The following is a 57,671-nucleotide window of genomic DNA, read 5'->3' as shown; positions in this document are numbered from 1 at the left end:
TGATAAAAAAACTAAACAAATAAAAAAGCTAGAAATACTTGAAGATGAAAATATTATTACCATAATATTTAATCATATTGCAAAAGTACAAAAATTTGATGATGATTTATTTAAGCTTAAGAATCCAGACATATTCGGAACACCAAGTAGACTAACAAAAAGCGATATAGAAAAAAAATACAATTTAGCTACTTAAATAACTTGCCTCTAGATGATAAAAGAACTATTTTATCATGTGCTAGTAGTGGGCATTGGTGCTGTTCAGGTGGTCAGGTTCGAAAGGAAGCAGCCAAAATAGTCTCTAGTGGGTCATTACTAGCATACTCTTCTGTTTTCAAATCTAATTCTTGAAATCATTTGAGTAGATCATATTTTGTGAATATACAAGTGACAAAAACAACCGACCAATATATTAATTTTGCTAGAAAATATCGCCCTACTAATTTCTCTGAACTATACGGACAAGAAGTTTTAACAAAAATTTTAAGCTATACTATTCTAAAAAATCGTATATCTCAAGGTTATCTTCTTACTGGTATTAGGGGTGTTGGCAAAACTACTTCAGCACGTATTATCGCTAAAACTATTAATTGTACCAATCTGATAGTTGAAGGTGATAGTATTAAACCTTGTGAGAGTTGTCAGAATTGTAGCAGCTTTAATAAAAATAACCATCCTGATATAATTGAAATTGATGCTGCTAGCAAGACAAGTGTTGATGATATCCGTAAAATAATAGAAAGTAGTGAATATAAGCCGCTAATCGCTAGGTACAGTATCTTCATAATTGATGAAGTTCATATGCTGTCTAAAGGTGCATTCAACGCTCTACTTAAAATCCTTGAAGAACCGCCAGCACATGTAATATTTATATTTGCTACTACTGAACCACAAAAAATTCCATTAACCGTAATTTCTAGATGTCAGCGATATGATTTAAGGAGACTAACATTTGATGAGATTTTTCAATTGCTTCAATTCATCGCTAAAAAAGAACAGTTAAACGTTGAGATAGAGGCTCTTAGAATAATTGCGTCTAGATCTGATGGTTCAGCTAGAGATGCAGTTTCAGTACTAGACCAAGCAACGAGTTTGGCAGCAGGAGACTTGATCACTCCTGAAATCGTTTATCAAATACTTGGTTTGGTGGATACAGCTAGTATAGTTAAGTTTTTTGAATATATTATTCAAAAAGATACTGCTAAATCGATTGATTTAGTAAACAATCTTTATATGTCTTCAGCAAATTTAGAAACTTTTGTAGCATTAGTTGCTGATTTTACTGCCTATCTTAGTAAAATAAAGATATTACCTAATTATCAAAGTCCTATATATGTATCTTTTAATGATAATGTTACAAATATTTTAACAAAAATTACTCTTCCTCAATTATCTATTATTTGGCAAATATATAGTAAAGGAATTATAGAGATGAAAACTTCACATAATCAATTGATAGAAGCTGAAATGCTGGTGATAAAATCTATTTACTCACAGATGTTACCATCGCTAGAAGAATTAGTGGAATATAATGATGGAGAGCAACTAGAACAGCCGGTATTACAACAATCAACTCAGAACTATCAAATTACCGGTTTTCTTGAGTTTTTACATTTGCATAATGAGATGGAAGTTTATTACAGATTACTGAACCAAGTGGAGTTAAAATCTTTTGTTCTTCAAACTATAGAAATTGCTGGAAGCGATCTCAATACAAAAATAAAAGAGCAAATTGCTAATTTATTATTTGCTTGGTCAGGTAAAACTTGGAATGTTATCATTACAAAACAGTTAAAAATAATCACTCTTAAAGAACAATTGCTAAATAAAGTAAAATCAAGTCAAGATTGGAAAATTTTAACACAACACTTTCCAAATGTTACAATTTCAGATATTTTGTTAAAAAATTAAAAGGTAAATAGTATGACAAATTTTAATCAATTTTTAAAACAAGCTCAGTCAATGCAAAAAAAAATGCAAGAAATGCAGGAAAAAATGGCAAATACTGAATATTTTGGAAAAGCAGGTGGTGGGTTAGTAAATATTACCGTTAGTGGTCGTGGTGAGGTTCGAAAGGTTTCCATTGACTCTTCTTTGCTTAAAGAGACAGAGAAAGAATTATTGGAAGATTTAATTGTTGCTGCTTTCAGCGATGCTAAAAGCAAGGTCGATGAAGATTCACAAAACTCTATGTCTGATGCTTTAGGTAATATTGGTTTGCCACCTGGACTAAAGATGCCATTTTAAATCCTCCCAACTTTCGCATGGAGGATTTGTTGCATGGATCATGAGCAAGTCATTCCCGCGTAGGCGGGAATCTATAATATCTAATAGCCTTTGCAGGCTATTTTTTTATATTTTCGTCTACGCAGGAATAACATCAAGAATAGTTAAACTTATATCTATAGCAACTACTAATCGTGGTTTTTAAGTTGCCATGACTTATTAGACTTCCTGAATAAATCAATCTAGTTGGTGATTTTGTCGTCGAAACTCGCCTTCGCTCCGTAACAACCGTCTGTGTACGCTGCGGTACTCGGCTTCGTTTCTTCTAAAAATCCCGAAAGCTTTTTTGATTTATTCAGGAAGTCTATTCTTTATCAGTTTTTTCTTGCTTAGATAAAAGCTGTGCTTGCTCAATACTCTTGTCTAATTCCACTTGACTACAAATTCCAAGTAAAACTGGATCACGTGGGCGAATGTTTTTCATGTTCCAGTGACTACGCTCACGGATAGCTTCTATGGTTGGCTTAGTAGTACCAACTAGTTTTATAATTTGATTATCTAAAATTTCTGGACAATTTTTAAGTAACCAATATATTGCGTCTGGTTTATCCTGACGTCTAGCAATAGGAGTATATCTAGATTGTTGTTTTTTCTTTGTACTTACCAAATCATAGGCACTACTCACAAAAAGTCTTAAACTACTACTTGGATCTTTCGTGCAACGCATTATTTCTTCTTGAGTTAATTGTCCTCCAACAATAGGATCTAGCCCCATAATACCTTGGGATACTTCACCATCAGCAATGCCTTTAATTTCAAACTCATGAATCCCACAAAAATCCGCTATCTGCTTAAAAGTTAAAGCAGTATTATCAATCAACCAAATAGCAGTTGCTCTAGGCAGTATAGGTAATTTTTGTTGTGAACTCATAGTAAAAAACTAATAATATAATATTGATATGTCTAGAAAAGATATAGTCTCTTCTAACTAATAAGTCAACAATAGACATCTTAGACTACTTCAATTTCTCGCTTAATTAGGTCAGGCAAGTCTAAAACCTATAACCAATACCTACTGCAATCATTAACGGATTAAACCTTACTTTAGATGATATAGGTTGTTTTATTAAACTATTTTTATAATCAACTTTGGTCTTAAGAAAATACTGCCTTACATCTAAGTTAATCAATGTATCATCCTTAGCATATAAATCAACCCCGATCTGTAATACAGCACCGTGACCATTTTTGACTGTACATCCTTTAGATTTACTGAACATATAAGCTCCATGATAACCAACGCCAACATAAGGTCTAATAGCACCAAAGGGAGCTATATGATATTGTCCCGTGACAGTCAGGGGGATAATATAAAGATCTTTTCTTTTACCAACATCTGCTGGATTACCACCATAATTATAAGCCACACTCTTTAAACTATTATTTTTAGTACGTAATACATTAAAACCTAAAGATAACTCTGCGGCAACATTACTAGCAAAGAATATTGATGTAGAAGCATCAAAACCGTAACCATTTTCAACAAAATTACCAATCGATACTGGGTCTTTGGCAGTAGCCTTAGGAAAACCTTTTTGCTTTGCACTAGATTTGATACCCCCCCCTCTTATTTTAAACACAAGATTACCTTCATTTTCATAATAATCGGCATCATAGTCATTATTAGTTGAATCAGAATTAGCAAAGCTAGAAATACTTACACAACTTACCAACAGCAATATTCCAAATTTTTTCGTGACTTTTATCATAACTATAAACCTTTTCTTGCTTTAAATATATTGCTGTATTATATATATTCTTTCTTATTTGAAAATCAAATTGATAATAAGATTTTTGAACTTGTTTAATATTAGTGACACTATAACACTAAATATAGAAAACACTAATACAAAAAATATAAAAAAATAACGAATTAAGGTCTATACAAATGAATAATAAATTAAACACTTATTTTGTTGGTATTGGTTGGTTTATATTAAGCTTGGTAAGTAGTGCAACTAATGACATAACAGCAAAATATCTTGGACTTAGGCTACATAGTTTTGAGGTAACTTGTTTTCGCTTTTTCTTTAGTGCTTTAATTCTTGTCCCTTTTATTTTATATTATGGGAAACAGACTCTTAAAACTAATCGTCCTTTTATACATATTGCAAGAGGGGTTTTATTGTTTTTTGCTATGACGTCTTGGATTTATGGTCTCAATATTGCCCCAGTGACTACTGCTACAGTTATTGGTTTTGCTACACCTTTATTTACTCTAGTTCTAGCAGTTTTTTTCTTAAATGAGAATATTATTTGGCAAAGATGGGCAGCAACTTTATTTGGTTTTATTGGTATTGTTATTACCCTGAAACCTCATGCTAGTGACTTTAATCCACAGATATTGATTTTTGTCTTAGCTTCTGTAGCTTTTGCCATGTTAGATATTATCAATAAGAAATTTGTAGTAAAAGAATCAATGATTAGTATGCTATTTTATTCTGCTCTAGTAACATCTTTAGTATCAATACCGTCATCAATAATGTATTGGCAAACACCTACCAGTTCAGAATTTATTTTGCTATTTACCTTAGGAGCTGGGGGTAGTTTAATCTTATTTTTCTTATTAAAGGCTTTCTCTCTAGTTGACGCCACTGCCACCGCCCCTTATAGATATTTAGAGTTAATAATTTCAGCATCAGCTGGATATCTTGTGTTTAATGAAGTCCCTGAAAACAGTACTTTATACGGAGCATTGATAATAATACCTGCAACATTGTTTATAATATATTCTGAGAAAGGAAATATTACACAAAATGATAAAGCTACTGCATGAAGTAGTACTCGCAATACCTCAATTCGATATAAGAATTGTTAATTCTTATATCGAATTGGCTTGTTATAAGGAAAAATGCATTCTTGAAGCGATTCTACGAATGCATTTTAATCTATTACCGCTAATAATCTTATTTTTATATTGTATAAAAATAAGATTATTAGCAAATTAATATTTAACAATCAGGTAAAGAACCGCTTCAAACCTGATTGTTGCTATATGTATCCCGCAAGTTCGATGTAACTTGTTACATCGAATTCAGGCTAGCAATGCTTGTTCTTTTCAAACATTTTGTTGAAATGATATTAAATGTACAATATCATGTACTATATGTGTATATACTCAAATGATTTGGAGAATTGGATTTGAAAATAAGGGGCGAGCAAGCAGAGCGTACGTAACCTCAGTTTGATGTAAGACATCGGTTTAATAGCCTAGGGTGTCCCTGCTTCGGTGCGGTATCTAAAAAAAGTAGATCGAGGTACTGTTAAGCATTTTTAGCCCCCTGCTTTCGCAGGGGTGACATCACCCCTAATGACGATGATACTGAGCTTACTATTAATTTATTACATCAAACTGAGCTTAAGTACGCGAGTCCTTGATATTTCCAAAAAACAATTCTTCAAAGCAGAAGAGTATACTTATAAGGGAGATAAATTATGAACGTACAGACAATATCGGTAGCAAGAGCTAATTTATTTAGCCTTGTACAAGAAGCAAACGAAACACATAAACCAGTATATTTAAAAGGTAAGCATTATGACGCAGTGCTATTATCTAGAGAAGACTACGAATCTTTGCAAGCAACATTAGAATTATATTCGATACCTGGATTAGTTAAGGAAATACTAAAAGCTAGGCAAGAACCTTTGGATGAGTGCTTAAATGAAGATGATATGAATTGATGTCATTGTACAATTTGAAATTTACTAAAAAATCATTTAAAGATTTTCAAAAGTTAAAGTCAGAAAAACTTGATAATAAGGCTAGAAAACTATGGACTGAATTAAAAAATAATCCAAGACCTATCAGCAGTGAAAAACTCGTAGGCAACTTAAAAGGTTGCTATTCTCTAAGAATTAATATCAAACATAGATTGATATACGAAATTTTTGAAGATGAAAAGACTGTACTAATAATCAGCTTGAGTGGGCATTATGAGTAAGCCATCATATATGTTGCTAATAAACGCGAATTTGGGATAAGAATTTGTCAATTCTTATCCCGAATTGGGGTAATAAGCGTTCTAATCCTTGATTACCAATGAAATAATAAAAAATATGAATAAATGTAAGTTAGTTTTTGCAAGTGGTGTAGCAAATGCATTTGAGTGGTATGATTACGCACTATTTGGTTACTTTGCTCCTATAATAGGGGCAAAGTTCTTTCCTGGATCAAGTCCTAGCTCGTCTTTATTGCATGCTTTTTTGGTATTTGCTATCGGTTATTTAATGAGACCAATAGGTGGGGTATTTTTTGGGGTACTCGGAGATCGTTTTGGTAGAAAAACTGCTTTAAGTACATCTATATTTTGTATGTCTCTGCCAACGGCACTAATTGGCATATTACCAACTTATGACAATATAGGTGTTACCGCTACTATATTAATGATTCTACTTCGGATGCTGCAAGGTTTATCAATGGGCGGAGTACTTACTGGCTCAATTGCATTTGCTATTGAACATACAGGTAAGGTGCATCGTGGCTTTACTGGCAGTATACCAATGTCCAGTATTTGTATTGGCATATTATTTGGATCACTCATTTCGCAGCTTATACAAAGCCTTTTATCAGCACAACAATTTAATGATTGGGGGTGGAGAATACCATTTTTATTAGGAATTTTCATTTTATTTGCTGGACTTTATATCAAAAAATATACCAGTGAAACCCCTAGTTTTCAAAGTATAAAAGAAGATGGTGGGATTTTAAAATCTCCTCTGAAAAAAGTTATCTCTGTATATTGGATTGATATGTTAATATCAATCTTCATCAACTCTACAGGTTCAGTAATATTCTATCTACAAGCTACTTATCTAATGTCATTTTTGAGGATAAATCGTGGTTTTACCGATGACCAAGTTAGCAATTTAGCTAATTATTGTTATATAATCATGGCTATTGTTACTTTATGTTCTGGCTATTTATCTGATGTAATTGGTCGAAAGAAAATTTTTGTGATTAATTTACTGGTAATTATTTTAGTTATCCCTTTTTTGATGAATGTAATTGAAACTGGAGAATTTTGTTTTATAATTATATCTCAAATCGTATTATCAATTTTAGCTGCTTGTTATATTGGTCCTGAACCTGCACTGCAAGCTGAATTTTATCCAACCAATATCAGAAATACTGCTTTATCATTGTCTTATAATACAGCAACCAGTATTTTTGGTGGTACAACACCTTTAATACTAGAATATCTTGTGCAAAAAACTGGTACTATTACTTCATCTATTTATTATGTAATTGCTTGTGCTATTTCAAGCCTAATAGCTCTTTGTTTTTATAAGGATCGTTCGGGTAACAACTAATCTAAAGATTTTTCTAGCATTTATAGCAAAATTATCTATAAATTACTTAGTGGCTTGATAAAATAATATATACTAGCCATATTATACTCAAATGATTTGGAGAATTGGATTTGAAAATGAATGGTGAGCAAACGGAACGTACATATAGTATAGTTACACATGCGAATCCATGATATTTGCAAAAAACAATTCGTAGGAGCAGAAGAGTATACAATTTTTGATAAACAATAAACTTGAATTTTATGACAGAAGTGATAGCTAAAGAACAATTAGAACAATATATAAATCAAATAGAAGGGCTTGAACAAGAAAAAGCTGAATTATCTGAAGCAATAAAAGATATATTTGATGCAGCCAGCTCTAGTGGCTTTGATACCAAGGCTATGAAGTCGGTGTTAAAACTAAAAAAACTTGATAGAAATAAGCTAGCTGAACAAGATGCGATCTTAGAATTGTATAGACAAGCTCTCGGTATATAAATTAAAGAATTCAATAATGCAATTATATCCATTAAGGCTTTTACCTGATAAAATCAACTTTGATTTTATCAGATTTAGAAAAGTAAGTTATACGATGTCCATTATTTTATCTCTTGTAAGTATTATTTGGATAGGGATTTACAAATTTAATTTTGGTATTGATTTTGCTGGTGGGATTGTTATAGAAGTGCGGCTTGATCAAGACCCTGATTTAACCAAAATGCGTGAAGTGCTTAATAACCTTAAGATTGGTGAAGTAGTATTACAAAATTTTGGTAATCAGCATGATTTGTCAATACGAGTTGGCAGCAATAGTGAAGATACTTTAATGCAAAATATTAAGCTTATCAAATCAACTTTAAAAAACCAGTTTTCTTATAAATTTGAGTATCGTAAAGTAGATTTTGTCGGTCCACAAGTTGGTACTCAACTGATAAAATCAGGAATAACGGCACTAATTCTTTCGTTTCTTGCCATAATGGTTTACACTTGGATTAGATTTGAGTGGTATTTTGGGCTTGGTATACTTGTAGCTTTGTTACATGACGCCATACTAAGCTTAGGTTTTATGAGTGTGATGAGGCTAGACTTCAATTTAAGCTCCATAGCTGCTATTCTTACCATAATAGGTTATTCTGTGAATGATTCAGTAGTGATCTATGATAGAATCAGAGAAAATTTACGCAAATCACATAAGAAAGTAATGCCACAAATTATTAATCTGAGTATTAATGAAACTCTGTCTAGGACTATTCTAACAGTTGTTACAACCTTGCTCGCAAACCTAGCTTTGGTAATATTTGGTGGGGAAGCTATTTATAGCTTTAGTATATTAGTGTTTTTTGGTATAATAGTTGGTACATATTCATCTATTTTTATATCTGCTCCTATATTGACCTACTTCAAAAACTTGCAGAATTGATAAATCAATTTTCAAATTTTTGGGTAAAAGTTGAGTAGCAAAATAATAATAAATATTAAATTTGCACTAATTAAATATCCTATTTCAAGAGTAGTTTGCTAAGTTTATTTTAGTTAACATAGTATCTGCCCTTTTTTCAAATGCATCAACCATTTTTTCAGTAGCATCAGTAAAAAATATACTAACTAACTTGTCAACTATTGCAAATTTCATCTTAAAATCAATAAAGAACTCTATTTTACTACCAGTATCTTCTTTGGAAAATTGCCATAAGTTTTTTAAATATTTAAATGGTCCAGAAACTGCTTCTACTTCAATAGAATAGCTTTGTTTCTTTAAATCATTTGAGTATATAATTTTTGATTGATATTTGTCTGTGAAACCTTTCAACTGAATTACTAATTCAGCTATAATTTGATTCTCGCTCTCTGAGATAATTCTAGCAGCCTTGCACCATGGCAAAAATTCAGGATATGACTTTACGTCAAGAACTAAGTAATATAATTCTTGTGCATTATATGGTAGAATTTTGACTTGATGAAAATTTGGCATAAATTTTTTAATATTTTTAAAAATCAGTTACTTTACCTTTATGCTGCCAATCTCCATAGGTAGTTGGTTCTTGACCTTTAAAGCCGCCTATTTCTTTGGGGTTTTCTTTTTTATCTTTTATGGTAGTATCTTTTTTGTTATCCATAATATGTACTAGTCCTCTCCTATTACGTCTTTTTATTTGTATCTATATATGTTAACACTTCAGTTGCAGATTTATCCAATTCTTGCATCACTGCAATATATGGGAAAGGACCGTAACTAATTCTAGATACACCTAAATCAACAAGGTTTTTTACTGTCGTTATATCTTGCACCATTATATTGACAGGAATAGGTGAAAATTCACATAATTGTTTTATAAAATTATGATTTGCTAAGCCTGGTGCAAAAAACCCATCAGCTCCAACTTCTGCATAAGCTTTGCTTCGTTCTATAGCTTCTTTTAAGTCTTGTTCATTATGCTCAGATGTATCTTTTTGAAGAAAGATATCCGTTCTAGCATTAATAAACATATTAGGCAATAACTCCTTTATAGCTTCTTTAATTGCTTTAATTCGTTTACATTGTTCTTCTATAGAGTATCTTGCCTTTTCTTTCCCAATAATTTGATCTTCAAAATTTATACCAATTGCCCCTGTTTTAATTACGTGTTCAACATTTTCTATTAAATCACTTAACTTCGATGCAAATCCTGATTCAAAATCAAAACTCACAGGTACTTTGACTTTTTCAATAATATTCTTTAAATTTTGCAAGGCTAATTTAAGTGGGAATTTCTCACCATCTTCATAACCATAAGATTTTGCTACTGCCCAGCTACTTGTAGCTAATGCTTTCGCCCCAGACTTCTCTACAATCTGTGCTGAACCAACATCCCAAATATTATACAATACTAAAGGATTACCCTTTTTATGAAGTGTTTTAAACAAATTATCTTCTATTTCTGTGAATTTTCTTTTCATACTACATTATCTCCTTCTGTTTGAGTTAGTTTTTTTTCATTGTTGTTTTTTCCTTAATAATATATTGTTACTCAAAACATAATTTTAATTATTAAAATAATATTTTGAAGTAAATGAAAAAGTCAAAATGCCTAGGTGTTAACCATTAGAGTTAAAATTATGAAATTTTCTCATCTTCACAGAATATATACCAATATCAAACTAATTGAAAACTATTCGTTAAATCTTGCAGAAGATCATAGTCACTACCTTAAAACAGTATTAAGACTAAAGGTTGGCGATCATTTTAGAATTTTTAATGGCACAGATGGTGAGTTTATAGCACAAATTACTGGTATGACAAAAAATAATTTACATGTTGGACTTACTAATATTTTAAGAAAAGCAACAGTTGAACCTGAACTTACTTTAGGAATATCCATTATTAAAAGTGATAGAATGTTGGATGCCATAGATATGGCTATACAGCTTGGGGTAACAAAAATTATTCCACTAATCGCAGAAAGATCTCAATTTCGCACTGTTAATACTCAAAGATTGATGAAATGTATTATCGAATCTACAGAGCAGTCCGAACGTTTAATACCCTGCATTCTTATGCCAGTAGTATCACTTAGTCTTTTCTTAGAGCAAACTCTAGGTAATTCTATAATATATGCCAATGAAAATGAAGATGAAAATAATACTTTATTAAAAATCATGCCTATATATTCATCAGATATTTCGGCAAATATTTCAGTTGTTGTCGGTCCAGAAGGTGGTTTTTCACAAAATGAACTCCAAATGCTTTCATTAAGACCCAATACTTTATCAATAAGTCTAGGACCAAATATCCTCCGAACTGAAACTGCCGTAGCAACATGTCTAGCACAAATTAAATTATTCACAGCTAGTTGCGTTGCAACTAAGATATAGCTAACCCGAGAAGGTTTTAGCTATATCTCGATAATCAAGTTTTTTTTCTGAAGACTACAACTCATGGCAGTTTATGTCATCCCAGCGTAGGCTGAGATCTAAAAATGATATCTTCTCGGCTTCTTTTCATGATTTTCAAACTGCCATGAATTATATAACTTAATAAAAACTTGATTATCGAGTATATAGTCAATTGATGAGAAGTAGGCAAACGTCGTCTTCGATCACTCGCCTATTACATATAGGCATCGCTCCTAGCAGCAAATCCTCCTGAATTGACTATAGTAATGGTGATAGCCTGATGTCTTTATCAAACCTAGGTTATTTCAGTTGATATTTAATAGTAACATTTAAAGTTCCTCCTCCAACTATTCCCACACAAGTATTAATATTATTTTTACCATTTCGTAAACGTGGCATCAAATCAAGCTGTGGTAGGTTAGTAGATCTATATATGTCGGGTGCTTTCACAAATTTGCCATTTCTAGAAATGTAAACATCACAGTGAGTACGGTCAGCGTTGTAATTTCTACATTCCATCAAGTCAAATCTGTCAGGACCAGTATTGATAAGTTGATTATTAACTTTAATCATTATGTAATCATCATAATATGAACCATTACCACCTATGGTGAAAGAGCTTAGCATGTTAGTATTTGGTATATCAAACTCATAATTTACGCAATAAAATGCATCGTAAGTATGTGCTGCAGAATCGTATGAGCCACCAAGTATAAAGGTTCCAACCTTAGTTAAAGTATCGTAGTTATTTTTAACAGGAAAATCTTTTTTATCGCTTGTATATTTGAAATTAAGACCAGTATTCTCTTTACATCCAACACCATCCGGTAAGGCTTCAAATGCCACTGTTTTAGTATCGATATTTGATAGACAATAACGTTGTAGTGGTTTATTCGGATCAATTACTACCCAACCAGGCTTACAAGTACCTAATGCCAAATCACCTATTTTTGTGTCAGGATCACCTATTTCTGTGCTAGACCATGTTGCGTTACCACTGTCATTAGTCGGGGTGGTAATTGCTTGACATTTAGGGGCAGGAACTAAGGTACAAAAACCTAATTCTTGTGGGGTTTTATCTCGGATTGCAGCAGTTTTTTCAATAGAAGTACCATCCTGATACACAAGAGCACCATTCTTCTTATTAACAAAAACACCATTTTCATTGACAATAACATCATCCTTATCTACAGGAATCCCATCTTTATCAACAAAAGTACCATTCTTATCAATAAGAACACCATCCTTATTAAAAGTAGCAGTGTAATACTTTCCATCAGTGTTTATTGTAGGGCCTAGTGACGGAGAAGGATCGATTCTATTATTACTATCTACAGACACTTTACATACTTCAACATCTGGCTTACGATTATTTTTATAACAATACGTAGAGTTAGCACATTTATAAATCGTAATACCCTTTGTCTTAAGATCATCTATAGTCTCCACAGAGTTACAATCAGTATGAGTATCCTGACAGATGTGCAGACCTAGGTATTGCATACTTTTTGTCTTAAATTTTGAGCAATCAACTGTATCTGATTCAAGTAGTCTTGCTAGTACACAGTTAGTATCATTTACTCCCGGAATACATTTGTCTATATCTTTTAATTGTAAACAACCATGCGTTGCACCTTGAACATATTGACCATTTATATATTCAAGACCATTTAAATATACAACATTTGTATTAGGAATTCCTGTATTAACATCATAGGGGGTCTTGTCATCTTTATAGTTACCATATATCGTTAAAGGATTCATAGATTTTGTTCCAGAAAATGGCATAGCAGTATATATAGTTGAGGGGGTATTAGAAATATATGCCATGAAGGAAGTAAAATTAAATCCTGCTAAATTTATTATTGCTTCTGTCTTGCCTGCTATTGACTGAGTAACCGACAATGGTGTAATAACAGTACTAGTTGAATCAACAATATTCCCTTTATCATCTGACACTCCTATTGACGCAATAAATTGAGGAGTATAATAGGTATTTTTAAGGCAGATTCCAGGAAATTTTTCACACTGGTAGGTTAGGATTTGGTAACCATCTATCACCCTGTCTTCACAACCAACCAAGCTCTTTCCTTCTGCTACACAAATAGATTTTGGATCACGACGAAAATTAGGTTCTACGGTAGTATCCAATATACTATCTATAGTAATTGAAGCAACAAAAGACCTGTCACCAACATTAGGCCTGTCACCAACATTAGGCCTGTCACCAACATTAGGCCTGTCACCAACATTAGGCCTGTCACCAACATTATCTCTGAGCTTAAAGGTTTCCCTGAGCGGTAGTAAACTTGTAGCATCTTGACCTTGTATACTAGGAAATGCAAGACTAACATCAATAAACTCACCAATATTTATGCCCCATATTTCTTGACAAGTAATCTTACCCTTTGCTTTTTCGCTATTACAATCAGGTAAATCATCAACATAGTAACTACTTGGTGTAGAGATATTACCTACTTTTTGTGTGTAAACTATCCTAAATCCATCTTCGCAACCATTCTCAGTAACACTACATTCAAAAGGAATTTTTGTGTTAACGCAAAGTTTTTCGTCACCATCTGAACATTTTTTTATTGCATCGCGTTGAGCAGTAGCAATATGAATTCCTTTAGCTGAAGAAAATGGACCAAGATTATCTATTACTACACATTTATCGGTTTCTTGTGGATTTTCTTTATTTTTACAAAGAGGTACAAGATTGTCTAAACTAACACGTACGACATTATGAATAAGATTATTTCTTAATTTAGACACTACGCATGGTGCATCTGAAGATTGAACAAATAAATCACCTTTCTTTTTACTGCATACACGCTTTGTAGTGGGAGTAATAATGAATTGTTTTAATTTAGAGCAATATGGTGGTGGAAAAGGACCTAATGGTAATTCAACGCAACCAAATTGGTAGTCATCAACAGAACGATTTAGTGCACCAAGTGCTTCTACTATTTGTTTTGCCACTTCATACAGCCATTGTTGTTCAAAAATATATCCTATCCATTTAACTATTTCTTTTATAACATCAAGACCTGGTGTATTGTCAGAACCAATCATGTCTAATAACTTACCTAATAGTCCTGATATACTCATAGTAGACTTAATTCCTATTAAAAACTTTAGAATTTTTGCAAGAGGATGTAACTCATCTGTTTTATGAAGAGGCTGTTTTGCTGCGTTCCAGTCCAGCGGATCTAAGTGAACTCCGGTAGCTGAAACAAGATTTACCAAACCAGGATCACTATACGCACATAGCTTTGGTCTATTAAACGGTTTCCCGTCATCTCCAACAATCGGTTTATCATCATCTCCAATAATCGGTTTATCATCCTCTAGAAAGCCAACATCATTCAAGTGTTTTCCAGGAGTATAACCAGGATCTGCTGGCGTTCCTTCTTTATTCAGTTTTGTAGGTCCAATTGCAGGAACAGCAACCCTAGCACAAATTCTGAGTAAGGGTAAGGCATAAGCCCCAGGCCATATTACGCATTCACCATCCCAATTCAAAGTAGCGGATTGATTCCAGCATGCAAATGCATTACAACTTTGAGTTCTTATACGAATCTTTGGTGCAAAATAGGAGCTTTCTGGTGTACGTTCTGCACAGTGATGAAGATAAAATCCAATAAACTTCTCAGGAGGGTCAAACTGTATCAAGCAATTATCTGTATCGCGTCCATCCCTACTATTCCATGGTGGGCATATAGGATTTGGCTTTATTGTTCGTTTGATACTTCCGTTCCATGTTTCATCTATCTTATTATACCCGCAATTGCAAGGATCACTTAGACATTCCCCAACTTCACCCCAAAATGATGCATAACTCTTGCTAGAGTAAATCAACAAAAAAAATGCTAGATAATATTTCTTTAGCACCAAATTCCTCTTCCTATTAAATATGATTTAATGCCATATACAAAGGATTAATCCAATTATCAGGATGTCCTGGATATTGTTGTAATATTTCTTGATATATTTTTAATTCCTCGGTTCTACAGGATAGAATCTTAATAATGCCAATTAAACTTCCTATACTTAACTCCAAAGCAATAGATTGATTATTTTGATTTATTAAGAACATTCTAGAAGCAATTGTAAATTTCGATAATTTATTTATTTCTGATTCATTTAATCCTAAAATTTGTTCTAAATACTGTGATTTTATTTCTGATGGTAAAATTATTTTAGTGTCTGTTAAATCCAACCAATGCTGTAGCACCCTTGTTTTTATCGACTGTAGATAACTAAAATCAAAATTACTAACCATGATTCCATTATTATTCAGCAATCTATCAGAAATCATTTGTGATATGTTATCAAAATTTTCCGGTCTATACAAGGAATCTAGATTATCTATTACTAACATTTTTGGATTCTTCCCTATAATAGTTAAGTGATAATTAAAAGCATATATTAATCCTGCACATAAACTATTATGCTTAGTCAAATTCATTGAAAAATCTTCTAGAAGTTTTCTATCTGTTGGATAAAAACGTTCAGTAAAAGACTTCTCAGAGAAAGGGTACAAATTAAATCCGATTATGCCGCCTTCAGATAAAGGGAATTTATCACTATCAAATATACCATCATATAATCCTCCTTTTGTATAATCAGTTAACCTTAGTTTAATTAAATCTCCATCTTCTATAGAAAAGTCCATTGTTTTTAAAATGGAGGAAAAATTACGATCTTTATTATCTAAAGTCCAAATTTTATCAGCGAAGTTTTCTAGGAAAGCTAATTCTGCTTTGGTTAGAGGGTAAAAAGAATGATTGCAAATTATTTTAAGAAATTCGATAACGAAATGCCTTGACTCTAGAGTATCATCTAGTAGAAATGGATTTATTAGGTTCTTCTCCTTTTCAAACCACTGCCCTTCAATTGATTCAACAAAAATCTTTGAATTATTATTATTGGAAAGATATAATATTGTTGGCTTATATTTAGTGGCTTCAGAAATTAAAAAATTTGTTAGTACAGTCTTACCAGTATTATCTGTGCCAAAAATACAAGTATTTCCTCTATTATTACTTTTAGCATGAAAATTCATAAAGTAAGGAGTTCCTTTTTCTGTTCTAAGCAAAGTCACCGCTTTACCCCATATGTTATTTTGGCTTCCGGTCGGGAAATTATGTAATGAGGCCAAAGCGGCGGTATTTTCTATAATTGTGGGAGCGAGCCTCCTAACATAGGAAAAGTTCCCTGGGAGCTGTGCCCAGAATGTCTGCTCTAAGTTTATATCTTCCCGCACATGAACAATGCCAATTTTAGCAAGTTCCTTAGATGCTTGGGCAATTGATTGATCCAATTTTTCCAAGTCTGACCCTATAATAGCAATAGAAATTTGTTGTTTACAAAATTGGTTCGGGATTGAAGCATCAAGGTTCATTATCTTATCTATTCCTGTAATTTCAGCAAGTTTAGTATCCTTACTAACTTGTAAAATATATGCCTGTTGTTCAAATGTTTTAGATACTTCTTTTTTATCAACGAAGTAAAATATTTCTGTTGCTATTAATTCCACAGGTAATTGTAGGAATCCATCAAGTGCAGCTGATGATACTTCTTGATATTCCTTTATTGAAATAATGGAGGCAAACTTTTTATCATGACTACTTATTACTTCAATCTTATCGTTACCAACTGCATATTGATTAGAGGCTAAAGCATTAGATAGATTTGCAATCGGTACTAGGCAATATTCTTCGTTGAGATGGATTATTCTACGATATAAAAACATCAGATCAGAGTAAGATTCTTCCCCTTCAAATCTTATTCCTAACTTTACTGCACCGAAATCTTGTAAATCCAAAAGTATTGTATCAACAGTGCTATTTAGTATTTCAAAAACACTACTTAAGTACTTATTTTGGAGACTGGCAACTTTATCAAAAAACAAAGAAGTTATTAAAAGGTTGAGATTTTTGACTTTAATTTCAGCAGAATCATAAATTATTGAGATATATAAGGTGTTAACAAATTTATCATCCCAGTAATTCTTTTTTTGCCATAAATTGTGAATATTAGCTGCTAACAATTTATTATAAGAAGTTGGGTCATCTAAGTTTGTCTTACGTCGTACAGTATGTATCCAAAATGCAAAATTTTTATTACGAACATTTTTCTTGATCGCATTACGCACTACTTCTCGTAAATTGAATAACTTAGTGCTAATATTTTCTGCATTGATACCATTTATTTGGATAGTTTGGAGTAGTTCACCATTCTTAGTTAACAAAGTATTCTCATTATAATGACAAGCAATTGGAATGAAATCCTCTGCAGAATTATTATATAAATCCTTATCAACTTTTCTTGAGTTGCTAGCTATTTTGAACACCAATGATACCTATTAAATACATGTTTTTAGCAAAATATTAATTTAACAATCAGATGCAGAGCCGTCTCAAATCTGATTGTTTCTATAATTTTACCGAATTTGGGATAAGAATTGACAAATTCTTATCCCAAATTCGCGTATGTTATTTATACTCTTTAGTAGTATGAATTCGCTCCAACCCCCCCATGTAACTCACCAAAACATTTGGAACTGTTATTGAACCATCTGCATTTTGGTAATTTTCTAGAATTGCGATTATTGTCCTACCAATTGGTAAACCAGAACCATTCAAAGTATGGACAAAAGTAGTTTCGTTGCTACCAAATTCTTTATATCTAGCTTTCATCCTTCTAGCCTGAAAATCTCCACAATTAGAACAACTTGAAATCTCACGGTATAGATTTTGACCAGGCAACCATACTTCCAAATCATAGGTTTTCTTGGCAGTAAATCCCATATCTCCAGTACAAAGCAACATAACTCTATATGGTAGATCAAGTTTTTTTAGAATAGTTTCAGCTGCATTAGTTATATATTCATGTTCACGCTGAGATTCTTCTGCAGTAGTTATTGTAACCAACTCAACTTTACCAAATTGATGCACACGGAACATACCTCTAGTATCTTTACCACTACTACCAGATTCTGATCTGTAACAGGGTGTGTAAGCAACATAACGTATAGGCAATTCTTCCCTAGCTATTATGGTATCAGCCACCATATTAACGAGAGGTACTTCGCCTGTTGGAATTAGCCTGTAATTATTTACCGTTTCAAACGACTCTTCTGCAAATTTTGGCAATTGACCGCTATTATACATAGCAGCTGGTCGTACTAAAGCTGGAGGAGATAATTCAGTAAAATCAAATTCCTGAGTATGAGTATCAATCATAAAATTAATCAATGCACGTTCTAACTTTGCTAACTCTCCTTTTAAAGTTACAAACCTACTACCAGACATTTTAGCAGTACGGACAAAATCCATCATACCTAAACTTTCACCAAGTTCAAAATGCTGCTTAGGTAATGGAGGAGATAGTTTTGTTGTAATGTCTCCTACTGTTTTAAGCAGTTTATTCATACTTCCATCAGTACCGTATGGTACGTCATCATCAGGAAGATTTGGCAGGATCTCCAACATATCATTTAACTGATGATTACTATTTAATTTTAGATTCAGTTCTTCCAGCTTTTCATTTATGTGATCCACATCACGCTTTATTTCTTCAAATTCCTTACTAGCTTTGTTAGGCATGTTGCCTAGATCCTTAGATTTTTTCCTTCTTGCATGCTGAAATTGCTGAATAAGATTAGTTAGCTGGCGTTTGCTTTCATCTAGTTTAGTAATTTTATCGGACATTGGGGTAATTCCCCTTTTGATAAGTAGATCATCAAATTCCTGCTTATTCTCCCTAATCCACTTTATATCTAACATTTAACTTCCTCGATTTTCTACAAATTTACACATAATAATTGAAGTTTCATATAATAAAAGCATTGGTATTGCAAGAGCAAATTGGCTCAGTACATCCGGTGGAGTTAAAATACCAGCAATAATAAAAATAATTACTATAGACGATCTTCTTTTGTCCACTAAGTCTTTTGCTGTTAATATTTTTAATAAATTTAATATTAACATAATAATTGGTAATTGGAAAGCCATACCAAACGCAATAATTAGCTGAATTACTAAATTTAAATATTCACTAATTCTAGCTTCTAGAATTAGTGGAATAATAGCATTATTATCTTCAAAGCTTAGAAAAAATTGCCATGCACGCGGCATAACAAAGTAAAATACAAAGATGCTCCCACACCAAAACAAAACAGGTGACATAAAAAGAATAAAAGCAGCATATTTTTTCTCACCTGAATATAACCCAGGTCTTATAAATAAAAAACATTCTATAGCGATAATTGGCATAATCATGACAAAAGAAACAAAAGCTGCAAGTTTTATATAAGTAAAGAATGCTTCAGTAAGACCAGTATAGATCACTTTCCTTATATTAGCATGATCTAATTCTGCAAGCGGCTCTAATAAAATGTTATATATATCGCTACTAAAGTAATAACAAATAATAAAACCAATAATGAATGCAGCAAATACTCGTAAAAACCTAGCCTTTAGCTCTAAAAAATGCTCTTTAAAAGTATATGACTTCATAAATTAACCAAATGTACAAGTTTAAGTAGGTATAATAGTCCTTGATGTTATCCCTACGTAGGCAGAAGTGACATTACCTTTGTAGTGAAGAGTAATTATTCTTGTATAGCTAACCCAAAAATGTTTGCTCCATAGTAATAGTGATAGAATTGATGTCATTCCTGCTTTCGTGGGGAGGCATTGCTAACGTGGATAGTCAAAATAGGTTGTTATGAACCTAGAAATTGAATAGAATGGCAAAAAACTCATCAAAAGTATATAATATACTCTAGAATAGAAAATCAAGAATTGCATCGTCATTATCCAAGATTCTAGCGGTACTCACGTACTAAATGTACGCCTAGTCCCTCGACTTGGTAGGTAATTCCCGCTATCACGATTTTGATTCTATCGTCTATACTCGAATGATCCTACGAATTGGATTTGAAAATGAGAGGCAAGTAAGCGGAGTGTAAATTTAGTACATGAATACACGAGTTCCTGATATTTTCAAAAAACAATTCTTCAAAGCAGAAATACCAACTCTTTATTTACAAGCAGTATACCATCTATAAAAAAAGTTCGTAACTGGAATGATTATAACAAAGCTTTAAGAAAAATGGGAGAAATAATCCTTAGTTTTGATGAAAATTATTTGGCAAAGTTATATTTTTGTGGAAAGCAAAAACGTGGCGGAGTTAAAGAATACACTGACAAAATGTATGAATTTTTACTGACAGTTAAAATAACGTTAATTCAATGTAACGTTAATACTAGGTTCAGTATCATCTCTGTTAAAGGTAATGTCACCCCTACCACCATTATGCTCCTGCTCCTTTGGATGTTGCCCCTGCTTCGGTGTGGGGTCTAAAAAAATAGCATAGATAGGTATGTTATATAGTTTTAGACCCTAGCTTTCGCTGGGAGGCATTGCCGCGTGGATCAAAAAGCCAACGTAAGTAATGGTACTTACAGAACCAAAAACGATGTCATTCCTAGCTAAAAGCGGGAATCCAAAAAATAACCTGCAAAGGCTATTAACGTCAGTTCGGGATAAGATATAGATGAAATAGTAATAGATAAAAGGATTGTCAAAAAGGAGTGCCTGCAGTATTTATATTTTTAAACAAAAAAACAAACTACAGGCATGAAAAAAGATATCACAGAATTATATAGTTTTATAGATGATTTTTGTAAAATTTATTTGGAGTATGAACAGAGAAAGTTATTACCATCAAATAAGCAGAGAAATCGCTGTTGTAGCATGAGTTTAAGTGAAATGTTAACAATAATAATTATGTTTCATACATCCTATGCTAAGAATTTTAAATTTTTCTATAAAAGTTATATAGAGTGCATGCATAAGGATGATTTCCCTAAAGCCTTGAGTTATAATAGATTTGTTGAATTAATGGCACGATTATTCATACCGCTAAATATGTTGATTCATTTGTTGTTTGGTGAAGAAACAGGTATTTATTTTATTGACTCTACAACGATTAAAGCTTGTCACAATAAAAGGCGTTATAGCAATAAAGTTTTTAAAGGATTAGCCAAACATAGTAAATCCTCTATGGGGTATTTTTATGGTTTTAAATTACATGTAATAATCAATAATAAAGGGGAGTTTATGGCATTAAAAGTGACCAAAGGCAATGTAGATGATAGGGTTCCAGTACCGGAGTTAACAAAAAGATTAACTGGAATTATAGCAGCTGATAAAGGTTATATTAAACAAAATTTGTTCTTAAATTTATATGAAAGAGGCTTAAAAATGATTCATGGAATTAAGAAGAATATGGAAAATAAATTAATGGATTTGAAAGAAAAAATCTTACTTCGAAAGCGTAACTTAATTGAAACAGTTTTTGATTATCTAAAAAATAAAATGAACCTTGAACATACTAGACATAGATCACCAATAAATGCCTTTGTCCATATATTATCTACTCTTGTTGCTTATTCATTAGACTTCTTTCGAAACTAGACAATGATGTAGAATGGTGTTATAAATATCTGATTTGAAGTAATAATATGAAATTCGATCAGATTAAAGAGTTAGAGGATAAAAAATTTCGTCGATTAACAGGAGTAAAGAAGGGAACATTCTCAAAGATGGTGGATATTTTGAGGCAAGCTGATGGTCTTAAGAAATCAAAAGGTGGGCGTAAAAATAAGCTCAATTTGGAGGAACAGTTGCTGATGGTCTTAGAATACCTTAGAGAATACCGTACTTATTTCCATATAGGTCAGAACTATGGGATTAGTGAAAGTTCAGCATATAAAGCTGTTAAATGGGTAGAAGACACCCTAGTTAAACACCCAAACTTTGCTCTTCCAGGTCGTAAAGCTCTAATGAAGAGTGATATGAATTATGAAGTAGTCTTGATTGATGCTACTGAGAGTCCTATAGAAAGACCTAAAAAAAACAAAAATTCTATTATTCAGGAAAGAAGAAAAGGCATACACTAAAAACTCAAATAGTGGTAGACAAGAAGACACACCAAGTAATATGTACAGATTTTTCTAACGGTAAAAAACATGACTTTAGATTATTTAAGGAATCCAAAATTCTTATCCATTCTAAGGTTAAAGCGATTACTGATACAGGATATCAAGGTATACAAAAAATTCACAATAATTCTGAGTTACCAAAGAAAAAAAGCAAGAAAAATCCTTTAACTAAAAATGATAAAAAGAATAATCGTAGGTTAGCAGGAGAAAGAGTTCTGAATGAAAACGTTATTGGTATGCTAAAACGGTTCAAAATTATTGCTGACAAATATCGAAATAGACGTAAAAGATTCGGTCTTAGATTTAATTTGATCTCTGGCATTTATAATTTTGAACTACGTTAACCAGTTTCGAAAGAGGTCTATTAAAGAAAAATAAACCTTCAACAAAATTTGATTTTAATCTACATGTTCTCAATATCCTTATCCCGAATTGACGTTAATCCTTATCCCGAATTAACGTAATACACTAAAGAAGCTGGTATTGAAGAACCGATTTCACCACATAAACTAAGACACTTTTTATTTACTTGGTTAAAGAAACAAGGTATTGAAGATGCCTTAATTCAGCCGTATTCAGGACATGAAAGTCGTCAATCTTTAGAAATATATTCGAAATTATCGATAGGGGATGCACAAAAAGAATATGAAAATGTCATCGGGAAATTCCCTATCTAACTATAAGTGGCGGCTCATCCCTTCTTCCCTCACACTCCGCCTAATAAACTAGTTCCTGAGATAATACCTATTGCTGGAGATACAGGACATACACCTTTATCACGTGCATTCCTTACAACGATGCAACTCTTGTCTAATATGGTTTGGTGGGTCAATAGTTCGTTACAATTTACAGAAATCCTGTGCCTCAAGGTTTTATAACTATGCGTAAGAGGCTATAGTCATGGTTTCACGTGAGTTCAAGATAAGAACCTAAAAACCTCAAAAACCATTCTCTATTTGTCCAAGAAGTAGGTTTGACTAAAAGTAAATAATTATGGTTTCTATCCTGCCAAACAACTTCATGTGATCCATAATTCTTGGATCTATAAGCGTAATAAACGCTTCTTTTTAATCCACTTAATTCCTCATAATAAAATTTTTGGGTGGTATCAGGAATAGGAGGAAAGGATATAGATATTACTGGTGTTCTCACTAGTCGTACTGTTGCCCCTGGAACCTTAGCATGTTCATAAACATATTCTACCCTATCTTCTTGAGCAGAGAATTCTTTTTGCTTCTGATAAGTAAATACTGAATTTAAAAAATATCCACTACTTTGCGGTATTTCTAAATGTTTCTTTATTTCTGAAGGTACTTCATTGACACTGTAGGCTTTTTGAAATTTAATTGCACTGTCACCAACAGGCATTTGCCAAAAGCTTATTGGAACCTTAATAGCTCTTACAATTTTTGGGTAGCCATAACTTAATTCGGCAAAAGTTTTAGAAAGGACTTCTACTGCATGATTAGTGTTTAAAGGTGCTAATCTTGAAGCAACTTGAATTACTCTTGATCTGTAAAAGCTCCTTCTAAAACAGTAAATTCAATCAATGTACGATCCCTTGTAACAGATGCTGCTCTTTTATTTTTGTAATTAAATCCTATCCAAAATATACTATTTCCTAGAAGGTGTGGAACAGGTTCAGGAATATCTATGTTTGAAAACTCTGTATGATTTTTCCATAGAGCAGGGTAATCGTAAGCTGGTGGAGACCAATCATAGTTAAATTGTTTGAGACTCAACTTTCTTGATTTATCTCCTATATATAATTTTAAAGAACACCTAGGATAATTTTTATCAAAATTCTCTGTACGATATGTTATTTCATCTACAGCTAAATCATTTGGTAAATCATTAGGATAGAAAGCTGTAAAGTTTGCTTTAGCTAACCATATATTACCGTTAGTTTCAAGTTTAACAATATCCATCTCACTTATCTCTTTATATAGCTTACTAAATTGTTCTAGTTCCCTCCTTTTTATTATGTGGAGGTGGTGATATTGATATTTTAGATGACATATGTGATTTTGCCTCCTGTCCTATAATTTTTGCTTTATCATGCAATTGCTCAGGTATGTGTAGCTTGCTTTTATTATCAGAATATCCGTGCCATTTATCTTTTAAATACTCACAAATTTTTTCAATAAAATTTTTCCTTGGAGTTATTACATCCGATGAAGCAGCTCGATCTTTTATCAAATCTTCAGAAAATTTCTGCATTGCATATTTGTCTGGCTGATCAATAAACTTACTTAACTGCACAACAGTTTCTTTTGCAATATCCTTAATTGACTCTGCACTTAATTTATCTGTTTCTTTATCTTTTTTAGCTTCTATTGCTTGGTCAATTTGTTTTACTAGCAAATCAGCTAAAGCCTCTTGAACACCATCTAGTTTTTTTAATGTTGTTATGCCTTTAGTTTGGTCTTCATCAGAAGATATAATTTCTAAAACTTTTTCTGTTACAACTGCATTATATTGTTCAGTAGTAAGAGTATCAGTTAATAATTCCTTCGATAAAGTGGTATTACTTGCAATAATTGACGAAGGATCTTTGGCAGGACAGTTTGTTTTGATTGTTTTTAACTCATCAATAAATTGACTAGCGACTTCTCCAGTACCAGCTACATCAATTACTACTTGCTGTGTCGTTAGCTTAGTGTCTTCTACTTTTCCTAGCGTAGCTGTAATATTTACTGCCACAAAGTCTTGGCTATCAAATTTTATACCCAACATATTTCTAAGATTTAACTCTTGATGTGGAGGAAAAGTTGCTATACTACAATCAAACATAATTTTCTGTCCACTGACATATGATACATTATTATCTTTATCTATAATAATCTTCGACTCAACACCACCTCTCATCCACTCATTCTCTGCAACATTCGTATGATCCGTATAATAGCAATTATCGTATATTTTTCTTTTCAACTGGTTAAATCCAGCCATACCACCAGCTATACTACCTTGATGACCTGTCACTAAAATATAGTTTGTTTGTTGTTCTGATAATTTATAATCATTGGTTAATATCTTATGTATATCTTGATAGGTTACTTTATACTCATCACCTTTACCTAACTTACACTGAGCTACTAGGTCTACTAGTCCTCCTTTTGGGGTTTCAATATAAAGTACCCCGCTGCGTTGTATATCTAGGTTAAATTGTACTTCAATCTTATCTTGAGAATCTTTGTCATATTTAGGATCAAAGCATTCTGCTATAAATTGTAAGACTTTGTCCGGGCTTTGTTTAGCATCATCAGATGTAAAACTATGTGATTGTGATTCCATAAATATCTCCTTAAATTACATTATAACGAACTAACTTCATAGTGGCTAACACTCGTTTGTCCATTGCTTGTTATCCCCATTTTTCAAATTATTTGAGTAAACATCTTTAGTTACTTAATTTCTCTGCTATCAAAATCACATTCTCTCTTCCATCTAAGGACCATATTGATTTATACTTTAATCCAACCTCTTCACATTCAATTATTCTAAAATTATGCTTTTTAAAGATTGAAGTTAGTACATTTTGATCCATAAACATAAACGATCCATCACTAATTGACGCAAGCTGCTTAGAATCAGTAACAGGGCTATTTACCCAATCTTTTAAAGATTGGACATAACCAGGAAATGATTCCTTATTTAATACTCTCTTCTCATATTCAGGGATAAAACTCTCAAAACCCTTAACATATGGTGTGACAGCAAGTACATAAACTCTCCCCCTATCTTTTAACAGACTAAATATGTTGGCAACTGCATTATCTAATTGCTCTAGAGAAAAGAAATGTAAGACCCGTGCTATCAGAATAGCATCATACTTATCACCAGTTTTAAAGGTTGAAGTAATATCACCAGAGATAAATTTAATTTTATCTAAAGTTGATTGATTTAATTTTAACGTTTCTATGTTGTATGCTGCAATAAAAAGATGACGTTCATCAAGATCATTTAAGTGATAAATAACGTTATATTGCTTCTTTAGTGTTTCTATCATAGCTTTTCCATAAGCACCACCAATTTCTAGGACTGTCCGGTTCTTTGAAAATTCTATAAATTTCTTTGTTACCTCATCTAAACGTGGTGACATTGCCCCTTTCTTATTAAGAGTTTGAATCCGACCATCATCTTCTTCTTTAGGCTGCAACAATTTTAGATCATAATATTTGTTTATTGCTTCTTTAAAGCTATATTCTTCTGCGTAAAGTTCATAATTCTTGCATAATACGATTAGCAAAATACAAGATATTTTTAAAATTTTAGACATTTACTTTATTTAACTCCTAATTACAATAGTGGATAATATTGTGCGGTTATATAATTCTCCAGTATGGCAGCAACGCCGGTAACTCGGGTACTTCTCAGGATTACTATAGGTATCCTCTAACATCTTGGTTATATCTTTAACACCTGCTTCTTGTAATTGAAGTTCTACATAAGCTGGTAAATCGAACATATAATGTCCTGTTTTCAGGGAATTAAAAAAAACCTTGAGTAATCAGCTCGCTGCTTTACAAAATTATCATAATATTCCTGATCAACTTCATAAGAATATTGTTGAATACTAGGGCAAATAATAGCTTTAATATTTTTTGCTCCTTTTTTCTGCATTAATTCTACTACATTATTAATGATACCAGCTTTAGCACCACGCCAACCACAATGAACACTTCCTATAACCATACCATCTCCGCTACTTAACAACACAGGAACACAGTCAGCAGTTTGTAGTGCTAGCACTAGATTCGTTTTTGTAGTAACTGTCGCGTCAGCTTCCGGGTCAATATCACTATCAGTAATTAAATCAGCATCAATAATTTTGATACCATGCACTTGCTGTAAAATAACAATATTATTAGCATTATAATGCCTAACTACTGCTAGTCTGTTATTTTGGACAATTTCTAACTGATTAGGATCACCAAACTTATTCTTTTTACTATAAACATGACTAGATTGCTTGAAGCTTTTATCAAAAATTTTATAATATACTTTATTCTTTACAAACTCATGCATATGACAACTCCACAGAATTTTGTTTATAAATTATCAGATCATTTGCAAAAAATCATCAACAAATTTCAAACAGATTACTCGCTAATACCTTGCATTGGAGTAGAAATAGAATTTTATTTAAGCAAAAATGTTAATCCACTCGAATTGCAAACTCTGCTTGGTATAGTAGTTAAGAAAGAAAAAGGCAATAATCAATTTGAAATAGATTTACCACCTTCTACTAATAACATAATTGAGTATATAGGAAAAATTAGTAGCACTAAGTCTAAAATACAAATTATTACAAAAAAATTACGGGGCAAGGTAAATTTTTCTGCCAAACCATTTCCAAACGATTATGGTAGTAGTATGCATTTTCATGTAAATTTTATAGACTCTTCTGCTTTAATGAATAGTGTAGCTAACCCTAATATCATTTACTCATTTGTTCCAACGGAAAAGATGTCATTCCCGTGTAGGCGGGAATCTAGCGTAGGTTGTCATTCCCGCGAAAGCAAAAATCTAGATACCTGCCTACGCAGGGATGGCACTGATATGCTTGATCTAATGGGGCAGAGTATCTGCCATTATATGCTCGATAGTTTTTTAATATTTATGCCAAATGAGAGAACATTCGGTGAACTGTGTCAGTATAGAATATCATACTTTAAAATTCAACCTATCAGGGAAGAAAATATCTAGCTGCGAAACAGTCACTGCCCAATTTGGTATTGGCATATTCCATTTAGCTGTAATCTGTTTTATAGCACAAAATACCAGTTTAAACAAAGCATTTTCACTAGTAAAAGCTCCTTTTGTTTTAGTATATTTTCTGACTTGACGGTGAAAACCCTCAATCGGATTGGTGGTATAAATCAGCTTTCTAACCTCGCCTGAATACTTAAAATACGTTGCTAGGGTGTGTCATCAATTGAGGCAAATTACCATGGAAACCATATAAACAGCTCCTAAAAAGTTCTGAGATGTTTTGTCATATCGTGTTGCGATAGCTCTATATTGCTTCAATTTTGCAAAAAAGTTCTCAATCAAATGCCTAGCTTTATAAAGATCCTTATCATAATTAGCTGGATTCACACGATTCTTCTTTGGGGGAATCACAACTGTACATCCCTTATCTTTCAGCTTATCTCGCATACGTGCATCGGCATCATAAGCCTTATCAGCAAGTACAGCATCCGCTTTCGTCAATTCATTCATCAAAACATCAGATCCTTGCAAATCATGAGCTTGACCCGGGGTAAGATGGAATCCCGTTGGATTCCCTAGAGCGTCACATGTGGCATGGATTTTAGTACTCAGCCCCCCTTTACCTCGTCCAATTGCTTGGTCATCCTCTAACTCTTTTTTTTAGCACCAGCACTATGTTGATGACTCCTAACAATGGTTGAATCAATCATGGCATACTCGTTATCAGCATCTTTAGCCAACATCTCAAAAACCTTTTTCCACACACCTGTCTTGCTCCACCTTGAATGACGTAGGTGAATCACTCGAAAATCTCCAAAACGTTCAGGTAGGTCTCTCCAAGGTATACCAGCCCTATATCGATACAAGACCGCTTCTACAAATAGGCGATTATCCTTGGCTGTTACGCCAACAGACTCTTCCCTTCCAGGTAGGTTATCTTTAATCCGATCCCATTGATCGTCACGTAGAGCATATCGACGCATAGAGAAAATTTATCCTTAATTTTTTCTCTATTACACAACAAACAAACACTATTGTCAACTTAATTGATGACACGCCCTAGATTATCCCAATTTTGTTGCCAAGATTTAATAACCATCGGATATTTTTTACCCCATTTTTCCTCAAGTCGTAGCAGGTTATATTCTGCCACATCTCTACTTTCCGCTTGGTAAATCATCTTTAAATCTACCATAAATGATTTCTGATCTTTGCTAGCTACATGCTTTAAAGAATTACGAATTTGATGTACTATACAAAGCTGTATTTCAGTTTTTGGAAATACTGTATTAATGGCTTCCGGAAAACCTTTTAGCCCGTCAATACAGGTTATTAATACATCTCTCATACCACGTGTTTTTAAATCGTTAAGAACACCTAACCAAAAATGTGATCCTTCTGATTCACAAGCATAAAATCCTAGAATATCCTTATGACCATTTTGGTCAATCCCCATAATATTATAAACAACTTTAGTTGTTACTTTGTTATCTTGTCTAACCTTAAAAAACATAGCATCAAGAAAAACTATCGCATACATCGCTTCAAGTGGTCTACTTCGCCATTCATTTAATTGCGGCATCAGCTTGTCGGTAATAGATGAAATTGTAGCAGCTGATACCTCTACACCATATATCTCTTGTAGGTGTCCAGCAATCCCTTCGTAAGATGTCCCAAGAGCATACAGAGCTAATATTTTATTATCCAGCTCCTCATTTAAAATAGTTTGTCTTTTTTTAATCAATTGTGGTTCAAAACTACCATTACGGTCTCTTGGTGTTTCAAGTTCGAAGGAACCTGTAGCCGTCTTCATAGTCTTTGTATACTGCTCGTAAATGAAGAGTTGAAAGAAGAGAAGAAAGAAGCTAGAATATGATTATGGGAAATATTTTAACATCTGAACAAAGAACGGCACTGAAGTCACGTCATGGTAATGAACGAGATAGGAGAGTATGTGACCGAATTAAGGCAGTTTTGCTGTATGATAAAGGTTGGAGCTATGAAGAAATAGCAGAAGCATTGCTGTTAAGTGAAGAAGCTATAAGAAAGCATGTAAGAGATTATCAAAAATTTAATAAATTAGAGACAGCTAACGGTGGTAGTGCAAGTAAGCTAAGTGAGCTAGAAGAGAAAGAGTTAATAGAGCATTTAGAAGTATGTAATTATGTTTATGCCAAAGATATTAGCAATTACATAGAAAAAAAATACGGTGTTGCCTATACAATAGCAGGAATAACAAAGCTATTAAGGAGATTAGGCTTTGTATATAAAAAGCCAAAGATTGTACCCGGCAAGCTTGATGTAGATAAGCAAGAACTATTTAAGCTAGAATATAGTTTGTTAAAAGGTAATCTCAAGGCTAAAGAAGCTATATATTTTATGGATAGCGTTCATCCTCAGTATCAAACAAAAGCCCGTTATGGTTGGATCAGAAAGAATCAAAATAAAACTTTACCAACATTTAGTGGTTGGAAAAGGAAGCATTTAATAGGAGCAATTAATTTATCTGATTTGCAATTAGTTAGCACAGATAATCCTAAAGTAAACGGTGATTATATAATCAATTTTCTACAAAAATTAGAAGCAGAAAATCCTAATAAAGAGAAGATATATTTGATTTGTGATAATGCTGGGTATCATAAGTCAAAGAAAGTAAAGGAGTATCTAGTAAATAGCAAAATAGAATTAGTATTTTTACCTCCCTATAGCCCTAATCTTAATCCGATTGAACGATTATGGAAATTTATGCATAGAATTGTAACAAATAATAAATTTTACCATAATTTTGCTCAATTCTCAGAAGCTATAGATAGATTTTTTGCTAATATTGATAAATACAAAGGTAATTTGCTTACTCTTATAACTGACCAATTTCAGACTATAACTTTTAATCATTTTGCCAACTCTTCAGGTTAATTGAGTATATTAATGCCGTTTCTACGGTTACTACCTTGTTCCAAACTATTTTCTAGTAAGTGAGAATCCATTTCACCTTCTAGGGCAAGCTCCGTAAAATCTTTCACTAAAGACGTTAGCAGTCCACTTGGACCAAGTAACGGCTTGCCTTGGTATAGTCCTTGTATGATCTCCATACATTTATTTTGATTAAGTATTTGTGATACTTGATCTAGGGCGTGTCATCAATTAAGTTGACAATAGTGTTTGTTTGTTGTGTAATAGAGAAAAAATTAAGGATAAATTTTCTCTATGCGTCGATATGCTCTACGTGACGATCAATGGGATCGGATTAAAGATAACCTACCTGGAAGGGAAGAGTCTGTTGGCGTAACAGCCAAGGATAATCGCCTATTTGTAGAAGCGGTCTTGTATCGATATAGGGCTGGTATACCTTGGAGAGACCTACCTGAACGTTTTGGAGATTTTCGAGTGATTCACCTACGTCATTCAAGGTGGAGCAAGACAGGTGTGTGGAAAAAGGTTTTTGAGATGTTGGCTAAAGATGCTGATAACGAGTATGCCATGATTGATTCAACCATTGTTAGGAGTCATCAACATAGTGCTGGTGCTAAAAAAAAGAGTTAGAGGATGACCAAGCAATTGGACGAGGTAAAGGGGGGCTGAGTACTAAAATCCATGCCACATGTGACGCTCTAGGGAATCCAACGGGATTCCATCTTACCCCGGGTCAAGCTCATGATTTGCAAGGATCTGATGTTTTGATGAATGAATTGACGAAAGCGGATGCTGTACTTGCTGATAAGGCTTATGATGCCGATGCACGTATGCGAGATAAGCTGAAAGATAAGGGATGTACAGTTGTGATTCCCCCAAAGAAGAATCGTGTGAATCCAGCTAATTATGATAAGGATCTTTATAAAGCTAGGCATTTGATTGAGAACTTTTTTGCAAAATTGAAGCAATATAGAGCTATCGCAACACGATATGACAAAACATCTCAGAACTTTTTAGGAGCTGTTTATATGGTTTCCATGGTAATTTGCCTCAATTGATGACACACCCTAGTTGAATTGGTTTCATTGGTTTACTCATGTCAAATTTCCTATTATTTTACGCGAAGAACATGTGGATAAGTTGATAGTAACTTATCCACATTCTTCGCTATTTACAACATCAATAATCTTTATTTTATATATTTAAAAGATTATCTTTTTCAATTTGTGTGAGTAGACCTAACCAATTGCTTGGTTAAGCCCCTCCTCAGAACCGGACATGCAGAGCTACCGCATCCGGCTCCCGAAAGGTAAGATAGGCTTGTACCCTATTTTGTTGGTTTTAGAACATTGAAATGCTCTTCCACTTATTTGGAAAGTTGACCCTTTTGAGTATTACAGCTAATCTTTGCCAATTCATCTTACGTTTTCCACCCATTCTATTAAACCACCCATATATTGCTCGCCTAGTTTGGTGAATAAATGAACTTACTCGTCTTTGATTATCTGATATACCATGATAATTGATCCACCCTTTTGTAGCTCTAATGACTTGCAATAGTATCTGTTCTTTGTCCCTCTCATTAAGGTGACTTCGTAGATATTCTCTTAGCCCTTTAAGCTTTTCGGTAAATCGATCTTTCCTTGTGGTATATTTTAATCTCCATGTGTTACCAAATCTTGATTTACCCCAATAGCAAGTAAAGCCAAGAAAATTATAACTCTTGATCTTCTTACCTTGCTTAGCTAAGTTCTCAGCATGGTATCTACCGGACTGAATCATCTGCGATTTAGTTTCATTGATGTTCAAGCCATACTTGTTTAATCTTTTAGGCAAAACCTCATAAAACTTCCTCGCATCTTCTTCATTCTCAAAGACAAACACCATATCGTCACAATACCTCACCATTCCAGTTTGCCCTCTTATGTTTTCCTTGCTGATTTTAGCAAACCAACAGTCAATAACATAATGTAGGAAGACATTTGCCAAAATTGGTGATGTTTTAGACCCTTGGCGGCATCCTTCCTTGTTAGTAACTATAGTACCGTTTTCTATAATTGCTGTTTCCATCAGTTTCATAACTAGTCTTAGGAATCTTTTGTCAGATATTCTCTTTCTTAGGAATCCCATCAACTCGGAATGTTTGATTGAATTGAAACACTTAGTTATATCAATTTCAACTACAGCTCCTTTATTGAAGTTATACGTAAGTCTATTCAACTTCTTAAGTGCATCATGGGCGTTTAATTTAGGTCGGAATCCATAGGAACACTTTAAGAATATTGGCTCAAACACAGAGTTTAATATCTTGCTTACTGCAGACTCGATTATCTTATCTTCGAAACATGATATTACCAAGGGTCTTTTGCCTCCATCTTCTTTCGGAATTAGCGTTATTCGTGCAGGTTTAGCTTGATATTGCCCCTTGCGAATTCTAGTAAGGAGCGAGAGCAAATTTGCTCCCAACTTCTTACCATAAATCGCTTTGGTTATACCATCTATTCCTACAGCTTTCTTGCTATCGAGTTCCTTATATTGTTCTTCTAACATCTCTAAATCAATAATATGTCCAAGATTATTAAACTTTATGTCTTGATTTTGCGATGATAGCAACTTTATACGCTCAAGTTTTGTTGACCATGTATTTCCGTCTATGCTGTGTACGGTCATTGTTTCCCTCTTACGTTCTTACCTTTCTGCCAGCCCTTCGCTCCACTTCCATTACGAAGCTTCATCACTACTACAACTGACTCAGCCATCCTTACACCATCTCCAAAGCCTTATGTTTCGGCACTTGTACTTTGAATACTTACTTAGCTCAGTAAGAGTTATAAGGACTTCTCAAGTTGCATCATTAATCTCTACAAACTCGCTGACGCCTGAGACCCCTGGTGATTAAATACTTTCGGATTTGCTAGTTATAACCTCCAGTATTCTATTGCTTACTACCCTGTATAAAGTATCAGCTCTCACTACTACCGACTATTTCGGGGCTATCACGTTCACCTTTTGGTTTCGGCTCGATTGTTTCGCTGTCTACGCTTTACTACTGTCGTTACCTTCAGCAGCACAAGACTCGCTATATGGTGGAGCTAGCTACTCCTTCCATAACAGGACTTTCACCCATAAGATTAATGCACCTTATCTTGACGCACACACACTTAGACGAACATTCCCCCTGAGGTTAAATCTTATTATTATTAATGTCAATATTTATAAGGTATACAAGGTAGGCATGTCTAGCATTTTGCAATTGATTTTCCCTCTGTATAGCTTACAAACAAAGACTTACAGGTGAGTCGGGAAAAAATTCGCCCTTTCCTGTAGAGAACCCCAATAAACTATCTCATTTTTTCTTCATTCTTCTTGTGTATACCATTTCTTTCCTTAAAAAATGATAAAATTACTTCCCATGCTTGTTCTTCTATGTAATACTTAATTTTATTGCAGTGAAGCTTTAATAGTCTTTTCCTTATTATTAATATTATTTAGTTCATTGTTAAGATGTAATTTCTCTGCTTGTTGTTTAGCCTTACCACAATACTCCAAAGCTTTATTAAAATCTCCCTTGCTAAAATAAGCATCTGAATAAGTTATATAAAAAAGCATTTTTGTTCTATCATCAGCTATTTCCTCAATTAAGTTATTATATTTATTGAACTCTACTATTACTTTATCAACTTGGTTGGTTAAAATAAGTAGTTTTCCATATAATCTTATTGATCGTAAAAAGTCTCTAGTGTTATGAGCTTCCTTAAATAGAAATATTGCTTTTTGAATTGATTTTATAGACGTCTCTATTTCTAGTATATTGGTATTAATTGTATCTGTTGTTTTATTTACATTATTCTTGGCTAAGACAATATTAACTTTATTGCACAATAATTTTGCCTTTAAAATTTTTATATCACTATCTTTTACTGACTTACTTATTTTTATATTATTATACTCATAAAATGCTTTATTTATTTTTTCTTCTGCCTTTTGATAATTACCAATTTTAAGATAATATGCTGAGTATAAATATAGAATTTTACACTTTAATATTTCTAAACCGTTAGTTTCCTGCAAATATCTATTAACCTCATCAAGTATCTCTAGAAAATCTTCATATTTCTCTTGATAAAAGTAGACCGAAGAAATCATTAAGTCCATTGCCGCAAGATTTTCATTATACGTGTCTTTGAATTTAGTTTTAAATTGCTGACTAGTTTCAATAATTTGTTGAAACGAATTAGCTAGTTTAAACTCATGCTCATTATCTACAAAAAATCGCAATAATAATTCAAACCATCTTAAATTTAAGGTAGAACAAATACTATTTTTATTGTTATTGTCTAGTGACTGATGAAGTTGATGACGTAAGACTGCTTGTACTAAGCGATGAATAGCAATAGTATCATTATCACCATAATTGATCATAGAATATTGCCATAATAGAGCAATATGCTTATTTAATGTTAATCGTGGAGATGATAAATGTGGATAAGCTGTTTGCAACCATGTAAGTAATATTTCACGAGAGATTTTGTCTGGTGCTAGGTACGCAGCTACTGTTAAAAGTTCAATAGCTATTGGGGGTTCATTATTAACTTTAGTATCTCTAATAATTGCCTCTAAACTAATATTCCATGTTATTGCTACTGGATAATTATAGGTGGTTGTCTCATCTAAAAAAGTATTATCCGCTAATAATTCTGATTCATACCTCTTGTAAAGATCCAAATATTCTGGAATAGTGATATGTTTTTGTTTAATATAAGCACTAGCTTGCACTAGTGCTAAGGGTAAATATCCTAGAATTTTTACTAATTCTTTTATAGCATTTTGTTCTTCTGCTACATCCCGCTGTATTAAAGTCTTTATTGTTTTGATAGCTTCCTTTTCTGTCATGATATCAATAGGCAATATTGCAAACTTTGTTGACCAATGACGTTGACGAGTTGTTAAAATTACATATCCACCAGCTTCTGGTAGAAATGGTTCGATTTCACGATAATTATTTACGTTGTCAAAAACTAAAAGCCATCCTGGATTGTCAATTAGCCATTGTTTAACATAAGCAATAATATTTTCTTTTGTATAAACGGCTTCTGTGTATCCTAATAACTTAGCAAATTCAACATATTTATTATACAAATAATCAACGTTTTCTGCAGGAAGCCAAACTTTAAATGTATAAGGATGCTTTGTATGATTGACATATTGCAAGGCTAATTGTGTCTTACCGATTCCTCCAAGTCCAGCACATGCACTAATTGCTAAATTACTTGTTGCCTCTGGCGTATGATTTTGATGTAATTTATTGTATAAATCACTCAATAATTTTTCTCTACCAACGAAAACATGATTTTGTCTAGGTATATTCCAACTAGTCAGATTCTTAGGAAATGTTATTGGTTTCTGTTGTTTAAACCAAGATACTATTGCTTCTTGATTTCTAACTATTTTTTTAATAGTTGGATTAAATATTAAAAGATAAGCACTACAAATAATTAAAGCCAATATCCCAAATATTGGTAAGTAAATATTCTTAGCTTTATCTTGAATATTTTTATTTGTCAAATAAGATTGAGGAGAAACTGAACCGGAATTATTTGATAGAATATTATTATATCTTTCCTTGAACTTAATAATAATGTTGTTTACATTCACATTAGAAAAAATCTTTGTGATAATTTCTAAAAGAATAAAATGATATTGTTTGGATGAAAAAAAATTAATATATTCAAAATTAGTTTGTTTAGGTAAGAATTTTATACATTGTTCTTCCTGTGGCATAAGAAAAAATACTTTAGATATATCCTGATCACTAGACATAATAATAGAACCACCATCTCGCTGTTGTTTAGCTATAGTATCTTCATTTACTGCTAAAACATAGATGGTGCATTGCCTTAATTGTTTTTTGCCTTCGTCATCTGTCTCCTTATGCTTTAAAACTACAGGAGCATTATTAAAATCTTCTCGTAATTCTACAGAAACTGTTATGCCTATAAGGTGTAAATCACTACGTATCTTATTGATCATCAAGTTTACATCATACGTCAATTCGGGATAAGGATTAGTAAAAATGCTTTAGCTATAACTAATACAAGATTTTGGATATGTATAAATTGCATTTCTGTGAATTCATACATTAATTGCTCTTCGTAGTGTATATATGTCTGCTATTTTTACTAATCCTTATCCCGAATTAACGTATCATGGTTTCCTAGATTTGGTAAAACAATAAAAAGGGATATATTGTCAGACTTTGTTAATATTAAAATTTCCTTTAATATTCTTCTGAATTCTTGTTGAACTAATAAACTTAAATAATAATTTTGTATTAGTTGGTATTTGTTAGATTTTTCTATAAAGTTTATAATCCCTTCTCGGGAGTTTGTTGCTATTTTTCTTTTGAGATTAGAGATATGACTTTCAATAGTTCTCGTCTCAATCTGTTTATCCTCATTTGATAGAAAATTAGCTACCCCTTTGATATTCTTCCCACGTGTAATGCACGCTATTATATCTATTTCCCTTAATGTGAATTTAATATTGTTAATTGTTAGCAAATGTTGTTCATAAATCTCTTGAGGGCATAGTATTCCTTTATCTTCCATAAAATATAATTTATTTAAACTTATATCATTTCATAAGAGTTAAGAATCTCTAACTTATAGATTAGAAGATTATATTTTTAATACAAACTATAATCAGTCAATTTTTAAATTACATCTATGGTATACTTGCAGCAAAACTGCATAACACTATTAAATTTTTTTGCTAGTATAAATTTATTTTATAAATTTGGGTTTCTACTATGCAAATATCACCGATTAATAAAAAAACTAGTTGAAAAAGTACCAGTCATATTATAACATCTGAAATATTAACAATAATGATAATTAATCGAAATGCAAAAGCCAAAAGTAGCGACCTTAAGTGCTGAAGAACGAGAAGAACTAATACAACATATTAAGGCAAATTCATTAACAGGAAATGATCAGCAAGCGATAATAGAACTTGTGAAATTTTGTAACGAACTAATAGACAAGCTAGCATCATCAAATATCAGTATAAATAAGCTTAAGGAAATGCTGATTGGTTTTAAGGCAGATAACAAAAAAAAGATAGTTCAGATTCATTAAAAGAACCGCCAAGTGAATCTGATAACGGGAATGGTGGTAATGAAGAAGAGTGCGATAAGCCCAAAAAGATAGATCGTAGTAATTGGCAAGGTAAATATGGGTTTGATGATTATAAGGATGCGAATACCAGCTATTTAGCTCCTGAGAATTTTTGTAGTGGTGATAGCTGTCCTCACTGCTATAATGGCAAACTATATAATAGTGAAGCTAGAAAATTGCTACAATTCACAGGTAACGCTCCAATTACAGTCAACAGATATGTAAAGAAAACGCTACGCTGTAATGCTTGCGACTATAAAGTTATGAACAATAAAAATATCAACAAATGGACAAATAGTAGCAGAAGTGCAATAGTGTTACAAAAGACCTATGGTACTCCTTTCTACCGTTTATCTAGGTTGCAAAGTTTAAGTGGGTTTCCTGTAGCATATAGTTCGTTGTGGCAACAATATTTAGATGTTTGGCAAGAAGGTGGTGGAGCTGAGATTTACGGGGTATTATTGGAAATGGCTGCCGAATGTAATTCACTGAATCTTGATGATACTAGAGCCAGGATTTTAGAAATTACTATAGCCAATAAAAAATTACGTACTCAAAATAAGAAAGGACGCAGCTGTTATACTACTACTATATGTGCTAAGACTACAAATAATGAGGTGATAGTTTTATATTTTACAGGTAATAAGCATGGCGGGGAGAATATTGGTAACGTACTAAAGAATCGTAAGAATAGAACAGATTCTATCCAATTAATGACTGACGCAAGTAACAATAATAACCCGGTATTATCAGAAGCAGATAAAGAATTACTAGCAATAATAGTGATGATCAATTGTTTGTCACATGGTCAGAGAAAATTTACAGAGAATGAACTATATTACCCTGAAGAATGCGGATATTTTCTCAAACAAACACGTGGTATTTACCACAATGAACATCAATGTAAAGAGATGAGCCCTGAAGAAAAACTGGGGTATCATCAGGAACATAGCAGTAAATATATAGAAAACATATATAACAAAATAGACGAATTATTTAACGACAAGAAAGTTGAGCCTAATAGTAGGCTTGGACAAGTTATGAGATATTGGTTAAATAATAAAGAAGGTTTGACCCAATTTTTAAAAATTCCAGTTAGCAGTCTTGATAATAATTGGGCTGAGAGATCACTGCGTACCATTATTTTACAAAGGAAGAATTCATTATTCTTTAAAACAATCAATAGTGCTGAGATACATAGTGGTCTATATAGTATAGTAAAGACTTGTAGTGAGAACGAGATCAATGCCTTTAAATATTTAAATTGGCTACAAGAGCAGAGTAGCAAAGCAAAGAAGCATCCTGCGAATTATAGCCCTTTTGCCTATGCAAGATATATGAATAATACGGAATTAATCAAGACAGCAGCTTAAATGACAGAACGCCAATCATTAGAGAGTTTGGCAGAACTAGGATCGCCATTATGAATAAGAATGTATAAGGTTCTATGGCAAATCTGATAAGATAAATTATCAGAAGGGAAGAGTTTTGCCGTAAATTTACCTTTGGATAGGCGTTTAGAGCATAGCCAAAAGCCTTGACCGTCAAAGGACAAAATTTTAATGGCAGTTCTGTTTTTATTATAGAATAAAAACAAGGAACCATTAAGAGGGTCAGAAGAAAGTTTTTGTCTACAAACAGCGATTAAGCCATCTATACCCTTGCGAAAATCGATGGCAATAGTGGCAACAAAAATAACTAACGCCGGGGTTAGTTGCAGCATAGAAATGTCTGAATTATGGTTTTTGGCTCTAGTGTTTGGATAATAAGCTTGGTACCATTTGGTTTAATAATGTGACAAGTATAGTGATTTTGTTTGGGGTTCGCTACAGGATCAGTAGCTATAGAATTTACTAGTTGAAATGGGACAAAATTAATATTTTGTTGTAGAGCTTGATTTGAAGCTGAGACAGGAGAAGTTTTGAGGGTAGGTTCATGGGCTTTTTTAATTGAACTAATTGTTGCTTTATTAATATTAAGATGTTTAGCTATCTCTTGGTAAGAATAATGATGGAGTAATTGGTGAACTAATTCCTTTAGATGGTTTGGTATGGGATCAAACTTGTTAGTTTTAGTTTGACGCCAAGCTTTAAATTGCTGAGCTACTTGCTCAATAGTAATTGATGGTATTTGCATAGTAGGAACCCAAATGTATAAAAAATTCATACTAGCAAAAAAATTAGATAAAGTTATGCAGTTTTGCTGCAAGTATACGATTTAAGTTACATTATTTGTAAGCACTGTCATGGTCTGTATGCAATGTTAATAAGCGTAGGTGGACTATCAAACGACCCAACCTAAAGTTTAGTAGTTCATAAATCAACTAATAATCGTAACTTATATAAAATACTATTTAATTCAGCATAGGTAGTTTGTGCTAATCTAGGGTGAATAACACGATTTATAGTAACTGAGCGACAATGCTCTACTAAAGCATAACTTTTAACTTGTAAATTATCCCTAACCTCTAATCCAAAATGGAGTTTGCTAAATTCAGTTTGTGACTTACTACTAAGAGGACAGACGAAAATAATAGGTGGACTAGAGTTCAGTATTATTTGTGAGTTTAATATTATGACGGGGCGTATTTTTCCAACCTCATCTTTCTTTGCTGGATCAAGTCTAGCTAAGTAGATACCACCTCGAGTTAGAATTTTCTGTTGTTCCACCATTCCTCTTTTTCTTGCGGTAGATTTGAGTTTAAACTCTCTATTAATTCCTCTGACTCCTTAAGGTATTCTTTCGATTTTTTCATAGCGGTAAAACTCTTAATAATATCATTTTGTTCAAGCTGAATCTGAAAATTATTTAATTCATGTATAACTGCTTTGCGTATAAATTCAGTTCGAGATATACCTAACTTTTTTGCTACTTCATTACTGGCTGTAGCTATGTTATTCGGTAAAGTTATGGACAAACTTATCATATTAAAAACCATATGAGATAATATATAAGATATTATACTAATAAAAAATAATAAAAAAACAAAAACCTACATTGAAATGTATTGAATACTTTAAGGAAGAAAAAGAATTGCAATAAACAGAGATTCAGGAGTTCTTTTTAGGTAAAAGGGGTATTGATCAGATTTATAACCCTGCATCTTTACACCTTCATTTAAGCATATAAATACATCTTATTTCTTATCTTAACTTTCTTCCACTCCTTACTTATTACTTTTTCAACAGCCCGGTAATTTTATCTGACAATTAGCTTGTAACAAGGTCTATAAATCACATATAATTAAGGGCTATAACTGACATCCTGAAATACCTATTTCTAAATTGGTTTAACTGATATACCATGATTTTTTTGTACTTCGGAAGCATTTGTTAATTCATTTTTTATTTGCTTACCTATTGTTGATTCTGGGTTGATATATTGCATTACTTGCTTGTCTTTGCCCATTGCTGCTAGATAATCTTCTGGTATTGTATGACTTTTTCCTTTGAAATCATATATTACCACATCACAAAACCTAACATTACCTAGATTATAATCAGGATCAAATTTGTTCTTCATGGTTTGCAAGTCCTTTGTTATTCTCTGCTCAATTGCTGCAGAACAAACCTTGTGGCTATAGTTGATAAAGGCGTCCATATTTTGTTGTTTATATATTTGCAAAGCGGCACTTATATTTTCTGCTGTCGCAAATTTGTCTAATGATTTTATCTCATTTTGAAAGTTTTGGAATATATTGGCATTATAAGCAGCTTCTGATTTTGCCATTTCTACCTTTATTACTAACCTATCAATCTCTGGTACTATTATCTCTCTTATTGCTTTCCAGTTTTTGGTTCTAAGAACATCATTAAAATCACCTTTTTCTGGTGGCATCACTATGGAAACTATAGCACCTTGCTGCTCCAGTTTTTCTTTAGCAGTGGTGATTGTTTTGACTGATAGTGCATTTGAACCATCATTATCCGCAGCAATTATAATACCTTCATTTAGTTGTGGTTGATAGTTTTCGATGTTCCTAACTACAAGGGTACAGAGAATTTTACCTTCAATCATAGCTTCTTGTAAACTTAAAGCTGTTTCTACTCCACTTGCGATAATACGTCAATTCGGGATAAGGGATAAGAAAGAATAGTGTAGATATAAGAGTTGCAAGGAGTTAATGCCTGTGATAAATGTTTTTGTGGAAAAAGAAATAAACACAGGCATGAAAAAAGATATCACAGAATTATATAGTTTTATAGACGATTTTTGTAAAATTTACTATGAATACGAAAAAAAGAAATTATTACCAACAGAAAAACAAAGGAATCGCCGTTGTGATATGAGTTTAAGCGAGATTATGACAATTATGGTAATGTATCATACTTCTTATGCTAAAAACTTTAAATATTTTTATAAGACTTGTATAGAATATATCCACAAAGGTGATTTCCCAAAAGCATTGAGCTATAACCGTTTTGTCGAGTTAATGCCTAGATTGTTTGTCCCACTTAATATTCTTATGCATTTGTTATTTGGCGAGGAAACAGGTAGTTATTTTATTGATGCAACGACAATCAAGGCTTGCCATAATAAAAGGCGATATAGTAATAAAATATTTAAGGGGCTAGCAAAACATAGCAAATCATCAATGGGTTATTTTTATGGGTTCAAGTTACACTTAATTATTAATGAAAAAGGACAATTTATAGCATTAAAAATGACTAAAGGAAACGTTGATACGTCAATTCGGGATAAGGATTAGTAAAAATGCTTTAGCTATAACTAATACAAGATTTTGGATATGTATAAATTGCATTTCTGTGAATTCATACATTAATTGCTCTTCGTAGTGTATATATGTCTGCTATTTTTACTAATCCTTATCCCGAATTAACGTGTTGATGATAGGATTCCAGTACCTGAGTTAACAGATGGTTTAACTGGAGTTATGTATGCAGATAAAGGATATATTAAGCAAAACTTATTCGTCAGTTTATATGAAAGAGGATTAAAAATGGTGCATGGGATTAAGAAAAATATGCCAAATAAATTAATGGATTTAAAGGAGAAGATTATGCTAAGAAAACGTAATTTAATTGAAACAGTTTTTGATTATTTAAAGAACAAAATGAACCTTGAGCATACTAGACACAGATCACCTATAAATGCTTTTGTTCATATACTTTCTACACTAGTTGCCTATTCTCTTAAGAAAAATAAACCTTCCATAAATTGCAATTTCAACTTCCCTCTAAATTATAACCTTATCCCGAATTGACGTATCAAGAACTATCAACCACAAGCAAACGAGTACATAATAATCGCTGCAGATAATGACGGTCAGAACGCACCATCAGTAAAAACAATAACCATTGCTAAAGAAAAATTAGAACAGCAAGGTGCTGTAGTTTCTATAGTTATGCCACCAGAAAAAGGGGATTTTAATGATGTTCTTAAAGCTCAAAGCAAGGAAGCAATAAGAGAACTAATAGTACCTGAGATTGACAGATTAACAATATGTCATAAGCATAATAATATCAAATCTATCGGATTAGAAATTGTAAAGTCATCAGATGCCCTGAGTATCGATATATTACAGAAATTTCAAAATGAGCTAAAATCATTAGAAAAATTTGCGACAACAGAAAGTATAAACACCGCTCTGCAAGTATATCAACAACAAAATATGGAAGCTTTCGTCAACTATAGCCACAAGGCTTGTTCTAGAGCAATTGAGCAGAAGATAATAAATGACTTGATAACCATGCAGGACAAATTTAATCCTAATTATGACCTAGGTAATGTAAGGTTTTGTGATGTGGTAATATATGATTTTAAGGGCAAAAGCTATACAATACCAAAAGATTATCTAGCAGCAATAGGCAAAGACAGTCAAGCAATGCAATATATCAATCCAGAATCAATAATAGGTAAGGAAATAAAAAATGCCTCTGAAGTACAAAAAAATCGAGAGCTATCAGTTAAACTAGTTTAGAAATTATTAAAAAGGTAAATAGGTTAAGGATGCCAAAACTATTAATTGTATGAATTACACACTAATTTTAATTAAGTAGGTGATTGGTTTAAATCTGTAATTATAAATATTGGTAATAGTACATTTAAACCCGCAATATTACCAAATTAAAGGCAATATAGAGCCTGTAGTTAAAGTAGAAGAACTACTAGAATGAATAATTGAAACATTAAAAGATTAAAGAAATTATTGCTATGAACGATACTAATAAACAAACTAATGACTCGCAAGAAGTTATATCTGTAGGTCAGCAAGAAGGGGCAAAAAATACTAATCCTCCTACCTATAATAATTCTCATTCTGAGAGGGAATATCAAAGTAACTTGAATCGTCCACCAGAGATTATTGACTTAAAGCAAAAATTCTTACTTGGAGCAAAAAGTATAGCTACATCTCTCTTTGGTAAACCAAATGAATATTTATATAACAACCACACTTTATGTCAGGAAAAGAAAGGAGAAATATCAGTTAATCCTAGTAAAGATAGGGCAGCTTTAGATGAGTTATATGAGTTAGATAAATTTGACAAATACACCACAGAGCAGAGACAAAAAGCAAAAGATGCCGAAATGACTAGAATTAAACATGTCCAAACTCAATATAAGAACTCAAACCCTGTACAATACCTTACAGAAGATCAAGTAGTAAGAGAATATTTATCAAAACGTTGTGGAATTAAAACAGCAGCCCATCAAATAAGTCCAGATATTAGAGGTGTTATGATGATGTGGGATAGTTCAAGCAAAATGTACCATTCAGCCCTACTTGCCTTTGCCCGAGACTGTAAAGGTACTATTAGCGGTGTACAAGCAATATATTTCAATAAAGATAATGTCCTTGTTAATAAACATTGCCTTGGCAAAATTAGTGGTTCCTTCGTAGAGATTCAAAAAGGTATGTCGACAGATTCTCAGGATAACGCATCTGCAACTAACATTACCATTATCGCAGGAGAAGTAGAAAATGCTCTAAGTTTACAAGAAGCAGTTGGTTTTAACAATAGAATCCTATGTTCCCTTGGAGTTATTAATATTGAGAACTATCAACCACAAGTAAATGAAAGTATCCTAATTGCTGCAGATAATGATGGTTCAGATGCAGTATCATTAAGAACAGTAACCACTGCTAAAGCAAAACTAGAGCAACAAGGTGCTATAGTTTCTATAGTAATGCCACCAAAAGCAGGTGATTTTAATGATATTCTTAAAAACCAAGGTAAAGAAGCAATAAAAGAGATACTAGTACCGGAGATAGGCAAATTAGCAATTTATAGGCATAATAATATCAAATCTATGTTCCAACGTCAATTCGGGATAAGGATTAGTAAAAATGCTTTAGCTATAACTAATACAAGATTTTGGATATGTATAAATTGCATTTCTGTGAATTCATACATTAATTGCTCTTCGTAGTGTATATATGTCTGCTATTTTTACTAATCCTTATCCCGAATTAACGTGTTCCAGAAATTTCAAAATGAGATAAAATCATTAAACAAATTTGCGACAACAGAAAATATCCACACCGCTCTGCACACATATAAACAACAAAATATGGAAGCATTCATCAATTATAGCCACAAGGTTTGTTCTATAGCAATTGAGCAGAAAATAAAAAATGACTTACAACTCATGAACAACAAATTTAATCCTGAGTATGATCTGGGTGATACAAGGTTTTGTGATTGGGTAATACATGATTTTAAGGGCAAAAGTTATACAATGCCAGAAGATTATCTACTAGCAATAGTCAAAGACAAGCAGGTAATGAAATATATCAACCCAGACTCAATAATAGGTAGGAACATACAAAATGAATTAAGATATATCTCCGAAGTACAAAAACAAGATAGAAGGCTTTCCCCTTTGCTTGTACAAAAATTTAGAAGTCATGCCAGTTATTAAAAAAGTGAATAGACTAAAACTATTAGTATCATAGATAACTAACTATTTTGGAGAAAGCAGGAGATTGGCTTAAGTCTATTAATTATAAATATTGGTAATAGTGTACTTTAAATCTGCAATATTACCAAATTAAAGTAAATATAGAGCATGTAATCAAAGTAGAAGGACTACTAAGGACGAACAATTGAAACATTAAAAAATAAAGAGATTATTGTTATGAATGATACTGATAAACAAACCAATGAATCGCAAGAAGTTATATCTGTAGGTCAGCAAGGAGGGGCAAAAAATACTAATCCTCCTACCTATAATAATTCTCATTCTGAGAAGGAATATCAAAGTAACTTGAGTCGTCCACTAGAGATGATTGACTTAAAGCAACAACTTTTACTTAGAGCAGAAAGTATAGCTACATCTCTCCTTGGTGAACCAAATAAATCTTTATCTAACAGTCACACTTTATGTTGGGGAAAGAAAGGAGAAATATCAATGATGATTGTAGGCGAGAAAGCCGGTATTTGGCATGATCTTAAAGAAGGTAAAGGAGGAGATTTATTTGACTTGGTACAAAAAAAGAAGAATTGTAACTTTGTTCAAGCTAAAGAATATTTACAAGGTATGGTTGATCCTAGTAAAGATAGATCAGCTTTAGATGAGTTATATGAGTTAGATGAATTTGACAAATACACCACAGAGCAAGAGCAAAAAGCAAAAGATATTGAAATGACTAGGATCAAATATGTTCAAACTCAATATAAGAATTCAAACCCTGTACAATATCTTGCAGGAGTTTATGGTGAATATTTAGGACGTCGTGGAATTAAAACAGTGCTAGCAACCCATCAACTAAGTCCGAATATTAGAGGTGTTATGATGATGGGGGATAGTCCAAGCCAAATGTCCCATCCAACCATACTTGCCTTTGCACGAGATTGTAAAGGTATTGTTACCGGTGTACAAGCAATATATTTAGATAAAGATAATGTCCTTGTTAATAAACGTTGCCTTGGTAAAATTAGTGGTTCCTTCGTAGAGATTCAAAAAGGTATGCCAACAGATTTTCAGGAGAACAAAACTAACATCACCATTATCACAAGAGGAGTAGAAAATGCTCTGAGTATACAAGAAGCTGGTATTAACGGTAAAATCCTTTGTTCCCTTGGAGTTATTAACATTAAGAACTATCAACCACAAGTAAATGAACGTATCTTAATTGCTGCAAATAATTATGGTTTAGATGCAGTATCACAAAGAACAGTAACCACTGCTAAAGCAAAACTAGAGCAACAAGGTGCTATAGTTTCCGTAGTGATGCCACCAAGAGAAGGTGATTTTAATGATGTTCTTAGAACCCAAGGTAAAGAAACACTACAAAATATACTATTACCAGAAGTAGGCAAATTAGCAACTTATAGGCATAAAAATATCAAACCAATGTTCCAGATATTTCAAAATGAGCTAAAATCATTAGAAAAATTTGCAACAGCAGAAAATATAAACACCGCTCTGCAAACATATAAACAACAAAATATGGAAGCATTCATCGACCATAGCCACAAGATTTGTTCTAGAGCAATTGAGCAAAAAATAAAAAATGACTTAATAACCATGCGGAACAAATTTGATCCTGATTACGACCTAGGTAATGTAGGGTTTTGTGATGTGGTAATACGTGATTTTAATGGCAGAAGCCATGCAATACCAGAAGATTATCTAGTAGCAATAACCAAAGACAAGCAAGTATTGCAATATATCAACCTAGAATCAATAATAGGTAGGCAAATATTACATGAATTAAGAAATACCTCCGAAGTACAAAAAAATCAAGGTATATCAATTAAACCAATTTAGAAATTATTAAAAAGATGAATAAACTAAAACTATTGATACCATAGATACACAGCTAACTATTTTAGAGAAAGCCGGAGATTGGCTTCAATCTGTAGTCATAAATATTGATGATAAATTACACTTAAACCCACAATATTACTAAATTGAAAGTTGTATAGAGCCTGTAACCAAAATGGAAAAAATACTGAACAAACAGCTAAAACTTTAAAAAATGAAGAGATTGTTGCTATGAACGATACTAATAAACAAACCAATGAATTGCCACAAGATGCTGAAGATCGTATGATCAAACATGCTGTGTTACTATACACGTTAATTCGGGATAAGGATTAGTAAAAATGCTTTAGCTATAACTAATACAAGATTTTGGATATGTATAAATTGCATTTCTGTGAATTCATACATTAATTGCTCTTCGTAGTGTATATATGTCTGCTATTTTTACTAATCCTTATCCCGAATTAACGTTAAATGTAAAATTTACTCGTAGGAAGTGTGGTAAATAAATTGAAAAGATTGTTCCACCAGCGATTATATTTGTTATGCCTATTCCTCTTAGTATTTTTATCTTATTAGATTTAAGTATATTAAATAGTATTGGTATTGTAACTTTGATAGTTTGATTTTTATTATCCCTTTTAAATTCTTCAACATTTTCTAGGGTACGTCGTGAATAATAACCTATGATAGCTAATATTCTTCCAATTATGAATGGTAACCTCCAACCCCAAGTAAAAATTTCTCTCTCTGTAAAAACAAGATGTAATAGATAAAGGATAAACGATCCTAAAATAACTCCTAGGTTTGTAGAAGCCATTAAATAGCCTATATTTTTGGATAGGGAGAAGTTTTTGTTGAAATAGGAATTACTCATTATTGTAATTGCTCCTGGGAACTCTGCGGCATAGGATATTCCTTGAATTAATCTAGCCAGAGTTAATAAAATAGGGGAAACGATTCCGACAGTTTCATAGGAAGGAACTAGTCCAATTAAAAAAGTAGATATACCCATCAATAGTATCGAAAATGAAAATACCTTAACTTTATTGTACCGGTCAGCTATAAAACCTAATATAGTCCCACCTACAGGTCTAATTAAGTATGCTAAAGCAAAAATACTATAACCATGTAACAAATGCCCTGTATTACTATCAGAAGGAAAAGAGACTTTGCTTATATGCATAGCAAAAAGTCCATAGAGTGCAAAATCATAATATTCTAAGAAAGAACCAAGCATAATTAGAGTAAGTTTATTATTGAATCGCATTTTTCAAATCCAAATAAAAAATGTTGTAATGAGGGTAGTTAAATGATTAGATAACTATGTTAGTTCTATATTATAATTTACCCTCTGATTGTTAGATCGGAGTAGGAGTATACTTACAAGTTTTCCTTCCCACACTAGCATATACATACCTGTATATGGCGGTTCGTTTAGTCAACTGCTTTTCATTCTTATTGAGGCAACAATTCTTGCATAGTTAGTGTTCTATTTGAGACAATATGAGTTTAAAGCAGAATCTTCAAAGAAAGATATTAGCTGATTTTTATACCTAATACCTGTTTTAAACTTTATAGAGTTTAAATGCTCTTCAACAGTCCTAGAAGAAATTTTTAATTGAGTCCCTATCCCTTTAGCTGTTTTTCCTGATGAAAGGAGGTATAGACACTGCAGCTCTTTGTTAGTGAGATAAATATTTTTATGTATATAAAACCTTTTAATTCTTACTTGTTCTAACAAATTATCAATATTCAAAGTATTATTAGGTATTTTAGTTGTATCTATGTTAGATAACAATGGTGTGGCTGGTATTAAAATGTTATTAAAACTTCTTTCAACTAAAAGATTAATTTTTTGTTTAATATATATAACAAAGTGATCAAATAGTTTTAAATTATTGATAAAAAAGTTATTTAATTCGGTATTGTTTGCTGTGGTTGCAAATGAATAAGCATTAAAGTTTTTGTCTTCAAACTCATTAATTACGTTAATTCGGGATAAGGATTAGTAAAAATAGCAGACATATATACACTACGAAGAGCAATTAATGTATGAATTCACAGAAATGCAATTTATACATATCCAAAATCTTGTATTAGTTATAGCTAAAGCATTTTTACTAATCCTTATCCCGAATTGACGTTAATTGTAATGCCATTCCAGATATCGTATTTTCTATACATAGACAGTAGTTTAGTTTCTTCTAATTTCAATGGATTCCACAAAACATATCTGAACTTACAATTCCTTGCAATTGAACAAAGTCTAACATGTTCAGCATCCTCAAACATTTTGTGTTCAAGACTGAATTTAAGCCAATCATTATTTGTAGAGATATAAAATGCTTTTCCCTCATTAGATATTTGAATATATTCAAAATAAGTAATATTAAAATTATCAAATAAAGGTTTATACATATTTAATATATCTTCTCTTATACTTAAGTTATAAGCGATTACTGCTTTTGAAGAATTAAACAATCTACTTTCCATAATTATTTTTGCTTCATTAACATTTTAAAAAATAGTCATTTACATACCTTCTCTTTGCTAACTCGAGTATCCGTGATAGGAGTCAACAAATAATTTAAGTTTGGCATATTACCATAGTCAGTTAGTGATTTTTATAAGTAGAGCATTGTCTAATTAAACGCTGGTAATTTTACTATCACCCGCCAACCACTAAAATATCACATATTAATTAATATTTTCTAAATATATCCATTAATAATGATTCATAATTTATATGATTTAATAACATATCTTATTGCTAAAATATTAGAAAGAATGTCTAATCATACCACTTAGAGAATTTTACTTAGATATTCCTTACAAACATCTAAAAACCTATCATCATAAGTTAAGTAATACAGGAGTTTCCGCATTTTGAAAAAATGTGATAACATTACAAGAAAACATAATGTGATATGACGAGACATAAATGTAATAAAAATTTATATACATCATTTTTGCAAGCAAGCAGCGTTAGATATTCAGGCAAGGCGTTATCAGAGGTGAGTCCATATAAGATATCACATGATAGCGTTAGTCGATGGCTGAATACCCACAAACAACTTAGCTATTAACGTCAATTCGGGATAAGGATTAGTAAAAATGCTTTAGCTATAACTAATACAAGATTTTGGATATGTATAAATTGCATTTCTGTGAATTCATACATTAATTGCTCTTCGTAGTGTATATATGTCTGCTATTTTTACTAATCCTTATCCCGAATTAACGTTATTAGATAAAACTGTTACTTTTATAGGTATTATGCGAAATGAAGAAACACTAGGTGAATCAAAAACTCCCTCTTTAAAGTTAGAAATAATAAATAATGTAAAGTTTAGCCAGCGCGAGATAGATGTCATTGCTTGTGTTCTAGCAGGTAGGGGAAGTAAGACAATAGCCTCTTTACTAACTATTGCTCCAAAGACTGTAGAGGCTCACATACATAATATTATGGGGAAAATAACGTGTAATTCCCGAGAAGATATCATCAATTTTATAGAAAGATCAGATAAATCTCTTTTTTTGAGACAAATTTATCAGCATTTATTACTTAAAAATGATTTTAAAAAAACATTAATAGCAATATCTACTTTGCTACGTAACAAAATGCTGCCCCGAGTCATGATTTATCAATATGAGCTTTCAGAAAGTGAAATAATCTTTACCTCTAATCTAGAAGAGCATTTTAAATTAGCAGGAATTCCTAATATCAATAAAATAGAGGAAGGCTCTTCTTTTTCTCTTAAATGGAATGACATAAATTATCATATTATTCATATAGTTTCGGAAGAGTTAATAAAAAAATTGCAGGAGAATATAACAGATGGGTCTGCTATACAATTTAAATTTACAGATATAATTCTTCAAAACCCTGTTAATCATACTTTGCTTTTATTAGATAAAAATATATCTATTGTCCCTCAAAAATTTCTTAGAATTGACTATATTAGCTTCAAAACTCAAAACAGTTATTATTTAGTAGTATTGGAAGTGCTACGAAGAATAATAGGAAAAGTCAATATAGATCCTATAATCTCTAATTTTAAAAAAAATCTTTCTCTTTTTTCTGAAAAACCAGAAGAATTATTTTCTAATAAAGTAAGTAGTGTTGAGGAATTTGTTGTCAGGAAAAATATTTTCTCTTCTATAGAGAAAATATTTACAGAAAATAAAATAAGTATACTAATAGCATGTATTATTTTTAGTATTGTAACATTAATTAGCTATTCTAGCGTTCAAAAAGATAAGAAACATACTGTAATCTTACCATATAAAATACCTTTATTCCGCTCTGACCTAATTATTCCTGTTAGTATATTTATTGATAGACCTAAACTAATTTCAGCAATAGAAGAAAAGTTTAAAGATAATCAAGGTATTTATACGGTAGCAATAATAGGGATAGGAGGATCTGGAAAAAGTACTATGGCGAAATATTATGCACACCAACAACATGCTACGATTGTTTGGGAGATGAATGCAGAAAACAAAGAGAGTCTTTTACGCTCATTTGAAGCTCTTGCCCATAGGATCGCAAATGAAACTGAAAAGAAAATAGTAAGGAATATAAAAAAATTAGGAACTTTCAAGAGAGAGAAGACAATATTATTGCTTTTATACAAGATAAATTGAGAATTCATACTAATTGGTTTTTAATATATGATAATATAGAAAACTTTAAAGATATTAAGAAATATTTCCCGTGTGATTTCAAAGTATGGGGAAAGGGACGTATTCTAGTTACCACCAAGAATAATAACATACAAAATAATAGTTACATAAATAATAGTATTTTAATAGGAGAACTAGAAGATAAGGAAAAATTACAACTCTTTCTTAAGATTTTAAACAAAGGTAATACACACAAATTTACTGAGTTGGAGAATAAGCAAGCTCAAGAATTCTTGCTTAATATTCCCTCTTTTCCATTAGATGTATCTATTGCTGCCTATTATTTAAAAGCTACTAATATTTCTTACGAAAAATATATTGAACGTTTAAATCAACCTAGTCAAAATTTTGTAAAAGCACAAGAAGATATATTAAAGGAAACGGGAGAATATACTCAAACACGTTATAACCTCATCACCTTGTCTTTAAAACAATTTATTGAGATAAATGAAAATTTTAAAAACTTACTGCTATTTGTTAGCTTGCTTGATTCTCAAAATATTCCTAGAACTTTGTTAGATGAGTATGTTGATGAAAGAATAGTAGATAATTTTATATATCATTTAAAGAGGTATTCGCTTATTACTAACAAAAAAACAAATTCTTTTTTTCATTCTTTGATATCTCTTCATCACACTACTCAAAAAATAAGTTTAACCTACTTAATTAGAGACTTAGATTTAAAGAATAACCATCAACCACTGCAACAGATAAGCGATGTATTAGAAAAAGCGATTACTAATTCAATTGATAAAGAAAATTTTTCATATATGAAGCTTTTATTAACACATGTACAATCATTTTTAAGTCATAATAACATACTAACCTCTAAAATTAACAGTACTATTGGAGTAGGGATAGGATGTATTTATTATTATTTAGGTGAGGATTTAAAAACAAAAGAAATTATCGAACATAATATTATAAACCTAAATAAATATTATAGCAAAGACTATATTGGTATAGGACAGGCTCTAGCACATTTAGGAAACGTATATAGACGCTTAGGCAAATATGAACAAGCTAAAGATTTGTTGCAACAAAGTTTAACAATTTATAAAAAATATTCCAGAGCCTCTATTGGAACTGCAAAGACTTTAGGAGATTTGGGAATTGTTTATAGGCATTTAGATAATTATGAGAAGGCAAAGAATTCTTTGCAAGAAAGCTTAAGAATTTATAAAAAAAATGATAAAATGCACGTAGGAGCTGCACAAGTTCTAATATACCAAGGAATTATTTCTAGAGAAAAAGGAGACTACAAAGAAGCAGAAAATCTATTTACTGAAAGCATAAAGATTTATAAGAATCATCCTGAGCATGAAAAAGGATTGACTTGGGCTTTAATACATTTAGGAAATATTTACATAGATTTAGGTAACTATGAAACAGCAAAAAATATCCTTGAACAAGGATTAATAAGAGTAGAGGAACCATACTCCAAATATTATACTGATATAAGTTGGGGGGTAGTAAGACTAGGGTATAATTACCGAAAATTAGGTAACTATATGCAAGCTAAAAAATTACTTGAACAAAGTATAATATTATATAAAAAACATTACTTTGAAGAACATGTGGATGTAGGTTGGGGACTAATACATTTAGGAAATGTATATAGAGAAATGGGAAAATATAATAAAGCAAAAAACTTACTTGAGCAAGGTTTATCAATTTATACAAAATATTTTCCAAACAAGAATGCCCATATGATATGGGGACTAGCTAGCTTAGGAAATCTTTATAGAGAACAAGGAGATTACGAAAATGCTCATAAATTATTTAAAAACACTCTTGTAGCTTACAAAAAATTGTTTGGTGAAGATAATCTAAAAAGTAGTTGGATTTTAATTAAATTGGGGTGTCTCAATAATGATATTGGAAATTATATAATTGCCCAAGAGATGTTAGAAAAAAGTTGGACAATTTATAATAATTATTATGATAAAGATAACCTTAAAATAGTACAACTTACTTTACATTTAGGAAACTTATATAAAAATTTAGGAGAATATAAAAAGGCAAAAGAATTTTTAGAACAAAGTTATATAGGGTATAAAAAGTTGCATGGTGATGATCATATACGAACTGCTAGAGCTCTAAATTTTCTAGCAGAAGTTTATACGAGGGAAAATAAGCTAGAAATTGCAGAGAAAATGTTCTGTGAATCACTTAAAATACTTAAAAAACATCAACATCCAGATAGTTATTTACCTCTAGAAAATTTAGCGGATGTATATTTAACAAAATATACACACCTCAAAACCACTAGTAATGAGCAGCAGGAATATTTAAAAAATCAATCAAAAAATTATTTACTGCAAGCCTCAGAAATTATTAAAGTAAGCTTTCCCTTAAACTCTATCCACCTTAAAAGAATTCAGCACAAACTGCAAAATATGCATTAGGTGTATGGTGATCCCCTATGTCTAGACAAAATTTTAGCAATTTAGAGATATAATTCCCATGAAATTATTATTGTCACTATTATGCAACTTTTTGTTTATAGTACATCAAGCTAGGAGTCCTATACCCCAATGCTTGGTGCATTCTTTCGTGGTTATAAAAATCGATATATTCCTTAATAGCTGCTTTTGCCTCCTTTACAATTGTTAAAATTATTCGATAAATTTTTTCCTGTTTCAACGAATGCCAAAATCGCTCAACAAACACGTTGTCCAAAGCTCTACCTTTGCAATCCATACTTATTTAAACAACAGCAACAGCAAATGTAAGGGTAATACTGATTATCTTTCAAAATAGAATTAACATGGTATCATGGTATAATTTAGTATTAGGTCTATCATTAGTTAGAATTAAATTATTAATTCTATTTTGAAAGATAATCAGTATAAGAATTTTAGAATGAGTTTATAAGGTTTTTACCACAATCTGCTGAACTCAACTTTAAAAAATGACAAGTAAAATAGGTTAAGACAAAACCTATTGAAAATTTTTCTTTTTAATATTGATTTAACGTGGAGTATGTAATAATATTATGTACATGTACTTAAATATGTCAATATAATGGAAGCAATATCTTATACACAAGCACGTAATAAGCTATCTAGCATTATGGATAAAGTGTGTACAAATCATCACTCTTTAATCATTACTAGACAAAAACAAAAATCTGTAGTGATAATGTCCCTTGATGACTATAATGCTTTAGAAGAAACTTGTTACTTATTAAAGAGCCATAAAAATTCAGAAAGACTTAACCGTGCAATTAATGACCTTAACAAAAATATTAATTTTAAAAATATCACTATAAATGAAAGTATTATTTCATAATGATGCTTGGGAGGATTATCTTTATTTTCAGAAAAATGATATAAAAATTTTAGAAAAAATTAATCAGTTAATCAAGGATATATCTCGTTCACCTTTCTCGGGTATTGGCAAACCTGAACCTTTAAAATTTAGTTTATCTGGATATTGGTCAAGAAGAATAAATCAGGAGCATAGGTTAGTATATACCACTAAAGATAACACTATTTATATAGTGCAATGTAAATATCACTATTAAGAGAGGATTCAAAATCAGGGGCAAAAGTTAAATTTTGCTAAAAATATGCCTAGCTTTGGCTATATTATTAGTACAATTAAAGTTTTATTGTACCGATTAAGTTGCTACTTATATTACAAGACAGTTAAATTATTCTAATAATTTTGTAATGATCGTGGGTGATCCATTAAAGTAATAATGTAGCCCTAATGTGACCACTAACAATTTCATATTTTGGTTTATTTCAATATTATTTAGTAATAATATATTACGAAAACATTAAATACCCCTAACCATTTTGTAGTTTCTATCTTCTCCTAGGAAAGATCGTCTAATTTAGAACGCTTTTAAGTATAAGTGACAAGTTTACACTTCAACCTTTGAATTTCAATGCAAAAGCTCTATCCATTCTAAAAACAGTCTTATTTTGTCTTTTTAACTAACAACCATTTTGTAACCCAATCTATCTACTAATCTAATAACTATTTTTCTGAGCTATTTGGTGTTGATATATTTTTATTTTGGCTTGTTTGTTTTTTTAGTAGTTTGCTTTTTTCTTCCATGGTAATTTGGCTCAATTGATGACACACCCTAGTAATTTTTATTAAAATAAATTAATCTAATGCTAGAAATTTAACACTGTAGAATGTATTAATTTATTATTTAGGTATTAGCTAATTTTTTAGGAGGGAACAAGATTTGTCTTTTCTTAAGAGTTCTTAAAAATATTGTAGAGATAGGTAATAATGCGGTAATTGCTAACCTCCATTTCTATAACTATGCTGAGATACTATGATTTTTAACCAAAGAGGGGATCTATAAAATGTCTAAAAAGAATGATAGAGATTATTGGTATGATTATTTGGACATTAATTACCTTTTAAAAGCAAAAAGTCAAGGCAATATGTATGAAGTGATTGATTCTACAGGTACTGATGATTTGCAGGCTCTACAAAGAGTAAATGGAGCTTTTACAGTTTTAAATAATCCAAATTCCTTAAATGTTGTTGCTATACCAATAAATCTTGGTATCAGTAATCAAGGAATTTGGCAAGGTTCACATTGGGTTGGACTAGTTATTAAAAAAATAGGGTCTACTTTTAAAGCTTTTTATACTAATTCTCTTGGTAGTCCTATGGAAACAAGCTTTACCACATCTGATGGAGCAACATTTTGTACACTAAAACAGATATTAATAAATCATGGTGTAACTGAAAATAACATTATTGAAAGTAACGTTAATTTGCCAGCACAACAAAGTAATGGATATGATTGTGGTCCGTGGACGGTATTTAATCTAGACTCTTTAGCAAAAACTGAAGATTTGCCAAATGTGAGTGATCATGAGATTGTTGCACAAAGAAATAGTTTACTTTCTGATCCATTAGAATTTTTACTAGAAGAACAATCGGACAAAGCTTGTGAAGCAATAAAGAATGAACCAATTCATTCTGATAGTAATAATAGT

53 protein-coding genes, 1 other RNA gene and 8 pseudogenes (2 of these 62 only partly in view) are annotated in these 57,671 nt (G+C 31.9%); 32 read left to right on the top strand and 30 right to left on the bottom strand.

The annotated features are described in order from the left end of the window. The 4 genes from ACN1AG_RS02780 to ACN1AG_RS02765 all read left to right on the top strand — a co-directional run. Positions 1–196, top strand: partial view of an outer-membrane lipoprotein carrier protein LolA gene (locus ACN1AG_RS02780; RefSeq protein WP_417905403.1) — the 3' end only. It extends 611 nt beyond the left edge of the window; only the last 196 of its 807 coding nucleotides appear in the window; the start codon falls outside the window, past its left edge; the stop codon is at positions 194–196. Between the two features lie 36 nt (positions 197–232). Then, positions 233–328: signal recognition particle sRNA small type (gene ffs, locus ACN1AG_RS02775), an RNA gene on the top strand. Positions 329–381: 53 nt separating this feature from the next. Further along, positions 382–1,911, top strand: a complete 1,530-nt coding sequence (gene dnaX / locus ACN1AG_RS02770; RefSeq protein WP_417905641.1) for a DNA polymerase III subunit gamma/tau — start codon at positions 382–384, stop codon at positions 1,909–1,911. 12 nt (positions 1,912–1,923) lie between these two features. Next, positions 1,924–2,247 (top strand): YbaB/EbfC family nucleoid-associated protein, encoded by a 324-nt coding sequence (locus ACN1AG_RS02765; RefSeq protein WP_341757734.1) that lies wholly within the window; start codon positions 1,924–1,926, stop codon positions 2,245–2,247. A gap of 343 nt (positions 2,248–2,590) precedes the next feature. Here the strand turns inward: ACN1AG_RS02765 and ACN1AG_RS02760 are convergent, their stop codons facing one another. Next, on the bottom strand, positions 2,591–3,157 hold the full coding sequence (locus tag ACN1AG_RS02760) for a cell cycle transcriptional regulator TrcR (protein WP_417905402.1): 567 nt from the start codon (positions 3,155–3,157) through the stop codon (positions 2,591–2,593). A gap of 121 nt (positions 3,158–3,278) precedes the next feature. Further along, positions 3,279–3,995: an OmpW family outer membrane protein gene (locus ACN1AG_RS02755; RefSeq protein WP_417905401.1), complete on the bottom strand. Its 717-nt coding sequence runs from the start codon at positions 3,993–3,995 to the stop codon at positions 3,279–3,281. Positions 3,996–4,174: 179 nt separating this feature from the next. Here ACN1AG_RS02755 and ACN1AG_RS02750 point away from each other — a divergent pair, with 179 nt between their 5' ends. The 6 genes from ACN1AG_RS02750 (at position 4,175) to secF (ending at position 8,997) form a co-directional block, all read left to right on the top strand. Next, positions 4,175–5,062 carry a DMT family transporter gene (locus ACN1AG_RS02750; RefSeq protein ID WP_417905400.1) on the top strand — a complete coding sequence of 296 codons (888 nt, stop codon included), beginning with the start codon at positions 4,175–4,177 and terminating at the stop codon, positions 5,060–5,062. Between the two features lie 659 nt (positions 5,063–5,721). Beyond that, positions 5,722–5,967, top strand: a complete 246-nt coding sequence (locus tag ACN1AG_RS02745; protein WP_341757738.1) for a type II toxin-antitoxin system prevent-host-death family antitoxin — start codon at positions 5,722–5,724, stop codon at positions 5,965–5,967. Next, a complete protein-coding gene (locus ACN1AG_RS02740) occupies positions 5,967–6,227 on the top strand; it encodes a Txe/YoeB family addiction module toxin (RefSeq protein WP_341751596.1) in 261 nt (86 codons plus the stop codon). Before ACN1AG_RS02745 ends, ACN1AG_RS02740 begins: the two co-directional genes overlap by 1 nt. Positions 6,228–6,342: 115 nt before the next feature. Beyond that, positions 6,343–7,596, top strand: coding sequence for an MFS transporter (locus tag ACN1AG_RS02735; protein ID WP_341757739.1), 1,254 nt, complete (start codon positions 6,343–6,345; stop codon positions 7,594–7,596). Between the two features lie 242 nt (positions 7,597–7,838). Then, positions 7,839–8,075 carry a DUF2312 domain-containing protein gene (locus ACN1AG_RS02730; RefSeq protein ID WP_341751598.1) on the top strand — a complete coding sequence of 79 codons (237 nt, stop codon included), beginning with the start codon at positions 7,839–7,841 and terminating at the stop codon, positions 8,073–8,075. A gap of 16 nt (positions 8,076–8,091) precedes the next feature. Next, positions 8,092–8,997 (top strand): protein translocase subunit SecF, encoded by a 906-nt coding sequence (gene secF / locus ACN1AG_RS02725; protein ID WP_417905399.1) that lies wholly within the window; start codon positions 8,092–8,094, stop codon positions 8,995–8,997. Positions 8,998–9,081: 84 nt separating this feature from the next. On the opposite strand, the gene ACN1AG_RS02720 is transcribed toward secF, so the two are convergent. From ACN1AG_RS02720 to ACN1AG_RS02710, 3 genes and pseudogenes are all read right to left on the bottom strand, one after another. Then, entirely contained in the window at positions 9,082–9,549 is a 468-nt protein-coding gene (locus ACN1AG_RS02720) for a type II toxin-antitoxin system RatA family toxin (RefSeq protein WP_341757741.1), read from the bottom strand. A 16-nt stretch (positions 9,550–9,565) separates the two neighbouring features. Beyond that, positions 9,566–9,649, bottom strand: a pseudogene (locus tag ACN1AG_RS02715) (DUF1674 domain-containing protein); the annotation flags it as partial. Positions 9,650–9,716: 67 nt separating this feature from the next. Further along, a complete protein-coding gene (locus ACN1AG_RS02710) occupies positions 9,717–10,514 on the bottom strand; it encodes an isocitrate lyase/PEP mutase family protein (protein WP_417905398.1) in 798 nt (265 codons plus the stop codon). A gap of 159 nt (positions 10,515–10,673) precedes the next feature. Between ACN1AG_RS02710 and ACN1AG_RS02705 the strand changes: the two genes are divergently transcribed. Next, positions 10,674–11,429, top strand: coding sequence for a 16S rRNA (uracil(1498)-N(3))-methyltransferase (locus tag ACN1AG_RS02705; protein ID WP_417905397.1), 756 nt, complete (start codon positions 10,674–10,676; stop codon positions 11,427–11,429). A gap of 321 nt (positions 11,430–11,750) precedes the next feature. On the opposite strand, the gene ACN1AG_RS02700 is transcribed toward ACN1AG_RS02705, so the two are convergent. The 4 genes and pseudogenes from ACN1AG_RS02700 to tatC form a co-directional block, all read right to left on the bottom strand. Then, a complete protein-coding gene (locus ACN1AG_RS02700; RefSeq protein ID WP_417905396.1) occupies positions 11,751–15,344 on the bottom strand; it encodes a hypothetical protein in 3,594 nt (1,197 codons plus the stop codon). A gap of 16 nt (positions 15,345–15,360) precedes the next feature. Further along, positions 15,361–17,799, bottom strand: a complete 2,439-nt coding sequence (locus tag ACN1AG_RS02695; RefSeq protein ID WP_417905640.1) for a VirB4 family type IV secretion/conjugal transfer ATPase — start codon at positions 17,797–17,799, stop codon at positions 15,361–15,363. A 151-nt stretch (positions 17,800–17,950) separates the two neighbouring features. Further along, positions 17,951–19,243 (bottom strand): serine--tRNA ligase, encoded by a 1,293-nt coding sequence (serS, locus tag ACN1AG_RS02690; protein ID WP_417905395.1) that lies wholly within the window; start codon positions 19,241–19,243, stop codon positions 17,951–17,953. Then, a pseudogene (gene tatC / locus ACN1AG_RS02685) lies at positions 19,221–19,975 on the bottom strand (twin-arginine translocase subunit TatC). Before tatC ends, serS begins: the two are co-directional and overlap by 23 nt. Before the next feature lie 1,126 nt (positions 19,976–21,101). Between tatC and ACN1AG_RS02680 the strand changes: the two are divergent. The 3 genes from ACN1AG_RS02680 to ACN1AG_RS02670 all read left to right on the top strand — a co-directional run bounded on the left by ACN1AG_RS02680 (position 21,102) and on the right by ACN1AG_RS02670 (position 23,145). Further along, the gene (locus ACN1AG_RS02680; RefSeq protein WP_417905394.1) at positions 21,102–21,941 is read left to right on the top strand and encodes an IS982 family transposase; all 840 of its coding nucleotides are present in this window, start codon (positions 21,102–21,104) and stop codon (positions 21,939–21,941) included. Positions 21,942–21,988: 47 nt separating this feature from the next. After that, positions 21,989–22,812 (top strand): IS5 family transposase gene (locus tag ACN1AG_RS02675; protein ID WP_417904739.1). Its coding sequence is split into 2 segments (ribosomal slippage): positions 21,989–22,376 and positions 22,376–22,812, totalling 825 coding nucleotides; the frame shifts between segments, so codons are not numbered across the junction. A 138-nt stretch (positions 22,813–22,950) separates the two neighbouring features. Beyond that, the gene (locus ACN1AG_RS02670) at positions 22,951–23,145 is read left to right on the top strand and encodes a tyrosine-type recombinase/integrase (RefSeq protein WP_417905639.1); all 195 of its coding nucleotides are present in this window, start codon (positions 22,951–22,953) and stop codon (positions 23,143–23,145) included. A 229-nt stretch (positions 23,146–23,374) separates the two neighbouring features. Here ACN1AG_RS02670 and ACN1AG_RS02665 read toward each other — a convergent pair whose 3' ends face one another. The 5 genes and pseudogenes from ACN1AG_RS02665 to pgeF all read right to left on the bottom strand — a co-directional run bounded on the left by ACN1AG_RS02665 (position 23,375) and on the right by pgeF (position 27,499). Continuing rightward, positions 23,375–23,836: a hypothetical protein gene (locus ACN1AG_RS02665; RefSeq protein ID WP_417905393.1), complete on the bottom strand. Its 462-nt coding sequence runs from the start codon at positions 23,834–23,836 to the stop codon at positions 23,375–23,377. Between the two features lie 134 nt (positions 23,837–23,970). Then, positions 23,971–24,396 (bottom strand): hypothetical protein, encoded by a 426-nt coding sequence (locus ACN1AG_RS02660; RefSeq protein ID WP_417905392.1) that lies wholly within the window; start codon positions 24,394–24,396, stop codon positions 23,971–23,973. A gap of 25 nt (positions 24,397–24,421) precedes the next feature. Continuing rightward, a complete protein-coding gene (locus ACN1AG_RS02655; protein ID WP_417905391.1) occupies positions 24,422–25,765 on the bottom strand; it encodes a hypothetical protein in 1,344 nt (447 codons plus the stop codon). A gap of 106 nt (positions 25,766–25,871) precedes the next feature. Then, on the bottom strand, positions 25,872–26,750 hold the full coding sequence (locus ACN1AG_RS02650) for a class I SAM-dependent methyltransferase (RefSeq protein ID WP_417905390.1): 879 nt from the start codon (positions 26,748–26,750) through the stop codon (positions 25,872–25,874). 9 nt (positions 26,751–26,759) lie between these two features. Continuing rightward, a pseudogene (gene pgeF / locus ACN1AG_RS02645) lies at positions 26,760–27,499 on the bottom strand (peptidoglycan editing factor PgeF). Between pgeF and ACN1AG_RS02640 the strand changes: the two are divergent. Continuing rightward, entirely contained in the window at positions 27,500–28,180 is a 681-nt protein-coding gene (locus ACN1AG_RS02640; RefSeq protein WP_417905389.1) for a hypothetical protein, read from the top strand. It abuts the pseudogene before it with no gap. Here the strand turns inward: ACN1AG_RS02640 and ACN1AG_RS02635 are convergent. From ACN1AG_RS02635 to ACN1AG_RS02625, 3 genes and pseudogenes are all read right to left on the bottom strand, one after another. Next, positions 28,139–28,396 (bottom strand): annotated as a pseudogene (locus ACN1AG_RS02635) (transposase); the annotation flags it as partial. The gene ACN1AG_RS02640 and the pseudogene ACN1AG_RS02635 sit on opposite strands and share 42 nt — an antisense overlap. A gap of 9 nt (positions 28,397–28,405) precedes the next feature. Further along, positions 28,406–29,169, bottom strand: a protein-coding gene (locus ACN1AG_RS02630) for an IS5 family transposase (protein WP_417904533.1) whose coding sequence is annotated in 2 segments (ribosomal slippage) — positions 28,406–28,834 and positions 28,837–29,169 — 762 coding nt in all. Because the reading frame shifts where the segments join, the coding sequence is not laid out codon by codon here. A gap of 77 nt (positions 29,170–29,246) precedes the next feature. Beyond that, positions 29,247–30,005, bottom strand: a pseudogene (locus ACN1AG_RS02625) (IS256 family transposase); the annotation flags it as partial. Positions 30,006–30,064: 59 nt separating this feature from the next. On the opposite strand from ACN1AG_RS02625, the gene ACN1AG_RS02620 reads away from it, so the two are divergent. Next, positions 30,065–31,102 (top strand): IS630 family transposase, encoded by a 1,038-nt coding sequence (locus tag ACN1AG_RS02620; protein WP_417904842.1) that lies wholly within the window; start codon positions 30,065–30,067, stop codon positions 31,100–31,102. Here ACN1AG_RS02620 and ACN1AG_RS02615 read toward each other — a convergent pair. After that, on the bottom strand, positions 31,099–31,278 hold the full coding sequence (locus tag ACN1AG_RS02615) for a hypothetical protein (protein ID WP_417905388.1): 180 nt from the start codon (positions 31,276–31,278) through the stop codon (positions 31,099–31,101). The genes ACN1AG_RS02620 and ACN1AG_RS02615 overlap by 4 nt on opposite strands. A gap of 115 nt (positions 31,279–31,393) precedes the next feature. On the opposite strand from ACN1AG_RS02615, the gene ACN1AG_RS02610 reads away from it, so the two are divergent. Further along, positions 31,394–32,157 (top strand): IS5 family transposase gene (locus ACN1AG_RS02610; RefSeq protein WP_417904533.1). Its coding sequence is split into 2 segments (ribosomal slippage): positions 31,394–31,726 and positions 31,729–32,157, totalling 762 coding nucleotides; the frame shifts between segments, so codons are not numbered across the junction. Positions 32,158–32,440: 283 nt separating this feature from the next. On the opposite strand, the gene ACN1AG_RS02605 is transcribed toward ACN1AG_RS02610, so the two are convergent. From ACN1AG_RS02605 to ACN1AG_RS02595, 3 genes are all read right to left on the bottom strand, one after another. Continuing rightward, on the bottom strand, positions 32,441–33,769 hold the full coding sequence (locus tag ACN1AG_RS02605; protein WP_417905387.1) for a reverse transcriptase domain-containing protein: 1,329 nt from the start codon (positions 33,767–33,769) through the stop codon (positions 32,441–32,443). Between the two features lie 771 nt (positions 33,770–34,540). Beyond that, on the bottom strand, positions 34,541–37,129 hold the full coding sequence (locus ACN1AG_RS02600) for an NB-ARC domain-containing protein (protein ID WP_417905386.1): 2,589 nt from the start codon (positions 37,127–37,129) through the stop codon (positions 34,541–34,543). 149 nt (positions 37,130–37,278) lie between these two features. Beyond that, entirely contained in the window at positions 37,279–37,707 is a 429-nt protein-coding gene (locus ACN1AG_RS02595; RefSeq protein ID WP_417905385.1) for a LuxR C-terminal-related transcriptional regulator, read from the bottom strand. A gap of 294 nt (positions 37,708–38,001) precedes the next feature. Here ACN1AG_RS02595 and ACN1AG_RS02590 point away from each other — a divergent pair, with 294 nt between their 5' ends. Both ACN1AG_RS02590 and ACN1AG_RS02585 read left to right on the top strand, forming a co-directional pair. Further along, the gene (locus ACN1AG_RS02590; protein ID WP_417904495.1) at positions 38,002–38,235 is read left to right on the top strand and encodes a hypothetical protein; all 234 of its coding nucleotides are present in this window, start codon (positions 38,002–38,004) and stop codon (positions 38,233–38,235) included. A 302-nt stretch (positions 38,236–38,537) separates the two neighbouring features. Next, complete coding sequence (locus ACN1AG_RS02585; protein WP_417904515.1) at positions 38,538–39,647, top strand: IS66 family transposase; 1,110 nt, start codon at positions 38,538–38,540, stop codon at positions 39,645–39,647. On the opposite strand, the gene tnpB is transcribed toward ACN1AG_RS02585, so the two are convergent. The 5 genes from tnpB to ACN1AG_RS02560 all read right to left on the bottom strand — a co-directional run bounded on the left by tnpB (position 39,644) and on the right by ACN1AG_RS02560 (position 42,291). After that, positions 39,644–39,997 (bottom strand): IS66 family insertion sequence element accessory protein TnpB, encoded by a 354-nt coding sequence (gene tnpB, locus ACN1AG_RS02580; RefSeq protein ID WP_417905064.1) that lies wholly within the window; start codon positions 39,995–39,997, stop codon positions 39,644–39,646. The two genes, ACN1AG_RS02585 and tnpB, sit on opposite strands and share 4 nt — an antisense overlap. Continuing rightward, the gene (locus ACN1AG_RS02575; RefSeq protein WP_417905063.1) at positions 39,985–40,410 is read right to left on the bottom strand and encodes a hypothetical protein; all 426 of its coding nucleotides are present in this window, start codon (positions 40,408–40,410) and stop codon (positions 39,985–39,987) included. Before ACN1AG_RS02575 ends, tnpB begins: the two co-directional genes overlap by 13 nt. Before the next feature lie 176 nt (positions 40,411–40,586). After that, positions 40,587–40,946 carry a type II toxin-antitoxin system PemK/MazF family toxin gene (locus ACN1AG_RS02570; protein WP_417905384.1) on the bottom strand — a complete coding sequence of 120 codons (360 nt, stop codon included), beginning with the start codon at positions 40,944–40,946 and terminating at the stop codon, positions 40,587–40,589. Continuing rightward, positions 40,922–41,200: a hypothetical protein gene (locus tag ACN1AG_RS02565; protein WP_417905383.1), complete on the bottom strand. Its 279-nt coding sequence runs from the start codon at positions 41,198–41,200 to the stop codon at positions 40,922–40,924. The genes ACN1AG_RS02570 and ACN1AG_RS02565 overlap by 25 nt, the downstream gene beginning before the upstream one ends. A gap of 353 nt (positions 41,201–41,553) precedes the next feature. Continuing rightward, complete coding sequence (locus ACN1AG_RS02560; protein ID WP_417905382.1) at positions 41,554–42,291, bottom strand: toprim domain-containing protein; 738 nt, start codon at positions 42,289–42,291, stop codon at positions 41,554–41,556. A gap of 151 nt (positions 42,292–42,442) precedes the next feature. Between ACN1AG_RS02560 and ACN1AG_RS02555 the strand changes: the two are divergent. The 8 genes and pseudogenes from ACN1AG_RS02555 to ACN1AG_RS02520 form a co-directional block, all read left to right on the top strand. Then, a pseudogene (locus ACN1AG_RS02555) lies at positions 42,443–42,952 on the top strand (transposase); the annotation flags it as partial. A gap of 165 nt (positions 42,953–43,117) precedes the next feature. Continuing rightward, a pseudogene (locus ACN1AG_RS02550) lies at positions 43,118–43,498 on the top strand (transposase); the annotation flags it as partial. A gap of 3 nt (positions 43,499–43,501) precedes the next feature. Then, positions 43,502–43,630: pseudogene (locus ACN1AG_RS02545) on the top strand (conjugal transfer protein TraI); the annotation flags it as partial. Between the two features lie 9 nt (positions 43,631–43,639). Further along, on the top strand, positions 43,640–44,215 hold the full coding sequence (locus tag ACN1AG_RS02540; RefSeq protein WP_417905381.1) for a hypothetical protein: 576 nt from the start codon (positions 43,640–43,642) through the stop codon (positions 44,213–44,215). Between the two features lie 233 nt (positions 44,216–44,448). Further along, positions 44,449–45,666 carry a toprim domain-containing protein gene (locus ACN1AG_RS02535; protein ID WP_417905380.1) on the top strand — a complete coding sequence of 406 codons (1,218 nt, stop codon included), beginning with the start codon at positions 44,449–44,451 and terminating at the stop codon, positions 45,664–45,666. Between the two features lie 141 nt (positions 45,667–45,807). Beyond that, entirely contained in the window at positions 45,808–46,158 is a 351-nt protein-coding gene (locus tag ACN1AG_RS02530; RefSeq protein WP_417905379.1) for a hypothetical protein, read from the top strand. Positions 46,159–46,374: 216 nt separating this feature from the next. Beyond that, on the top strand, positions 46,375–48,009 hold the full coding sequence (locus ACN1AG_RS02525) for a toprim domain-containing protein (RefSeq protein WP_417905378.1): 1,635 nt from the start codon (positions 46,375–46,377) through the stop codon (positions 48,007–48,009). Between the two features lie 150 nt (positions 48,010–48,159). Next, the gene (locus ACN1AG_RS02520; protein WP_417905377.1) at positions 48,160–48,342 is read left to right on the top strand and encodes a hypothetical protein; all 183 of its coding nucleotides are present in this window, start codon (positions 48,160–48,162) and stop codon (positions 48,340–48,342) included. 118 nt (positions 48,343–48,460) lie between these two features. Here the strand turns inward: ACN1AG_RS02520 and ACN1AG_RS02515 are convergent, their stop codons facing one another. From ACN1AG_RS02515 to ACN1AG_RS02505, 3 genes are all read right to left on the bottom strand, one after another. Beyond that, positions 48,461–49,246, bottom strand: a complete 786-nt coding sequence (locus tag ACN1AG_RS02515) for an MFS transporter (protein ID WP_417905638.1) — start codon at positions 49,244–49,246, stop codon at positions 48,461–48,463. Between the two features lie 252 nt (positions 49,247–49,498). Then, positions 49,499–49,750 (bottom strand): helix-turn-helix transcriptional regulator, encoded by a 252-nt coding sequence (locus ACN1AG_RS02510; protein ID WP_417905637.1) that lies wholly within the window; start codon positions 49,748–49,750, stop codon positions 49,499–49,501. A 386-nt stretch (positions 49,751–50,136) separates the two neighbouring features. After that, positions 50,137–50,502, bottom strand: a complete 366-nt coding sequence (locus tag ACN1AG_RS02505) for a hypothetical protein (RefSeq protein WP_417905376.1) — start codon at positions 50,500–50,502, stop codon at positions 50,137–50,139. A gap of 711 nt (positions 50,503–51,213) precedes the next feature. Between ACN1AG_RS02505 and ACN1AG_RS02500 the strand changes: the two genes are divergently transcribed. Together ACN1AG_RS02500 and ACN1AG_RS02495 are read left to right on the top strand one after the other, a co-directional pair. Next, a complete protein-coding gene (locus ACN1AG_RS02500; RefSeq protein ID WP_417905375.1) occupies positions 51,214–52,656 on the top strand; it encodes a helix-turn-helix transcriptional regulator in 1,443 nt (480 codons plus the stop codon). Next, positions 52,653–55,103: a tetratricopeptide repeat protein gene (locus ACN1AG_RS02495; RefSeq protein ID WP_417905374.1), complete on the top strand. Its 2,451-nt coding sequence runs from the start codon at positions 52,653–52,655 to the stop codon at positions 55,101–55,103. Before ACN1AG_RS02500 ends, ACN1AG_RS02495 begins: the two co-directional genes overlap by 4 nt. A gap of 79 nt (positions 55,104–55,182) precedes the next feature. Here ACN1AG_RS02495 and ACN1AG_RS02490 read toward each other — a convergent pair whose 3' ends face one another. After that, positions 55,183–55,368: an integrase core domain-containing protein gene (locus tag ACN1AG_RS02490; RefSeq protein WP_417905636.1), complete on the bottom strand. Its 186-nt coding sequence runs from the start codon at positions 55,366–55,368 to the stop codon at positions 55,183–55,185. Between the two features lie 402 nt (positions 55,369–55,770). On the opposite strand from ACN1AG_RS02490, the gene ACN1AG_RS02485 reads away from it, so the two are divergent. The 3 genes from ACN1AG_RS02485 to ACN1AG_RS02475 form a co-directional block, all read left to right on the top strand. Beyond that, positions 55,771–55,989 carry a type II toxin-antitoxin system Phd/YefM family antitoxin gene (locus tag ACN1AG_RS02485; RefSeq protein ID WP_417905373.1) on the top strand — a complete coding sequence of 73 codons (219 nt, stop codon included), beginning with the start codon at positions 55,771–55,773 and terminating at the stop codon, positions 55,987–55,989. Then, on the top strand, positions 55,970–56,224 hold the full coding sequence (locus ACN1AG_RS02480; RefSeq protein WP_417905372.1) for a Txe/YoeB family addiction module toxin: 255 nt from the start codon (positions 55,970–55,972) through the stop codon (positions 56,222–56,224). The genes ACN1AG_RS02485 and ACN1AG_RS02480 overlap by 20 nt, the downstream gene beginning before the upstream one ends. Positions 56,225–57,026: 802 nt before the next feature. Further along, positions 57,027–57,671, top strand: the beginning of a protein-coding gene (locus ACN1AG_RS02475; protein ID WP_417905371.1) for a Ulp1 family isopeptidase. Its footprint extends 2,163 nt past the window's final position; only the first 645 of its 2,808 coding nucleotides appear in the window; its start codon is at positions 57,027–57,029; its stop codon lies beyond the right edge, outside the window.

This window comes from Candidatus Tisiphia endosymbiont of Micropterix aruncella (assembly GCF_965178575.1).
In the GTDB taxonomy this organism is placed as follows: Bacteria; Pseudomonadota; Alphaproteobacteria; order Rickettsiales; family Rickettsiaceae; genus Tisiphia.
Note: the sequence above shows the minus strand (reverse complement) of the source record. Positions and strands in the feature narration are given on the sequence as shown.

Coding starts and splice junctions, on each gene's coding strand:
- ACN1AG_RS02765 (WP_341757734.1), top strand. CDS start 1,924: ATGACAAATTTTAATCAATTTTTAAAACAAGCTCAGTCAATGCAAAAA.
- ACN1AG_RS02760 (WP_417905402.1), bottom strand. CDS start 3,157: ATGAGTTCACAACAAAAATTACCTATACTGCCTAGAGCAACTGCTATT.
- ACN1AG_RS02755 (WP_417905401.1), bottom strand. CDS start 3,995: ATGATAAAAGTCACGAAAAAATTTGGAATATTGCTGTTGGTAAGTTGT.
- ACN1AG_RS02750 (WP_417905400.1), top strand. CDS start 4,175: ATGAATAATAAATTAAACACTTATTTTGTTGGTATTGGTTGGTTTATA.
- ACN1AG_RS02745 (WP_341757738.1), top strand. CDS start 5,722: ATGAACGTACAGACAATATCGGTAGCAAGAGCTAATTTATTTAGCCTT.
- ACN1AG_RS02740 (WP_341751596.1), top strand. CDS start 5,967: ATGTCATTGTACAATTTGAAATTTACTAAAAAATCATTTAAAGATTTT.
- ACN1AG_RS02735 (WP_341757739.1), top strand. CDS start 6,343: ATGAATAAATGTAAGTTAGTTTTTGCAAGTGGTGTAGCAAATGCATTT.
- ACN1AG_RS02730 (WP_341751598.1), top strand. CDS start 7,839: ATGACAGAAGTGATAGCTAAAGAACAATTAGAACAATATATAAATCAA.
- secF (WP_417905399.1), top strand. CDS start 8,092: ATGCAATTATATCCATTAAGGCTTTTACCTGATAAAATCAACTTTGAT.
- ACN1AG_RS02720 (WP_341757741.1), bottom strand. CDS start 9,549: ATGCCAAATTTTCATCAAGTCAAAATTCTACCATATAATGCACAAGAA.
- ACN1AG_RS02710 (WP_417905398.1), bottom strand. CDS start 10,514: ATGAAAAGAAAATTCACAGAAATAGAAGATAATTTGTTTAAAACACTT.
- ACN1AG_RS02705 (WP_417905397.1), top strand. CDS start 10,674: ATGAAATTTTCTCATCTTCACAGAATATATACCAATATCAAACTAATT.
- serS (WP_417905395.1), bottom strand. CDS start 19,243: ATGTTAGATATAAAGTGGATTAGGGAGAATAAGCAGGAATTTGATGAT.
- ACN1AG_RS02680 (WP_417905394.1), top strand. CDS start 21,102: ATGAAAAAAGATATCACAGAATTATATAGTTTTATAGATGATTTTTGT.
- ACN1AG_RS02665 (WP_417905393.1), bottom strand. CDS start 23,836: ATGCCTGTTGGTGACAGTGCAATTAAATTTCAAAAAGCCTACAGTGTC.
- ACN1AG_RS02660 (WP_417905392.1), bottom strand. CDS start 24,396: ATGGATATTGTTAAACTTGAAACTAACGGTAATATATGGTTAGCTAAA.
- ACN1AG_RS02655 (WP_417905391.1), bottom strand. CDS start 25,765: ATGGAATCACAATCACATAGTTTTACATCTGATGATGCTAAACAAAGC.
- ACN1AG_RS02650 (WP_417905390.1), bottom strand. CDS start 26,750: ATGTCTAAAATTTTAAAAATATCTTGTATTTTGCTAATCGTATTATGC.
- ACN1AG_RS02640 (WP_417905389.1), top strand. CDS start 27,500: ATGACAACTCCACAGAATTTTGTTTATAAATTATCAGATCATTTGCAA.
- ACN1AG_RS02620 (WP_417904842.1), top strand. CDS start 30,065: ATGGGAAATATTTTAACATCTGAACAAAGAACGGCACTGAAGTCACGT.
- ACN1AG_RS02615 (WP_417905388.1), bottom strand. CDS start 31,278: ATGGAGATCATACAAGGACTATACCAAGGCAAGCCGTTACTTGGTCCA.
- ACN1AG_RS02605 (WP_417905387.1), bottom strand. CDS start 33,769: ATGACCGTACACAGCATAGACGGAAATACATGGTCAACAAAACTTGAG.
- ACN1AG_RS02600 (WP_417905386.1), bottom strand. CDS start 37,129: ATGATCAATAAGATACGTAGTGATTTACACCTTATAGGCATAACAGTT.
- ACN1AG_RS02595 (WP_417905385.1), bottom strand. CDS start 37,707: ATGGAAGATAAAGGAATACTATGCCCTCAAGAGATTTATGAACAACAT.
- ACN1AG_RS02590 (WP_417904495.1), top strand. CDS start 38,002: ATGCAAAAGCCAAAAGTAGCGACCTTAAGTGCTGAAGAACGAGAAGAA.
- ACN1AG_RS02585 (WP_417904515.1), top strand. CDS start 38,538: ATGAACAATAAAAATATCAACAAATGGACAAATAGTAGCAGAAGTGCA.
- tnpB (WP_417905064.1), bottom strand. CDS start 39,997: ATGCTGCAACTAACCCCGGCGTTAGTTATTTTTGTTGCCACTATTGCC.
- ACN1AG_RS02575 (WP_417905063.1), bottom strand. CDS start 40,410: ATGCAAATACCATCAATTACTATTGAGCAAGTAGCTCAGCAATTTAAA.
- ACN1AG_RS02570 (WP_417905384.1), bottom strand. CDS start 40,946: ATGGTGGAACAACAGAAAATTCTAACTCGAGGTGGTATCTACTTAGCT.
- ACN1AG_RS02565 (WP_417905383.1), bottom strand. CDS start 41,200: ATGATAAGTTTGTCCATAACTTTACCGAATAACATAGCTACAGCCAGT.
- ACN1AG_RS02560 (WP_417905382.1), bottom strand. CDS start 42,291: ATGATTGAAGGTAAAATTCTCTGTACCCTTGTAGTTAGGAACATCGAA.
- ACN1AG_RS02540 (WP_417905381.1), top strand. CDS start 43,640: ATGCCACCAGAAAAAGGGGATTTTAATGATGTTCTTAAAGCTCAAAGC.
- ACN1AG_RS02535 (WP_417905380.1), top strand. CDS start 44,449: ATGAACGATACTAATAAACAAACTAATGACTCGCAAGAAGTTATATCT.
- ACN1AG_RS02530 (WP_417905379.1), top strand. CDS start 45,808: ATGGAAGCATTCATCAATTATAGCCACAAGGTTTGTTCTATAGCAATT.
- ACN1AG_RS02525 (WP_417905378.1), top strand. CDS start 46,375: ATGAATGATACTGATAAACAAACCAATGAATCGCAAGAAGTTATATCT.
- ACN1AG_RS02515 (WP_417905638.1), bottom strand. CDS start 49,246: ATGCTTGGTTCTTTCTTAGAATATTATGATTTTGCACTCTATGGACTT.
- ACN1AG_RS02505 (WP_417905376.1), bottom strand. CDS start 50,502: ATGGAAAGTAGATTGTTTAATTCTTCAAAAGCAGTAATCGCTTATAAC.
- ACN1AG_RS02500 (WP_417905375.1), top strand. CDS start 51,214: ATGTCTGCTATTTTTACTAATCCTTATCCCGAATTAACGTTATTAGAT.
- ACN1AG_RS02485 (WP_417905373.1), top strand. CDS start 55,771: ATGGATAAAGTGTGTACAAATCATCACTCTTTAATCATTACTAGACAA.
- ACN1AG_RS02480 (WP_417905372.1), top strand. CDS start 55,970: ATGAAAGTATTATTTCATAATGATGCTTGGGAGGATTATCTTTATTTT.